The following is a 57064-nucleotide window of genomic DNA, read 5'->3' as shown; positions in this document are numbered from 1 at the left end:
TGCTTCCCCAGCTGAAGGAACAATCGCGCGAATGGGAGTTCGTGAAGGATGAGCTTCGGCAGGGCCGCAAGCTGATCCAGGCGTTCTACTCGGTCACGTCCTTTTCGCCCAAGGGCAAAGGCGATGCCAACGAGCGCGTTCTGAAATCGGTGTACCGGGCAGCCGGATGGGATCTGCTTGACGATCGCTATCTCCAAATCCAGGGCCTTCTCGCCGCGATGCCGATGACGATGGCCAATGGGCTCTCGTTCGATCTCAAGAACATGAAACGATTTCGCTCGATCCTGACGACGACGGCGGCGAGCCTCGCCCCGATCCAGGGGGAATATCTGGGTAGCGAAGTCCCGCATCTCATGCTGATCGGGCGGCGCGGGCAGCCCTTCTTCTGGTCGCCCTTTGAGAACAATTCGGGCAACCACAACGTCGCGGTGTTCGGCAAGTCCGGCTCGGGCAAGTCGGTGGCGCTGCAGGAACTGTGCTCTGCCCTGTGCGGTGCCGGCGCCAAGGTGGTGGTAATCGACGATGGCCGCTCGTTTGAGCATTCAGCCAAGCTGCAAGGCGGTGCCTTCGTCGAGTTCACCATGTCCTCGGGGTTCTGCATCAACCCCTTCTCGATGATCGACGCCGAGATGGCGGAGCAGGATGAGGACTACCTCATGGACTGCTTCGCGATGCTCAAGTCCATCGTCAACCAGATGGCCCGGCACGTCGACAAGCTCAATGACACCGAGCGCGGCCTGATCGACGGAGCGGTCAACGAGGTCTGGAGTGCGAAAGGTCGCGGCGGATCGATCGACGATGTGATCGCAGCGCTGACCGAGACCGGGAATCCGCTCGGTGTTGATCTCGGCATCGCCATGCGCCCCTTTTCTTCCAGCGGCACCTATGGTCGCTTCTTCCAGGGCGATGTCTCCTTCGAGCTGAAGGCGAACCTGACGGTGTTCGAACTGTCGGACCTGTCCTCACGCGAGGAACTGCGCTCGGTGGTGCTGACCGCGATCATGTTCATGGCGTCGCAGATGATGCGCCGTGTCGATCGCTCGATCCCGAAAGCCCTGCTGCTCGATGAAGCGTGGCAGATGCTCAAGGGCGGTTCGATGGCAGATTTCATCGAAGCCTATGCCCGTACCTGCCGCAAGTATGGGGCCTCGCTGGTGACGGCCACCCAGAGCCTCAACGACTACTACAAGTCCGACGGATCGCGCGCGGCGCTGGAGAACAGCGACTGGTCGGTCATCCTCGCGCAGAAGGAGGAGACGATCAACGACTTCAAGCGGCTCGGCCGTTTTGACATGGACGATCACACCGATGCGCTGGTCCGCTCGCTCAAGCGTAGCGGCATCGAATATTCGGATGTGTTCATCAAGGGGCCTGACATGCAGGCAACGGGTAGGCTCGTCCTCGATCCCTATTCCGCGACTGTCTTCTCGTCCTCGCCCAAGACCTTTGCGATGATCCACGATCTGCTCGGTCATGGAGTTTCCATGGATGAGGCGATCGAGCGGGTCGCATTCCCCAACAACCCTGAAAAGTGGGGCGGCGACGACGCTGTTCCCATCGCAGCGGAGTAAGCGACATGGCCAGCATCAGCGTGCAACGTAAGGCTCGGCAGGAAGGCGGAGCCGGTCTTCGGTTCCTTCTGTTCGTGCTGCTTCACACGGTCGGTTTTCTCGCCGTGACACTGCTGATGACCTGGGGCGCCTTCGTCCTGTTCTTCGTCGCGATCGGCGGGTTCAGCCTCGATGGCATGATGCACCAGCTGGCCAATCTCTCGAGCCGCTACGTCGCGGCCGAAGCGACCCGCATCGCTGATTTCAAAGTTCTCGTCGCCGTGCTGCACCTCGTTGTCGCCGGTGTGATCGTCTTTTTTCGCCGGCACGCGATCGTGCCGCGCGACACTTTGAGCCTGGAGCAAGGCGCATGAGCGAACCGACCTGGAATAACTCGATGGAGGCAGAGAGCGAGGCTCTTGGCGAAGCTGCAGCTGCGCCCTCCCCCTCTTCTGCAGCTGCTCCTGCTGGCCCGGCGATTGCGGTCGCAAAGCCGCGTAAGACGGTCTTTGCCGGTTACACGGCAGGCCAGTTGGTGGTGGGACTGGCGATCATCGTCATGCTGATCTGGGGCATGTGGGTGACGCGCGCGATCATGGAGCCGCCGCAGAAGATCGTGAAGGCCAACCTGTCGGCCATTGTCGGTGACTATGTGCAGGCGCAGGCCCGCAGCGCCAGTCCGCCCCAGGAAGTCGAAGCGGAAATGCGCAGGTTCATGGCTTCGCTCGATGGCGAGCTGCAGCGGCGCAGTGCATCGGGCCAGGTCATCCTTGTCGGGGAAGCGGTGCTTTCCAAGGGCGTCGAGGACATTACTCCGCATGTGATGAAGGCCGTCTATGCCTCGGGCGTGAAGCGGCCAAAGCCCGCCTCCGCAGAGGAGGTCATGCAGAGCGGAGCGGAAGGGCCCATTCCGCAGGTGCCTGTAAGGCCGGCGCCGCCGCAGGCTGCTGCTGCCCCCTCGGCATTCGGGCCGATGCCTGAACAGGCTTCAGCGGCGGCGGCACCGATGGTCGATCCCTCTAGCTTTGGAGGGCCGTATGGCGCAGGCGGTCAGTGACGGTCTGACGATCGGGGACAAGCCCAAAGGCTGGCGGCCGAACAAGCGCCTGTGGGGCGCGCTCGGCCTCTTCATCGCCGGCAGCATCGCCTATTCCGCCATCTGCGATTGGCGCGACACCCATGGGCTGCTGATCAACACCTCTGAATCGCTGCCCAATTGGGCCTTCGTGATCCACAAGACGGCGACGCCGCAGCGCGGTCAGTACGTCTTCTTCGTGCCGCCTGCAGATCCGCTGGTGATCCGTCATTTCGGCGCGAAGAAGCAGATGTTCGGCAAGATCGTCTACGGCATGCCGGGTGATACCGTGGCGCACCGCGGGGCAGAGGTTCTGGTAAACGGCCGCGTTGTCGGCCGCATGAAGCCCCTGACCCGGTTCGGAGAGCCGCTTGCTGCGGGCCCTACCGGCACTATCCCGCGCGGCTGCTACTATGTCGGAACGCCGCACAAGGATGGGTTCGACAGCCGTTATGCCGCGATCGGCTACGCCTGCGCGAAGAAGATCGTCGGTGTCGGGGAGGCGATCCTGTGAAGCGTCTTTTCGAAAACGGCTCGCTCATTCTCCTTTGTGCCCTGACGTTCTCGTCGGCGGGACAGGCAAGCGATCACGGCGTCGTCGGCCAGACGTTCCCGATCATCGAGACCGATCTTCTCTCGGTGATCGAGCAGCGCCTGACCAAGCTGCAGGCATCTGGCGGCATCGACCGGATGAATGCCGAGTTCGCTCGGCGGGCCGAGGCCAAGGTTCGTCGTCCGACGCCGGTTGCGGGCATCACGCCGGCAACGCAGGCGCGGGTTTGGGCCTTCGATCCAACGATCGTCATCGAGAAGGACGTGAAGGACCAGAAGGGCAACTATGTCGCCCGCGCAGGGCAGACGGTGAACCCGCTGGATTTCGTGGCCATGCATCAGGCCCTCGTCTTCGTCGATGGTGACGACAAGGCGCAGATGGAATGGGCGACCAGCCAGTATTCCGACCTGAAGGCCAAGATCATTCTCGTGTCGGGCTCGCCGATCGAGGAGATGACCGCGCGCAAGCGCCGCTTCTACTTCGACCAGGAGGGCCGCCTGACCGGCAAGTTCGGGGTGCGCCACACGCCGGCAGTGGCCGAGCAGGATGGCAAGGTCATCAAGGTCTCCGAGATCAAGCTGAAGGGGGCAAGCTGATGCCGCTGTGGCTCGACTTGCTGAGAACGCCGATGGCAGCGCCAGAGACGCCGAGGCTCAAGACCATGCGCCGTACCTTTCAGGTGCTGTGCATCCTGTGCGCCCTGACCGTGGCGTTCGTCTCGCCGCTGACGGCAATCATTGGCCGTTTCGCGCCGATTGGCATCGCCGCGCTTCTGATTTCGACGGCCGTCTACACGGCTTTCTATGTGGTTCGGAAGAACCGTGCCGATCAGGCCTGGCTTGATGCGGCGACGTCTCAGGAGACGGCATCATGAAATCGCTGCGCTGCCTCATCGCGATCTTCGCGATGTTCTTCGCTTCGGCCATGCTCGCCCCATCGGCGCAGGCGCAGTCGCGATGCACCGGCAAGTTCGTGAACCCGATCACGGATGTTTGCTGGTCATGCCTGTTCCCGCTTTCGATCGGTGGCCTGAGCATTTGGCCGAGCACGCGCCCCGATACGAACAATCCCAGCCTTCCGATCTGCGCCTGTGGCAGCCCGATTCCGCGCATCGGCATCGCAGCGGGCTTCTGGGAGCCGGTTCGCCTCGCTGACGTCTCGGTGAAGCCGTGGTGCTTCGTGAACCTTGGCGGCATGAAGATCGCGCCGGGCTTCGACATCGGCCAGGGCCAGTTCACGGGCCCTTCGCAGGTCGGCGGCCAGGCGCAGAACACGTCCAAGTGGCACGTCCATTGGTACGTCTATCCCCTCCTCTACTGGATGGAGATCCTGACGGACTTCCTTTGCTTCGAGCAGGCATCGTTCGACATTGCCTACATGACCGAAGTCGACCCGCTCTGGCAGGACGACACGCTGACCACGATCATCAATCCCGAGGTCGTGATCTTCGCCAATCCGATCGCCAAGGCTGCCTGCGCCGGTGACTGCATCGCCGCGACCGCCCGCCTCCCGCTCGATGTGACGTTCTGGTGCGCCGGTTGTCAGGGCTCGATGTACCCGATGAACGGCAACATCTCGTCCTCGATCGGCCATGTGCAGGCATCGCGCCTCGCCCTCTCCCGCTTCGCTTTCAAGATGCACCGTCAGGGCCTCGCTTGGGGCACGATGGGCAGCAAGGGCATGTGCGACAAGTACCTGATGCCGGTGCTCAAGAAACAGCAGTACCGCATCCAGATGACCAATCCGATCCCGACAGTGAGCGGGAAGATGGGTTGTTCGCCGATCGGTGCTTCGACTTTGCCGCCCCAGACTGGCCGCTCCTACCCCGTCCAGGGCGAGGACATGGGCTACCTCGTCTGGCGCAAGCGTAACTGTTGTGTGCTCTAGGAGACATATCCGATGCGACGCAGAACCATCGTGATTGCCGCCATAGCCGGTATTTCGGCGGTCGCCGGCATCCAGGCTATCGCCCAGAATATCGACGGCCTCGACCTTGAGGCCGTGCGTAAGCGCGCGGCCGCGATGCAGGAGGATGCCCAGACCTTTGCCGATCACGTCAAGGGCCGCGGCGAAGCCTTCCGCGAGGAGGCCCTGGCCGTCCAGCAACAGGGCACCGATAGCCTGACCGATCTGGCGAAAGCGGATCTGCCGATGAACGGCGAAGGCCCGTTCGACTTCGACGAGATCATCCAGGGCGCCTCGCAGAACGTGGCGGCCAAGAAGGGTGATGCGCCGCAATTCATCGTCTTCGCGAGCCTGTCCATGCCGCCCAAGGCGCTCCGCCAGATGATCGCGGACACGTCGAAGGCCGGTGGTATCATCGTCTTCCGGGGTTTCCCCAACAACTCCCTGAAGGCGTTCACGACCGCGCTCTCCAAGGTGGTTACGGAGCAGGATCAGCTTTCCAACGTCGGGATCGATCCCCGGCTCTTCCGCGCTTTCGACGTGAAGGCGGTGCCGACTTATATCGCGGTATCGTCCGACTTCGATCTGTGCGCGGGCCTCAACTGCAAGACGGTGGTGCCGCCGCACGATCGCATGACCGGCAACGTCTCGGTCAACTATGTGCTCGAGTCCTTCGTTGATGGGCATGGTCCGGGTGCCGGCGTCGCCTCGGTGGCGCTGCGCAACATGGGCAAGGCCAGCTAAGATGCGCCGTTTCGCCCTTTCTCTGATCCTGCCGATCGCGTTCGCGGGCGCCGGCGCAGTGCTCGCGCAGAGCACGGTGCAGGAGGCCAAGGAGGACGGGAAGAACTTCGCAACGGACATGCGTGCCAATGACGCATTGGTGCCGAGCGAAACCATGCGCGATCAGGTGCCCGGCTATCAGGGGACCGATCTGCCGCAGAGCAGCTACTTCGACGATCCCGACAAGCTCGTGGCTGATGCCGGCGCGCAGGCGAGCAGCAATGAGGCGTTTTCGGTGACGACCGACGCCAATGATACGCGGCCGCAGTTCGACGCGCAGGAGATCCTTGATACAACGCGGCGCGCGACCGAGATTGAGGCAAACCCTGACACCTATCTGCAGGGCGAACAGATGGGCGGACAGGCGGGAAGCTGCACCCCGCTGCCTCCCGGTGGCGGGAATGTCAGCTATTACGAGGCGACCTGCAATTATGGGTCCAAGCTCGACGAGGTGCCGCGCACCTGCACATCGACGCTGAATGTCTCGGTCGAGAACCGGACCCTCTACTACTATCATATGTCGACCATCGGGCCTTACGTTGACCCGGACAGTATGGCCGACGAAATCGCCGCGGGAACCTGCAAGGCGGTCGGGACGGCGTCGTACTGCGGCACGATGGCCGAGTATGGGTCGACCGCGGCAGGAAGCTGCAACAAGGATTTTGGCAACCAGCTCCTTCAGGTGATGGAGTGTTCGGTCCAGGCCAGCGTTAAGGGCAACACTATCTTCTCCGGAACATATCCGGTGATTTCGCGCACAACCGGGCAGCACTGGTTCAGGGTCGACAATGCGGCGCCTGTCATTTCGACAAACAAGGTCAACGGCTGCACGGCGCTCGAGAACAATGCGCAATGCGTGGCGCAAAGCGCTGAGGTTTGCACCGACAGTGATCCGCAGACCCGCATCATCAACGGCGTGCCGGTAACGCAGCCCTGCTGGGCGTGGCAGACGAATTATACCTGCAACGAGATCACGCAGGGCAACGACTGCGGGGAACTCGATGACAAGCCTGAATGCAGCTACGTTCGCGACGAGTGCATCGATGACGAGGACGATCCCGATTACACCCCTGGCGCCTGCAAGGTCAGCCAGAAGGTCTATCGCTGCCCGGTGCCGACCACGGCAACCGACGATCCCAAGCAGTATGTCTGCGGCAATGACGTCTACTGCATCAATGGCGATTGCGAGACGATCGAGCGTGAAGCCTCGACCGAGTTCAAGGATGCTCTGGTCGCGCTGCATGCGCTGGGTCAGGCAGGTGAAGAGTTCGACGAGGAGAATTTCACGGTCTTCTCCGGTGAACGCGACACCTGCCACAAGCCAGTCTTCGGTCTGGTCAATTGCTGTGCGGGCAAGACGTCGGGCCTTCTGACCGCCGGCGCCGGTGCTGCCGCCATTGCCGGTGGGCCGACCGCGATCGCCGCGCTAGCGACGCCGTTCCTCACGATGTTCCTGTGCTCCACCGACGAAAAGATGCTCGACATCAAGGATCGCATGGGTTTCTGCCACAAGGTTGGCACCTATTGCTCATCGAGCGTGCTGGGCATCTGCAAGACCAAGCGCACGGCCTATTGCTGCTTTGAGAGCAAGCTCTCGCGCATCCTTCAGGAGCAGGGCCGCATCCAGCTCAACAAGCCGTGGGGCAAGCCCAAGAAGGAGCAGTGTCAGGGCTTCACCATCGACGAGTTTTCGCGCCTCGATCTGTCCGTGATGGACTTCACCGAGGTTTATTCCGAGTTCGTGGATGCCGCCAAGCTGCCCGACGAGGTCAGCACGCTGAGCGAAATCCAGGACAAGATCCAGGACTACTATGACATCCACACCAGCCAATGACGCCGGTGGCGTTGGGACGAATGTGCCATGCCTGATCGATATGAGTGTTCTCGACCTTGCGATCTTCATGCGGGTTCATCGCGCCATCAAGGTCACGTCTGCCGGCGAGGTATCTGCGACGCTGGGGCACTGGTTCGATTGCCACTTCGACGCCTTCGAGATCGAGCAGCGGTTTCGCGCGATGATCGGGCGTGGATGGCTCGAGAGGAAAACTGGCGGTGTCCGACCAACGATCGAGGGCCGTCGGCACGGCCGCGCGCATCTGCGCGGTCTGGTGCGGATGATGGATCAGGGCACGAGCATGCTCGATGTGGCCCGGATGATGTCCGTCCTGGGCATCGCGATGCAGGAACTGGATGGGGAGCACTCTGTCGATGACTAGCTATAAGCGTAATGCTCTGGAAATCCGCGGCCGCGGCCGCATTGCCCGCCTTGGCGCCATTCTACTGGCTCTGGCGCCTGCCCTGCCGGTGCCGGCTCTTGCCGCTGACGATGCGCTCGCGGCAGGCGAAGGCGATGACGATTTCTACTGCCGCGAGCGTAAGCTGGGCCAGTGGTTCTATTGCGAGCGTCCAAAGCCTAAGCCGAGCGAGCAGAAGACGGCCGAGCCGGCGCAGTCCGCCAGTGAGCGGATCGCGGCGATCGCCAAGCAACTGGACGAACTGAAGGCGCGCGCGATCCTCGAGCCTAGCGAGGAAAACGTGATCGCCTATGTCCGCTTCCAGCGTGAGCAGCTCGATCGCGCCTCCACCTTCTCCGACACCTGGCAGCGCGCCCTGTGGCAGAACCCCGACATCGACTACACGCTGCAGCGGCCAGTCTCGACGGTTGCCAAGCGGGCGTGGACCGACAACCGCACTTCCGATCGCAGCCAGGTGCTCTCTCACCTCGGCCAGCGCTATGGCATGTTCTACTTCTTCGCGCAGAGCTGCGGTGCCTGCGAAATCTTCGCGCCTATCCTGCGGTCGGTCGCGGATTCTCATGGCCTGGCTGTGATGGCCGTCTCGACGGACGGTGGCCCGAGCAAGGACTTCCCGAATTACGTGGTCGATTCCGGCCAGCGTGAGCGCATGGGCGTGCCTAACGCGACGCCTGCGCTGGTCCTGTTCGATACCGCCACCAAGAAGACCGTGCCCATCGGTTTCGGCATCCTCTCGGCCGACGAAATCATGGATCGGATCTTCATGCTCACCAACACCAAGGTCGGGAGTGACTACTGATGGTCGACGTTTCCCCCTCCCCTTGCGGCAAGGCCCTTCCCTCCTCCCGCTTCCGCGCCTTTCGTCGGCGGCTTGCCGCCGCTGCCCTGAGCCTTGGGGCCGCCAGCATGGTGCCGATCGGCATCGCGCGTGCTGATGTCGCCAGCTCGATGAACTCGTTCTTCAACGATGCTGGTGGCGCCGCGAACGTGACGGGTCCGACCGCCTATCAGGGGCAGTCGGCGGGTTACTATTCGCTCGGCAACGCATGGACGCGCTTTCCGCAAAAGAGCGTGTCACCCTTTAACCTGCAGTTGCCAAGCGCTCGTGCGGGATGTGGGGGCATCGACCTGTTCACCGGGTCTTTTTCTTTCATCAACGCTGCCGAAATGGTGGCCATGCTCAAGGCCACGGCCAACAATGCGCTTGGCTTCGCGTTCAAGCTGGCAATCGACAGCGTCTCACCCGAGATCGGCAAGATCATGGGCGAGTTTCAGCAGGCGGCCCAGCAGATGAACCAGATGAACATCTCGTCGTGCGAGGCGGCGCAGGGTCTGGTCGGAGCTGTATGGCCCCAGATGCAGGGCGCGCGCTCGACAATCTGCGCGGCCGTCGGCAACAGCCAGGGCGTATTTTCGGATTGGGCGCGCTCGCGGCAGGGCTGCGGCGCTGACGGGCAGATCGACTCTGTGCTCGCCAATAACAGCGACGCCACCATGAATGAGCATATTCCGGGAGAGCCGCGCAATTACACCTGGGAGGCCCTGAAGCGGTCTCAGAAGTTCGGCGCTTTCGACGCCGAGTTTTCCGAATACCTGATGACCGTCGTCGGGACGATCATCGTCAACAAGGCTGAGGGCAGCAATCCGGCCTCGATCCAGTATATCGGGCCTGCCGAGGATGCTGTGGTGACAGCGCTTCTGGATGGTACGCAGACCGGGAATACGGCGAAGATCCTAACCTGCACCGATGATGACAAGTGCCTTCAGGTTTCTGAGCAGAACCTGTCGATTCCGACCAACGTGGCGCTGCGACCGCGCATCAAGGGCATGATCACCTCGATGCGCGACAAGATCCGCACCGATGCTGCACTTTCGTCGGCCGAGCAGCAGCTTTTGTCGCTGACTACCGTGCCGCTCTATAAGTTGCTTGCTGTCGAGGCCATGGCCCACGGCAGCTTCAGCGAAAGCGAGTCCGATGCCCTCGCGGAGATCGTGGCCGTCAATCTCCTGAGTTCAATGATCGAGAATATGCTCGACAGGGTCACGCAATCGCAGGTCCATTTTCAGCCAGCGGATCAGGCAACTGCCGAGACGTGGCGCAAGCAACTCGGCGAGGCGCGTTCCAAGTATGCCGAGCGTGATGTGAAGGTGAAGAACACGCTGAATATCTCGATCGCGCTCATCAATAAGTCGATCGCGCTGGAATCGACGCTGCAGAACGCAATGTCGCCGGGGATGGCGGCCGCGCTGAATTTCTCACGCGGCCTTAACGTCCAGGGTCTCAACTAAGCGGGTAGGAAACAGGCATGGTCGAGGTCTTCACGATTGGTGGCGGGGAGTACATCGTCAACACGTTCAATGCCGTGGCGGCTTGGACAGGTGGCGGCGGCTATGGATCGCTCATCAAGGTCGTCATGGTAATTGGCCTTATCTATGCCCTGCTCTCCGTGGCGTTCACGCTGAATTTCCGCGTTTGGATGAACTGGTTCCTTGGCTCGACGCTGATCTATTCCTGCCTGATGGTTCCGACCGTCGACGTCAAAGTGACGGACCGGATCAACCCTTCCCTCGCCCCCGCTACGGTCGCCAACGTGCCGCTTGGACTTGGCGTGATCGCCAGTTTCTCCAGCCAAGTGGGCGATTGGCTGACCCGGACGGCCGAGACCGTCTTCACGATGCCGAGCCAGCTCAATTATTCCAACAACGGCATGATCTACGGATCGCGCCTGTTTGACGCGACTCGCAACTTCCAGATCCGTGATGCCGAGTTCGCGACTAACCTGCAGAACCATTACAAGAATTGCGTGTTCGGCGATGTGCTCCTGAATTTCAAATCCCTTACGGATCTCGCAAGCAGCACCGACCTCTGGGCGTCCATCGGCCCCGGATCTCCGGCCAGGTCGCAGGTTTGGCTTGAGCGCGACGGTGGTGGCTCCGTAAGCAATACCATCATCACCTGTCAGGCCGCCTATCAGGCGCTGACAGGGCAGTGGAACACCATCATCGATGCGTCGACGCCGCTTTGGGGCCGTCAGACCTACACGAACCTCAGTGAGACGGCTGCGGCTGCGAAGCTGCGGCAAGACGTCCCGATCGTGAACCAGACCTTCACCGGGTCATCCAGCGACTATACCTCGTCGATGCGGCAGAATAGCGCCATCAATGCCTTCATGCAGGCCCGCGACGCTATGGGCGGGAGCACCGGCGGCGCCTCGATGGACGCCTTTGCGACAACCCGCGCCGACATTCAGGCGCGCAACACATACAACTCGATTGCCCAGCAGGCGATGTCGTGGGTGCCGATCCTCAATATCGTGCTGACTGTTGTCTTCTACGCCATGTTCCCGGTGATCTTTCCGCTGTTTCTGATGCCCCAGACCGGGGTACAGGCGCTCAAGGGTTATGTGACGGGGTTCTTCTACCTCGCTGCCTGGGGTCCGCTTTACGTCATCCTTCATATGATCTGCATGACGCGGGCGGAGAGCGCTTCAAACGCGGTCTCCGCGGGCGGGCTCACGCTATCCAGCTACGCCGGGATCGGCGCGGTGAATGCCGAGACTGCGACGATCGCGGGTTTCATGCTTATGAGCGTACCCTTCATTGCTGCGGGTCTGGCTCGCGGTGCCATGAGCATTTCTGGGCAGGCGACCTCGATCCTTGCGCCGGCGCAGAACGCGGCCGAAGCAGCGGCCGTCGAGCAGACTACCGGCAATTATTCCTACGGGAATACGAGCTTCGCGAACCTGACGTCGAACATGCGTCAGAGCAATCAGTGGTCTGACGCGCCTACGTTTTCGACGGGCGCGTCGTCGTTCACGAACCGCATGGCCAATGGTGCGACTGAGACCTACCAAGCTGACGGGTCGATCGTCACTGATACGTCGGGGGCGATGTCGAAGTTGGCGTTCGGTGCGACCATGAACAGTACCCGCGTTGCTGAAATGCGTGAGCAACTTAGTGCCGTTCGTCGCGCAGCTCAGAGCGAGGAAGAAAGCTACGGACACACAGTAACTGCGGCCCATTCAAACAGGTCCGGCACAAATACTTCTGCGGAAACCACGCGAGGTTCCGAAAGTGCAAGTGGCACTCAATCTGGTACGAACCATGAATTGTCCGATCGTACATCTCATGCTGTTCACGATGGAATTGAAACTCGATCGGGTGTCTCAGATACGCTGCGGGTTGATAACAGCTATGCTCGTGGCTCTCAGGAAATTGACGGCGTAAGTGGTGGCTTTAATGCGGGCCTTGGAGGTAACGGTGGTCGCAAGGGTCAGGGCGCAGCCCAAAGCGACAGTGCAGGCACGGGCGCAGCCGCAGGCCGCGGTAAGAAGGGTATTCTTGGTAAGGTTGCGGACTCTCTCCCTGGAGTCAGTGGATCGAAAACCTGGACTGCTAATCAAACCTGGGATTTGAAACATGCCTCGGGCAGAGCAGTAACAAGCGAAGACTCCTCTCAGTCTAGTGACGGCATTCGCAACGATCACGCAAACGGAGAAAACTATAGCGCGACCGATGGTTCCTATAATCGCGGCGGCTCGTTTGCACGCTCGTCCATGTCTAATAGCCGCTATGTAGCAAGCGAAGATTCACTAACTGACGCATATTCTCATGATAACAGAATGCGTCATCTCAATGAGTTGGCCGAGCAGCTTTCCAATGATATCAGCTATGCTGAGAGTCATAATATGCAATTCAGCGAGAACCTAAGTCAGGAACTTGCGCAATGGTATCGTCAGGAAGCTGGCCGCATGCCTCCAGGGATTGCTCCTGAGTTGCACCAAACGACTTTCACCGCACAGGAGCGGCAAGTCAGAGACGCAATGATCTCGCGCTTCCTGGACGAGCGCAGTCAGGCCATTTGGGAAACGGTCGGTCCGCAGATAGTTGCATCGCCGCTGAATGAGGTCGATCCTGCTTCAGAAATCCCGGATGCTAGTGACGTTCGTGCTCATTACCAACCGCACGGTCTTGGAAGCGTACCGACCCTATCGGGCCCCGCCGTGCCTGGGGATGTGGGCGCAAAGATCGAGGCTGGTAGGCAGGAAGTGGAGGCTATCGGGGAAGCGAAGCGCGTCTTGCGCCAAGGCTATGTCGGTAAAGGGGCCGCTGTCCAAACCTCTGTCAATCAAGATTTGGACAAGGGATTTTTCAACGACCCAAAACTGAGAGAATAGTTATCTAAATACAAATCCGAAAATAATAAATGCGACCATGAGTAGATATGCAATTGCATAACCGATTTGACCACCAAGGGTTTCATTCCCCTCTTCGTCCGCGTAGGGTTCAATCACACGATCATGGGCACTTAGATCATAAGTGATCAATGGCCCCTCTTCACGGCTTGAGGTCGCACTATATAGATTTAGATCGATCATACTCATGGCCTGTTCCTTCAAGCCATGAATCTCACAAAGGCGCAAAATTGGCAACCTTGAAGCCTGACACCACTTCCTCAGAAGTGATCAATGATCCAGTATGCTACTGCACGCTTGGATTCTCTTGGCTAATCGTGTCAGCGCTGGGCCTACTTCCGCTAGTGGAGGCGACGCTGCAACGCTCCCCTTCCATCACGCCGCCGGTCACCGCTGCTTTCTTTATTGCAGTTGGCAGCGGAGCTATCTTACGGCGTCGATATTCCTGGATTGGGGTAGCGCTGCACATCTACAGCCAGATTGCCATCTGGCTGTCCCTGTTCTGTGCATCGCTTACGATGGTCCTGATCTGGCTCGCTCCGCAATGAGTTAAGCGTTCTCGCAGATCACTGGCGTCGCGCCGCCTTTAGCGAGCAACTGGCACTTGGTCGATGCGCGTCGTCCATGACGGGCTTTTGAAGGTGCGCTTGGTATCGTATGACTTGGCGCCCATACCTTCAGATGCGAGGCGCAGCGTATTGCGGCCGAATCTGTCATTGATACCGTCGAGCGCGGCCAGCAAGGCTGGTGAGCGTGGATCAGGTGAGGCAAAGAGATCCTGCTGTGCGCCGGACTCCGGCTCCAACCCTTCTAGCATGACGCCGCACTTACTGTAGACCGCGCCCTGCTCAAACATTGCTTCGGCCATGCGCGCCGCGGTGCCGGCGATCACGCGAGGATCGTTTGTCGAGGGTGACATTCGGGCGACTTTAGACGCCGATGGAGCATTAGGCTTGAACCGGCTGCCGTGCGCGAACGCAATCAACCTGCAAGCCTGAAGTTTCTGAGCGCGGATCTTTTCGGCTGCGCGTACTGCCCGTCTTACCATCGCTTCGCGCAGCACCTCACGATCGCGGACCGGATCTCCGAACGTCCGCGTGACCGCAGTGGACTTCAGTGCTTCAGGCTCTGGCTGGAAGTCGCTGCACTCCACGCCGTTCAACTCTCGCACCAGGCGCTCGAGCACGACAGTACCGACGTCGCGGGCAACATCGGGGGGCATCGCTGCAAGATCGGCTGTTGTGCGGATGCCTAATGGGTGCAGGCGCTTCGCCATGGCTTTGCCGATGCCCCATACTTCCTCGACCGGCCATTCGGCGAACATGCGCCGGCGAAGGCCCTCGTCGTGAAGGTCGATGACACCGTTCCATACCTTCTCTGACGCCTTCGCCAGAGCATTGGCGACTTTGCTCAGCGTCCGTGTCGGGCCAAGTCCGATCCGGGTTGGGAGGCCGACATGCTGTTTAATGGTTGCGCGGATGCGCTGAGCTTGCTCAACATCGCCAAGGCCAGAAGGTAGAAGTGGCAAGCGAAAGAACGACTCATCGATTGAATATATCTCGACGGTATCGCTAAACTCGGACAGAACCATATTGAAACGACGGTTCATGTCCGAGTAGAGTTCATAGGAACTCGATCGATATTGTACGCCATGACGCTTCACGATGTCGCGTATCTTGAACATGGGTGCCCCCATGGAAATGTGAAGAGCCTTGGCTTCAGCTGATCTTGCGATGGCGCAGCCATCCCCATTCGATAACACTATCAGCGGCACATTGCGCAGCGTTGGATCGAAGACCCGCTCGGCCGAGCAATAGAAATTCTCGATGTCGACGATCGCCCAGCTCATGACGGATCAGGCCTGAAGGTTGCGGACGCTGGCACGCACCACGCCCCACACCTCGACGCTCTCATCCGCGACGACCGGATCATAATGCATGCGGCTGTTCCGCGCCTCGAGCGTCGGGATGCCATTACGAACGCAAAGTTGGCGGACGACAAATCCGCCATCCACCACAGCGATGACTATGCGGCCGTTTACCGGCTTCGCGTCGCGATCGACCACAAGCACATCGGAATCGAACAAACCGGCATCGAGCATAGATTGTCCGCTGACACGGAACACAAAGCTGGCAGCACGATCGAGGCGGAGGAGGTCGACGAGGTTAATCGCTGATTCCTCCCAGTCCTGTGCGGGGCTGGGAAAGCCCGCGCCGGCAGCCCCGACAACCTTTAGTTGCACGGGACGCGGGAGATCTCGGAGCGGAATCGGGGTTGATGCAGGTATGGCAGGAGCGCAGGACATTGCCCCCCATACCGCAAATTAGAACGGGAAGGGAACATAGGAAAAACACAACACGTACATTGTGTGGCGGGGGCATCATAACTGACTCTGCGTTGCACGCGAGGCTGACTCTACGTTGCATAGTGACTGGGGTTTGCCTCGGGCAAGCAACGCTACGGGAAGGCAGGATCAGCGTGGAGCCTTCAACCTCGCGCAGCGCTGATCCTGCTCTGCACAACATTTGTTGGAATCGCTGATTGGACCCGTCGCTCTGCGATGGGCCCCCTCAATGAACGGCCCGCCTGCAACACGCAACTGGTGGGGGCATGGCCCTGCTAATGGCCAGGATTGGCCGATTTTTGACTGACGGCTTAGGGGGCGCACGAAGCAGATAGCTGCCTGTCGTCTTTCTGGGTGGGGACATGGCTATAACTGCCGGTCGGCCGCCGCCCCGTTTCTGTGCAACCGCTTTTGGAGGACAATTCTTCCATCATGGCCTAGTTCGGCGGCATACCGTCGAATGAGGTTTTCGCGCAATGAAACACATCTGGGCCGTATTCGCGGTCGCGTTAGTGGCCTGCACTATTCCGTCATTCCCTTGGAGTGCACTGGCGCAAGAGAAGTCAGCTGATTTTGGCGCAGGGGATCAGAAGACTGCCGTGGCGGAGAAACGGGCTCCCCCAATCGCCCAGTACAGCGAACCTGAAGGGTGGAGTGTTGAGAGGCGTAAGCGCGTAACCATTCTTCGCCCGGCCGAGCGGACTAACTTCATCGCCATTGTCGAAGTGGGCGCACAGGCGAACGCTGCTGCTGCAGCTGCAGCAGCCTGGAAGGTGCTCGGTCCCAGTCAACCTTGGCCGGTTCGCCTTGTTTCGGATCGCGCCGGGCGAGATGGTTGGGACGCAAGTGCCATTATCGACTATCAAGTTCCCCCATCGCTCCATACCGTCGTTGTGGCCGCACCCCACTTGAGCAAGGGCCGGTGGATCGTGCTGATCCAAAACGCCGCGGAGGATGTTGCGGAGCGGCGAGGTGCGGCCTTTGGCTTGGTCTGGGACACGCTGCAGCCCGCTGGCTATGTCAGGGAGAGCTTCACCGGGCGGCATGCCCACAAGCTGGACGCCGATCGCGTGCGGATCATCAAGGCGTTTGTGGCCGACTCCATGAAGCAGTTCGAGATCCCTGGTGTCGGTCTGGCTCTGATCCAAGATGAAAAAATCGTCTATGAAGGCGGTCTCGGCGTCCGCGAGGTTGGTCGATCGGAGCCGGTCGACACGCATACCCGGTTCCTCGCGGCTTCCAATACGAAGGGCATGACGACATTACTTCTCGCCAAGCTCGTCGATGAGGGGCGTCTGTCGTGGGATCAGCCGGTCACCAGTGCATATCCAGCCTTTAGGTTGGGAGATCGTGACCTCACTTCCAAGGTGCTCATCAGGCAGCTGGTTTGCGCATGCACCGGCCTTCCGAGGCGAGATTTCGAATGGACCTTCGGCCGCTCACGCGAAACACCAGCATCAATCGTGTTCAGCGAACTGGCGACAACCAACCCCACCAGTGGATTCGGCTCAACTTTTCAATACAGCAATACGCTGGCAGCGGCTGCAGGTTACGTCGCAGGGCATGTGCTCTATCCCGATGACGAGATCGGACTCGCCTACGATCGTGCGATGCGGGACAAAATCTTCAGGCCTCTGGGGATGGCAGATACGATATTCTCGACCGATATTGCCCTGTCTGGGAATCATGCTTCGCCGCACGGAGAGAACTTTGATGGATCAACAGTTCCGGCCGACCCCGCATTTGAATATTTGATTGAACCTTATCGACCAGCGGGCGGCGCCTGGTCGTCCGCGCACGACATGGCCCTCTATGTTAGGAACGAGCTTCTGTCTGGTGCCTCACCAGAGGGGAAACAGCTCTTTTCCAGAGCAAACATGCTTGAACGCCGAAAACCTGGCGTGCCGATCGGCAGGAATAGCCGGTACGGGCTGGGCCTGGTTGAAGATACCAGTTGGGGGGTGCCCGTCTTCCATCATGGCGGCGGCATGCCGGGCTACCAGACAGATGTGATCTTCGTTCCTGACGCTGGCGTCGGGGCAGTCCTTCTGACCAATTCAAACAGCGGCAGCCATCTGATGGCGCCGTTCTTGCGGAGGCTGCTTGAGGTCCTGTATGATGGCCTTCCGCAAGCGGAAAGCGATGTACGAAGCGCTGCCGCCATGCGGCTCGGTCAGTTGGAGCAACTCAGGGCAGAATTGACCACTCCGCCAGACGCCGCTCATCTGGAGAAAGAGTATAGAAGCCCGGAGCTGGGCCGGCTGATCGTGCGATCGGTTGGTGGCAGGCGAATCTGGGCGATGCCTTCACGCCGACACAGCTCGGCGATGCTGTCCTCGCCGCGCAATCCATCGAGCACGATGCGGATCTTGTCCTCGGCCGAGAAATGCCGCCGCGTCTGTCGGCGAATGTCTTTCACCACGGCTTCGGCAGAGGCCTTTGCTGGCGATTTTCGCAAGGAGGGTTTGGGCTTCATCTTCGTTCCTTCGTCACTACGACGAAGCCCAAACCCTCCTTAAATCTCAACCCCTAATCTGTGCCATGGGCGCTGACGCCGGACACATTCAGCCCCCAGATCCACTAACTGACGATGAATTCCGTAGCCACAGCCGCCTGCTTCATAACAAAAATGCAGCGCGACATCTGGGCTGCTCAGTCGGGCCACCAGACGCCGGATCGAATCCTGCGTGTTGGGTATGGTCCCGTAGAACCGGATTTCTCCAGCCCGACCGTCATCGGCGAGCGCAACTGCAATCGTCTCTTTATGGACATCGAGGCCGACAAACTTGCTGATCGACATTGTCATTCTCCTTCCTGACAAGCTGAGCTTACGCCCCACCTGCCTCGAAGCGCGAGGCGAATGACGGTCATTGGGTCTAACGCTTGTTCAGAGCGCTTTCAGGGTGTGGAGCAGTAAGTGTGAAGCCCGTTTGATCGCGCCATCGTAACGGCCGAACGCGAACGCCACCGCCTCTGTCTGCCTCTGGATCATGCTGGAATGCCGTTCGAACGCCCGATCGACTGCGGCGAGAACATCGTCGGCACCTGATGCGACCTCTCCCAGATGCCAACCGGCATAGCGTGGATCGTCCTGCCAGCTTACGTCATGGGCATTGATGAAAGCGACCGGTCGAGGCGTGGCGATAAATTCGTAAAGCTGGCTCGACATGTCGCCCAGATAGAGGTCGGCCGACCTCGAATAGGTCATGTCGAAGAGCCGGGGAGAATCCAGATCGACGGCGATGTGCCCCGGCACGGCAAGTTCAAGCCATTGCGCCCGTGCTGCCCGATCCAGGTTCTCGAACGCGCGGACGTGGGGAGCGAAGACTAGGTTATATCGCTCCTGTTCGCGGAAGCGGGCGATGACATCGCGAGCGATGCCGATCGAAGATAGCGCGGGATCGAAATGGGGATTGTACAAGACGGTCGGGCGATGATTATCGAACAATCGTGGCCCAGCTGGCAAGGCCTGCAGATAGTCCATCTTCACATAGCCAATGGCCGAGAGCCGCTTCCGGTCCAGGCCCTGCGCGACGGCTCGCTCGATGTCCTTCTGTCCGGGCACGAAAATGGCGTCGAAGGCTTTCAGCCTCGCTTCGGAAGATGGCGCGCGATCACCGGCGCCGTGGCGGAAATGCACCAGTGGACGCCGCCATCCCAGCCACCGCAAGGCAGCCGAGGTTCGCTCCGGGACGATGATGGCCTCAGAATTGCGGGCTAGCCATCGGATCCGCGCCAGCAAGGGGCCTTTCGCCGCCGAGCGGATGCCCGTCACGCGCGCTGCGATTCTGCCTGCCCAAGGCCAGGCGATCTGCGTCACGGTCATCGCGCTGGCTTTCATCGCCGCGCCCACCGCGCCCAGGGCGGCGGCAGTACGATCGTCGGCGCAAATGCAGCAGACTGTGATATCCGGATGACTCAGGCTGAGTTCGGCAGCGACTGGAGCGAGATGCAGGACCTGATGCTCCCCTCCAATAAAGATGAAGGCGAGATTGTTCAAAATCGTCATGACTTATCCAGTGATCGCGCCTTTCGAGCGAGAAGCTTCTGTCCGTCCGCCCGGATTTCCCCTTTCGGCGTGACATGTCGGTAGAGTGTCTGCCGGGTGATGCCCAACTCGGCGCATAATTCGGCGACTTTTGTCTCTGGCTTCCCCATCGCGGCTTGGGCGAGGCGCAGCTTGGCGGGCGTCATTTTAAAAGGGCGTCCCCCATGCCGCCCGCGCACGCGGGCTGAGACGAGGCCGGCACGGGTACGCTCGACGATCAGCTCACGCTCGAACTCGGCAAGGCCGGCGAAAATCGCGAAGATCAGCCGACCATTAGCAGTGGTGGTGTCGATCGACGCGCCTTCACCCGCCAGCACCTTGAGGCCGATGCCACGCCTGGTCAGGTCGCCGACTGTGTTGACGAGGTGACGCAGATCGCGGCCGAGCCGGTCTAGCTTCCAGATCACGAGCGTGTCGTCGCGGCGTAGCGCTTTCAGACAGGCGTCCAGCCCCGGTCTCTTGTCGAGCCGGCCAGAAGCAGCGTCCTCATAAATGTGGTCGGGATCGATGCCGGCCGCGATTAGCGCATCGCGCTGGAGATCATGGACCTGGCTGCCATCCGCTTTGGACACCCGTGCATAACCGATCTGCGTAGTCACATATACGTCCGATTGCGTGACATGGCGGTGTTGCCCGTCAACTTCCTCCTGTTATGTAACATAATCCGTCTTTCAGTCTATGCTCCGTGAACAGGCGCGCTTTCCTGTTTCGTGACACGTCAACAGGATGTCGATGTCGCCCAAGACCATATTGTCGCCCGCGCAGCGCATGGCGATCTTCGATCCCCCGACCGACCGCGAGACGATCGAGCGGATTTACACTCTCGGCCCCGATGACCTGACACAGGTGATGAAGCGCCGGGGCGGAGCGAACCGCATCGGCTACGCTGTCCAGATTTGCTATATGCGCCATCCGGGCCGTGGCCTGCTTCCCAGTGAAGTGCCGGCCATCGCCATGCTCGCTTTGCTGTGCGAACATTGCGGGTGCCACCCTGATGATTTTCCAGCCTATGCCGCCCGCGCCACGACACTTCGCGAACATCGCGCGGAAATCGAGGTATGGCTGGGCCTGCGCCCTTTCAGCAGGGCGGACGTGAGGACCATGCTCTCCTTGGGGCTGGAGATCGCCGCATCGACCGATCGCGGCGAAACGATCGTTGCAGGCATGGTGGACCGGCTTCGGCTTGACCGTATCGTCCTGCCTGCTGCATCGACACTCGAACGTCTCGCTCTCATCGCCCGAACGCAAGCGCGCAAAGCCGCCAATATCGGTCTGATCCGCGACTGTTCGGCCGAACAAGAAGCTGCATTGGAGCAGCTTGTCACCTCTGACGATCACGGCCGCACCCCGCTTGGCTGGATACGCGACTGGTCGGAATCTCCCTCGGCATCGAACCTGAAAGCCCTTGTCGCTAGGCTTGACACGGTGAGGGCCATCGGGATCACGGCGGACCGCGCCCGCCGCATCCATGCCGCACGCTATGCCGTGATCGCGCGAACCGCCGGCATCGTCACCGCCCAGCACCTTCGCCGTCTCGAACGGTCTCGACGCCTTGCGATGCTCACGGCATTCGCCATCGAAATGGAAGCAGCGTTGACCGACGCCGCACTTGTCATGGTCGAAAAGATGGTGGGATCGCTGTTCCGCCGCGCCGATCGCACCCGATCGGATCGATTACTGGGGCAGGCAAAGCTGCTAAAGGACACCGCGCGCGTTCACGTTCAGCTCGGCCGCCTACTGCTCAACGCCTATGCCGATGGGGGCGATGCCTTCGCGGCGATCGAGGATCGTATGGGGTGGGATGAACTCGTGCGCAGCGTCCGCTACGCGGAGGATCTCACCCGGGCAGGCGACGACGGCCTTGAGGAAGTGGTGGAGCGCTACCCCGCTGCCCGCAAGTTCGCGCCGACCTTCCTCGCCGCGTTCACCTTTCGCGCGTCGCGTGCAGGCGACCCGCTGCTCTCGGCCGTCGAGACGCTGAAGAAAATGTATCGTGATGGCCGTTCGGTCCTCCCGAAGCAGGTTCCGACGAGCTTCATCAAGCCGCGCTGGCGCAAGGTCGTGCAGTCGGAGGGAGGAACGATCGACCGGCGGGCCTATGAGATAGCGGTGATCGTCCATCTGCGCGAGCGCATCGGCTCAGGCAGTATCTGGGTGGACGGCAGCCGGGCCTACCGGACGCTCGACGACTATCTCCTACCCGTGCCAGCGTTCGAGAACATGCGCGCGGACAACACTCTCAATCTGGCCGTGGTGCCCGACTTTACGGCATGGATCGACGAACGGCGGACACTGCAGACCAAGCGCATGAGCGAGGTCGAGCGGGCGGCGGAGGCAGATGAGTTGACCGATGTCACCATTGAGCGCGGGCAACTGCTGATTTCTCCCTTCCGCCGCATCGTATCCGACGATGCCGAGACATTGAAGGCCAGACTCTACGCGATGCTGCCGCGCGTGCGGATCACCGATCTGCTGGTCGAGGTGGCGGCTTGGTCCGGCTTCTCCGATCACTTCGTCCATGCCCGAAGCGGAGCGCCGGCCTCAGATCAATCCGCGCTGATGGCGGCGATCTTGGCCGATGCAACCAATCTTGGGCTGGGCCGCATGGCGGAAAGCTCACGCGGGCTGACCCTGGCGCGCCTGCGCTGGACGGCGGAATGGCATGTGCGCGACGAAACCTATCTCTCGGCGCTGGCGGCGATCGTCGATTGCCACACCGCGCATCCGTTGGCGAGCGTATGGGGGCCAGGCGATACATCGTCGTCTGATGGACAGTTCTTCCGGGCAGGCGGGCGCGGGGAAGCGCGGGCCGATCATAATGCCCGCTACGGTTCGGAACCCGGCGTGCTGTTCTACACCCATGTGACCGACCGATTCACGCCGTTCCACACCAAGGTCATCGCCGCCAATGCCGGAGAGGCCGCCCACGTTCTCGATGGCTTGCTGGATCATGAAAGCGAACTGGTGATCCGGGAGCACGCGACGGACACCGCCGGCGCCGTCGATCATGTGTTCGGGCTTTGCCATCTGCTCGGTTTCCGCTTCGCCCCGCGTATCCGCGATCTCAACGAGCGCCGCCTTTACGGCCTATCACCGCTCGACCCCTGGCCGACCCTTCGCGCACTTGTCGCCGGTCCGATCAATGTTCGCGCCATCGAAGAGAATTGGGACGAAACCTTGCGTCTCGCAGCTTCAATCCGCGCTGGCACTGTCAGCGCCTCGGCCATGCTGCGCAAGCTCTCCGGCTATCCGCGCCAGAACCCCGTCGCGCGCGCCTTGCGGGAGATCGGGCGGATCGAGCGCACCCTGTTCATGCTCGACTGGTTCGATGATCCCGAACAGCGCCGCCGCACCGGCAGCATTCTCAACAAGGGCGAGGCACGCAACGCGCTCGCCCGCGCGATTTTCTTCAACCGTCTCGGCGAGCTGCGCGACCGCACCTTCGAGAACCAGCGACATCGGGCATCCGGCCTGACCCTCGCTACCGCAGCCGTGACGTTATGGAACACCGTCTATCTCGATCGCGCCATTCGTCATCTGCGTAATAACGGCATCGAGGTGCCAGACGAGTTGGTTACCCATGTCGCCCCCTGGGCTGGGAGCATATTGGCCTCACCGGCGACTATCTCTGGAGCGAAATCGACAAACCCCGTGATCGGTTCAGACCCTTGCGCATCCAACCAACATGGCGCCAGCCTTAGACCCAATGACTGCCTGAGCCATGAGGGCTTTGATCTGCGATGCTTCACCTGCGGAGGGTCAGCAACGGAGATGATCGATGGCAAAGAGATTGAAGTACATCGGGCTGGACGTGCACAAGGAGACGATCGCGGTGGCCGTGGCGGAGGGCGAACGCGGCGGCGAGGTTCGCTTTCATGGCACGATCCCGAATGAAGACGATGCCGTACGCGGTATGGTCAAGCGTCTGGCTGGACCTGGCATCACCCTTGATTTTTGTTACGAGGCGGGACCTTGCGGCTACGGCCTGCAGCGCCTTCTGACCCGACAGGGGCAACCCTGCATTGTCATTTCCCCCTCAATGATGCCGAGACGTCCTGGTGACCAGATCAAGACCGATCGGCGCGATGCAATGACGCTGGCGCGCCTGCTCCGCGCCGGAGAGCTGGCCCCGATCTGGGTGCCGGATGAAGCTCATGAGGCAATCCGCGATCTCATCCGTGCGCGGCGGTCGGCGCAGGAAGACACTTCGGCTGCCAAGCAATCGGTGCGCAGCTTCCTGCTTCGCCATGATCGCAGATTTTCCGGAAAGTCGGCATGGACCAAAACCTACTGGCGCTGGCTGTCGGAGCAACGTTTCGATTTCGCGCATCAGCAACTGGCTTTCGAGGAGGCCAAGCGTCGTGTCCTGGAGGCGCAGGCACGAACTGCACGCCTCGAGGCGGCGCTCGTCGAAGCGGTCGATGGCTGGCGGTTCGCACCGCTGGTTCGCAGTTTGCAGGCCCTTCGCGGTGTTCGCCTGATTGTCGCGGCAACCCTGGTCGCGGAGGTCGGCGACTTGACGAGGTTTCAGAACCCCAAGCAGTTGATGGCTTACCTCGGGCTGGTCCCGTCGGAATATTCGAGTGGCGCGCGAGTTCAGCGTGGCCGGATCACGCGCGCCGGAAACGCTCATGCCCGCACCATTCTGGTCGAGGCGGGATGGACCTATCGACTTCCTGCCCGCGAAGAGCGACGTTACCGGGATCGCGTTGCGGATCTTCCCGAAGATATTCAGGCGATCGGTTGGAAGGCTCAGGTGCGGCTATGCCAGCGGTTCCGCCGCCTCTCGGCGACAGGCAAGCCGCAACCCAAGGTCAACACGGCGATCGCCCGTGAACTTGTGGGTTTCGCCTGGGACATCGCCCGTCGCGTGCAACCGGTGGTGGCGGTCTGACCCGCCAGGGGTAGAGCTTCGGCTCTGGCCTTTGGCGACATAGGCATGGCCGGTGTGTCGCGGGCGCCCGACTGTGATGGGCAATCCTCGGTGTACGTTGGGGCAGGCAAGTCCGATGCCCGTGCTTAGAGTGAGGAAGGTCCAGCGACGGAAACGGGTATTGCGGTAATCAATCCGCGGATGAGAGCGTGATCAATCGTCGTCGATCAGGAGCCCGCGGCACTCCGGCCATGCCAAATTCACCGCTAGCCCAAAGGCCAGCGGACGCGTAAACTCGCCTTGTAACGCAGATGGCAGTCATGAGAGCGTACGTTTTTGTCCATCCTCTCACCGGACCCCAAGACAAGGAGATACGGCGGCGCGGGGTCACGGAGGCGCTGGCCGAAGCCGAGCTGCAGGCGGAAACCATTGCGCGCGCATCCGGGGTCAAACTGGGCGGCGTCCTCAGCGTCTCAAATCTAAGCTTCAACGGCCCGGGCCCATATGACGACATCGTGGTTACGGCACAGCAGGTCAGCGCGCCGCCCCCGCCTCCGCCTCCCCCGCCTGTTGCGATCGGACTGAAACCTCGCGCGATCGAAACGCAGGTGCGCGTACAGGTTGTCTACGCGATTCAACCCTGAGCGTCAGACGCCGTTGTTGCGATCAACAGGAGCGATACGCGATTTCCCATTTGGTCGATTGATGACTGACCGCTCCGTCGAGCACGACAGACAGGCCATAGCCGACGCCTTGATGAATGCCGATCGTAGCAGATAACTCAATTGCGGGCTCGGGGCATCAACTGCCGCGTTGCTTCAGATCGGGTTATGTGACGTTTATACCTTTGTCTGCGTGCATCCGCCGCACTCAGACCCGGCGGCCAATTCTTGTGACAAGTTCGAAGATCCGAGATTGAGGCTGGCCCGGCATGATATGACCCTCGAACATCTGCCTGTTAAGGCCCGGTCATCTCCATTACCCTCCTCCCAGCGCATCTTTTTGCGTGTCATTGGAGGCTCTCCCGTAATCTACGCCATCGATGCGATGGTCTTGCGAAACCGGCCCAATGCGATCGCGAAAAACAGTGCGCCTATGACCGTTACCGCCAGAAACTGGGGCCAGACCACGTCGAAGCCGGCGCCGCGGAACAGGATCGCCTGGCCCAGTTCGACAAAATGAGTCGTCGGTGCTGCCAGCATGACGTCCTGGACGATCTGCGGCATGCTTTCGCGCGGCGTCGTGCCCCCCGAAAGCATCTGGAGCGGCAGCAGCGCCAGCACAGCGAGCATGCCGAACTGGGGCATATTGCGTGCGAGCGTCGCCATGAAGATGCCGAGCGAGGTCGTCGCGAACAATGTCAGTGCCGCGCCAATGAAAAATAACGTCATCGATCCCGCAACCGGAACGCCGAGCGCGCCCCGCACGACCAGATTGAGGGACAGGAACGCGGCCAGAAGAACGACGATCCCCATGGACCAGACCTTGCTCATCATAATCTCGAAGGGGGTCACCGGCATGACCAGCAGATGTTCGATCGTGCCGCGCTCGCGCTCGCGGATCAGCGCAGCGCCCGTCAGGACGATCGACAGCAGGGTGATCTGGTTGATGATCTGGGAGAGGCCGCCGAACCAGCTCTTGTTCAGCGTCGGATTGAACCGGGCGCGCAATTCCAGATCGACCGGTAGACCAGCATTGCCACGATAGCGCTGTACGAATTCATTCGCTTCGCCAAGGACGATCTGCTGAATATAGCCGCTCCCGGTGAAGGCCTGTGACATGCGCGTCGCGTCGGTGTTGAGCTGGACCTCGGCGGGACGGCCGGCCAGCACGTCGCGCTGGAACCCCGACGGGATGTGCAGAACAAAGGTGTAGGTGCCTTCGTCCATGCCAGGATCGATCTGCGCGGGCGCGATCATGACCGGCGGGGTAAATTGGGGCGGATAGAAGGCCGACACGATTCGCTGCGAAAGTGGTGAGCTGTCTTCATCGACAACCGCGAGCGAGGCCTTGTGCAGTGTCTCGGGCATGGAGGACGCGGCCGTGTAGACCGAGAAGGTGAAAGTGAACACGATCAGCACAAGCATCATCGGATCGCGCCACAGGCTCCACAGTTCCTTCACGCCTAGGCGATAGATGTTCGAAAGCTTCTGGCGCATGTCAGCTTTCCTGCTTCTTGAGGAGCTTGATCGCCAGGCCGACGATCACCGGCACCGTGATCACAAGCGGCCAGAAGGAATTGACGAGATCGCTAAATCCCAATGCCTTGTTGAACACGCCGCGCGTGATGGTGAACATGTGGCTTGCGGGATAGGTCTCGCCGATCAACCGTCCCATTCCCTCAAGCGAGGACACGGGATCGATCATCCCGCCATAAGTGATCGCCGGGATCAGCGTGCCGACCATGGCCAGGAACATCGCCGCTACCTGGGTTCGCGTTACAGCAGAGGCGAGCAATCCCATTCCGGTCGCGATCAGCGAGAAGAGCAGCCCGGCGACCAGCATCGCGGCGATGCTTCCGTTGGGCGATACGTCGAAGAGCAGGGCCGACACGAGCACCATGACGATAAAATTGATCATGGCGAGCGCGACATAGGGCAACTGCTTGCCCAGAAGAAATTCCGCGCGCGTCACCGGCGTCACATAAAGGTTGATGATCGCGCCGGTCTCCTTCTCGCGCACGACCGCCAGCGCCGCGAGCATCGCCGGCAGCATCAGCAGAAGCAGGGGAATGACCGCCGGTACCATCGCGGGCAGGCTTTTGACGTCGGGATTGTAGCGAAAGCGGTTTTCCACCGCGATCGAGCCGCCCGTGGCGCCGATCCCGGCCATGCGCATCTGATCGGCGAGCCAGTGCTGGTGGAGGCCCTGGACATAGCCCTGCACGGTCTCGCCCCGCATCGGCATCGCGCCGTCGAACCAGGCGGCGACCGCGACGCGCTCGCCGCGCAGCAGGTCGCGCCCGAAGCCGGGCGGGATCTCGATGGCGAGCGCGAGATCGCCGCTTTTCATCCGCCGGTCGAGATCGTCATAATCGGTGATGGGCGGCTGCTCGAGGAAATAGGGGGAGCCGGAAATATCGAGCTGATAGCGCTGGCTGATGCTGCTCTGGTCGCGGTCCAGCACTGCATAACGAAGATTGTCCACGTCCAGGCTGATGCCAAAGCCCATCACCAGCAGCAGGATCACCGAGCCCGCAATCGCGAGGGTTCCGCGCAAGGGATCGCGTCGCAATTCGAGCGTCTCCCGCCAGACATAGCTCAGCATGCGTTGCACGCTGAAGCGGCGACGCCTCCCATCGGCTTCGTGGATTTGTTCAGCCTCCACGACAGGAAGCTCACTGACCTCTGCCTCGCCATCGCCGCCCGCCTCCACCAGATAGCCGATGAATGCTTCCTCCAGTGACGCTGCCCCCCGCTTTTCGACCAGTGCCGCAGGGGCATCGCTGTCAAGGACCCGCCCGGCATGCATCATGGACATCCGGTCGCACCGCTCTGCTTCGTTCATGAAGTGGGTCGAGATGAAGATCGTCACCTTGTCCCGGCGTGACAGTTCGGCCAGCAAATTCCAGAAGGCGTCGCGTGCGACCGGATCGACGCCCGAGGTCGGCTCATCGAGAATCAGAAGCTCGGGCTTGTGGACCATGGCGACAGCGAGGCTCAGACGCTGGCGGATGCCGAGTGGCAGCTGCTCGGGCAGTTCGTCCATCACCGCTTCAAGACTGAAGCGGTCGGCCATTTCGGTGACCCGGCCAGGAATATCCTCGATCGGCACGTGGAACAGTCGCGCGTGCAGCTCAAGATTCTGTCGGACGGTCAGTTCGCCATAAAGCGAGAAAGCCTGGCTCATATATCCAACGCGCCTGCGGGTCTCGATATCGGCCGCATCGACCTTCTTACCGAACAACCAGGCTTGGCCTTCGCTCGCGGACAGCAGGCCGGTCAGCATCTTCATGGTGGTCGATTTGCCGCAGCCGTTGGAACCCAGAAAGCCGAAAATCTCGCCCCGGCGGATTCGAAAACTCACATGGTCGACGGCGACGAAATCGCCGAAACGCATCGTGAGATCCTTCGCCTCGATGGCGATGTCGTCTTCATCCACATCGAGCGGAGGTATTACCACCGCCTTATGGCCGCGCTTCCTTTCTTCAGGCAGCAGTTCGGCGAAGGCGGCCTCGAGATGATGCGCGCCTGTGCGCTCGAGAATCTCAGCCGGCGTGCCGGTCGCAAGCAGTGCGCCGTCATCCATCGCAACCAGCCAGTCGAAGCGCTCGGCCTCGTCCATATAGGCGGTCGCGACGATGACGCTCATGCCGGGACGCTCGCTGCGGATCCGCGCAATCAGATCCCAGAATTGCGCGCGCGCCAGCGGATCGACGCCTGTGGTCGGCTCGTCCAGGATCAGCAGATCGGGATCGTGGATGAGCGCGCAGCACAGGCCGAGCTTCTGCTTCATGCCCCCGGACAACTTCCCCGCCGGCCGCGAAAGGAAGGAATACAGGCCCGTGCTGCGCGTCAAAGCATCGATCCGGCGACGCCGTTCAGCCGCGCCATGGCCGAAAAGCCGCGCGAAAAACTGGAGATTCTCTTCCACCGACAGCGTCGGATAGAGGTTCCGGCCGAGCCCCTGGGGCATGTAGGCGATACGCGGGCAAACAGCCTCGCGATGGCGCCGGTCGGTCATGGCGCCACCCAGCACGTGGACCTCGCCCTCCTGAACAGCGCGCGCACCCGCTATGAGGGAAAGGAGGCTCGATTTTCCGACGCCATCGGGACCGATAAGACCGACCATGCGGCCCGCGACGATGTCGAGGTCGATGCCCCGAAGCGCTTCCGCCTTGCCGGAGTGCAGGCGCACTCCGGCAAGGCGGACGACCGGTGGCCCCTCGGGGGGCTGGGGGCGGGCCACCGGTCTACTCCTTCACCACATTGGCCAGGTTCTCGGGCCAGGGGGTGTCGGAATCGATGCGCACATAGGCCATGCCGGGAAGGCCCGTTTTCACCATGGCGATATGGCGCTCTAGCAGTTTCGGGTCGATCCTGGCCCGTACCCGGAACATCAGCTTCTGGCGCTCGCTCTGCGTCTCGACCGTCTTGGGCGTGAACTGGGCAACATCGGCCACGAAGCTGATTGTCGCCGGGATCACATATTGCGGCGCGGCGTCGAGCACGAGGCGCACTTCGCTGCCGATACGGACGCGTCCCGCGACGGTTTCGGGCAGGAAGAAGGTCATGTAGACGTCCGCCAGGTCGACGAGGTTCATCACCCGGCCACCGCCGGCGACCACCTCGCCGGGCTGAGCGACCCGGTACTGGATGCGGCCGCTGCGGGGAGCGCGCAGGTCGCTGTCGCGAATATCGGCCTCGATACGCTGGATGGTCGCGCGCGCGGCATCGACATTGGACCGGGCGCCGATGACCTGGCTTCGCGCCGTGCCGATGGCGGAATCGACAGCGGCAAGTTGCGCTTTGGCAGCCTCCACCGCTGCGGTGGCGCCTTCTACCTGGGCCTGATCGTCATCGCGCTCCTGAACCGCGGTCGCCCCTTCGCGCGCGAGTGTCTCGGAACGCCCGAGCCGCTTGCGCGCCGCATTGAGTTCCGCCTCGCGCTGCCGCACGCCGGAAAATGCCGCCGCACGCTCGCTTTGCCGCTGCGCAACCTGGCTTTCGGCGATCAGTATGGCATTTTGCGCCTGGGCGAGCTGCGCCTCGGCCTCCGCTTTCTGGGCGCTCAGGACATCGATATCCATATGGGCGACCACCTGGCCCGCCTTCACGAACGCGCCCTCATCGGCGACGATGTCGCGTATCCTGCCGGGCGACTTGGCAGAAACATCGATTTCCACCGCCTCGATCCGGCCATTGCCGCTGACGATACCCTCGGGAAGCGCACCGGGCGCCAGCAAGCGCCAGGCAAGGTACAAGATCGCGACCAGCGTCACAGCGATGCCGCCCCGGATCAGCCATGTCTTCTGGGACGTCTTCATCGTTGTTGTTCTCCTGACATGGGATTGCCGGAGATGCCTGGGTCAAAACCCGGATCACCGACAAAGCCGCCGCCCAGGGCGGCATAAAGGGCGATGGCGCTGGCGAGATGAGCACGGCGCAGCTGCACCAGCGCCTGCTCGGTATCGAAAAGATCCCGCTGCGCATCGAGGACCTCGAGATAGGCTGAGCGGCCATGGTCGAACCGAAGTTGCGCCAGCCGCGCCCGCTCGCGCAGCGCTTCGAGCACGGTGCGGGTCGTCTCGATCTGCAGTGCCAGCTGGCGCCGCCGTACCAGCGCATCGGACACATCCCTGAACGCGCCCTGGACGGTCTTTTCATACTCCGCGACTGCCCCGACCTGCCTGGCCTTCATGACGTCGAGATTGGCCGCCAGCCGACCGCCGTTGAAGAGCGGTTGCGTGATCGTCGGCGTGAAGCTCCACGCCCGGCTGCCGTCGCCGAAGAGTCCGTCAAGGTCGGGGCTCGCCGTTCCGAAAGCCCCCGTCAGCGTAATGTTGGGGAAGAACGCCGCACGCGCCGCGCCGATATTGGCATTGGCGGCGCGCAGGCGGTACTCGGCCGCGATAATATCGGGGCGATTGGCGATCAGATCGGAAGGCAGGCCCGTCGGCAGATCGATCTGTGGCGCGGCCTGCGCGAGCCCGAGCGGACCCGGCGGGATCTCGACCGGCTGGCCGACAAGCAGGGCCAGCGCATTGCGATTGATCGCACGATCCTGTTCGAGGCTCTGCAGCACCGTCTGCGCCTGGGCGAGCAGAGTCTGGGCCTGGGTCATTTCGAGCTTCGAGCCTGAGCCCACCTCGTAGCGCCGGCGCAGGATCCGTAGCGATTCCGCACGGGTCGCAATCGTCTGCTCGGCGATCGCGACCCGCTCCTCATACTCGCGCTCGAGCAGATAGCCGTTGGCCACCTGGGCGATGAGATCGGTGGCGAGCGCGCGGCGCGCCTCTTCCGTCGCAAGATACTGGTTTCGTGCCGCGTCCCGCAGATTGCGCAGACGCCCCCAGAAATCGATCTCCCAGCCGGCGCTGAGCTGCGCGCTGACCTGTTTGACATCCAGGCTCTGGCTGCCGAGACCCGGCAGATTGATGATCGAGCGCCCGCGCGTGCCCGTCCCCACGGCATTGAGCTCGGGGTAGAGCGCGGATCCCTCGATCCGCCAGGCGGCGCGCGCTTCTGCGATGCGGGCAGCGGCAATCTGGATGTCGCGATTATTGTCGAGCGCCGTCGCGATCAGCGCGCGCAGATGGTCCTCGCGGAAGAAATCGCGCCACCCGATGCGAGCGATCGATGCGCCGCCCGATGTCGCACCGGGATAGTCCTGCGGAACCGGTTGCGCGGGCTGGACATGCGCGGGTGCGAAGGAACAACCGGCCAGAAGGAGCGGCATGGCCAGGACGATCGCGGCTTGCGTCAATCCAGGCCGGTGGTCCTTCAATTTCGCTGGAGCACTCATACCCTGTCGCGTCGTCCCCGTTTCGATAACAAATATGATCGGCCCCCGCGCCACGGACGCGGGAGCCGATGGCCCTGAGTGGCGACCCTCAGGCTGTGTCTTTGGGTTTTGCCGTCGTCCGCGGCGTGGAAGCGGGTTCCTCGGCGGCCTTGTCCGGCGCCGCCGGCGTCTTGACTACGGGCTGGAACCAGACAGTCAGTTTCTCCGTGAAAGCCTGCTGGCCTTGGGACGCCTGCGAGAATGCGTCCTTTACCGCACCCTGCCAGTCTTCGAACGCGGACCTGATCCGTGCCGATGCTTCCTCATGGCGCTTCTCGATTTCGCCAAGAAGGCCCGTCAACTCCCCGCTCTTGAACGCAGGGGCGCTGGTTCCCGGCTTGAACTCCTTGAACTGATCGAAGATCGTGGACGCCGCCTTGCCGCTGACTTTCACATAGGTCTCACCGCTTTCGCGCGCGACCTGCGCGAGCGTCGCGGCGAATTGTCCATTGGCTTTGCCGAGCGAACTGATCTGATCGAAGGGATAAGTCATGAGGCTATTCCTTTTGTAACGGAACCTGTTGGAGCAGTTTCGGTCGCTTATGCTGCGGTGCGATATACGTGATGCCACTTAGACGGAGCGGCGCCCTCCCGATCGCCTATCCGTTGGCGATATATTGCCCTCCGTTGAGGGTGAGCACGGAGCCGGTGCAAAAGCCTGCCCTGGGCGACGCCAGGTAGGAAACTGCATCGGCGACTTCCTGTGGCGCGCCGAGCCGCCCGACCGGGATACCCGCGATGATCGCGGCGCGGACCTCTTCCCGGACCGCCGCCACCATCTCGGTGTCGACATAGCCGGGGCAGACGGCGTTGACCGTAATGCCGCAGGCGGCGTTTTCCTGGGCGAGCGCCTTCGTAAAACCAATGACGCCGGCCTTGGCCGCCGAATAATTGACTTGTCCGATTTGGCCCTTCTGGCCATTAATCGAGGAGATATTGATGATGCGCCCGAACCCGCGCTCACGCATGCCCTCGATCACGGCGCGCGTCATGGCGAACATCGAGTCGAGATTGGTCGCCAGCACCTCGCGCCATTGGGTCCAGCTCATGCGATGGAACATGCCGTCCCGCGTGATGCCGGCATTGTTGACGAGCACCGAGATCGGGCCAAGTTTGGCTTCCACCGCAGCAACGCCCTCCCGGCAAGCGCCCTCATCCGCGACGTCCCAGCGGAAGACCGAGATCCCCGTCTCCCGACTGAACTGCCCGGCCGCCTTGTCATTGCCATGGTAGATGCTGGCGACCTCCCATCCTTGTGCCTTGAGCGCGACAGCGATGGCGGCGCCGATGCCGCGTGTGCCGCCAGTTACGAGAGCGATTTCTGTCATTCATCCGGTTCCCTTGGTTCAGGCTTGAGCCGCGACCATTCGGCCGCGCCTCCTCTCCGGGCAATGCGTATGTATACTTATGGGTTTTGTTATTGCGCCTGTTTGCATCACGATCAAGCGTGATCTTTGAGCTGCGCGTGAAAACGGTCTATTGAGGTCGATGTGACCGCCCCTAAATCCCGTTCCCGCAAGCCTCCCCTCCCCGCGCGCGACCCGCGCGGGGAGGGGAGGCCCACGCAGGACATCGCCGCCCGCCTTGGCGACCATATTCTCGAGATCGCGCTCGCGCAGTTCATCGCCCGGGGCCCCGAGGGGACGTGCATGGACGACGTCGCGGCGGCGGCGAACGTATCGAAGCGCACGCTTTATGCGCGCTACGGTTCGAAGAAGGGACTGCTGGTCGCGGTGATGCGATACGGGATCGACGACCGGCTGAAACCCATCGCGGCGACCATGACCACCGGGTGCCTGCGCGAGCGCTTGCTTCGGACCGCGCGAAAGATGCTGGATGTTTCGCTCCAGCCCGAAACTATCGCGTTCGAAAAACTCGCTCATTGGGTTCGCGATCAGAATGTCGACGACATCGACGTCAAGACTCTATTGGGTATCAATCCAGGGCTTTGCCTGATCCAGAAGCTGCTTGAAGAAGCGGCGGGCCCGGATAGAGCGGCCGCACTGGATATGCGTTTTCTCGCCACATTCATTTTCGATGCCCTGGTGACATCCCCGCGGCAACGAATCCTAGTTCGCAAGGATCTGCCGAACACGGCTGCGGCAAAGACTGCCTATCTCGAGCAGGCAACCGATTTTATCTTCAAGGCTATTCTGACCCTTTCGCAGCAACCGGAGTGCGGACCATGATGCTGCAGTGACGATATGCTGCGCGAGGCCGCTACTAGTTCCAGGGGTCAGCAACACATTTCGATCGAGCTTGATCTGAAGGTCCGGATCGCCTTTTTCCATCGCGCGCCTGAACGCCGGCCTGGCAGCTACTGAGAAGGTGCGCACGCTCCACGGGACGGCGCGCGACAAGCGCCGTGACGTGGACGAGTTGGGCGACGATGGGATGTGAAGAGCGCCAATGGCGACTAGGATTTTGTATCCGGTGATTTGAGCAAATGAACCAGCGGAGCATGACCGATCACATCGATGACTGGCGCTCCATGTCCTTCGGCCTCAAAGATTACCGCGAGAGTGGCTGCCGATTATGCTCTGCCGGAGCTTTGAGCGATTTCAGAGGATCTCTCTCTTTGACCGACATCGAAACTTTTGCAAAACGGGAGACATGGTTGAAAAGCACAAAATTGTAATCGTTGGCGGCGGTGTTGCGGGCCTGGATCTCGCTACACAACTTGGACGACGCGCGCCCGACGCCTTTTCCGTGACGCTGATCGATCGAGAGCCGTCACATGTTTGGAAGCCTATGCTACATACGATAGCGGCTGGCACCCAGGACGCCGAGATACAGGGCACCAGCTATATGGTGCATGCAGCTGCGAAGGGATTTGTCTTCCATCCGGGCGAAGTCATCGCAATTGACCGAAGCCCAAGGCATGTGCGGCTTGCGCCCTTGATATTGCATGGTGAGGAGACCCTGCCTGCGCGCGCAGTGCAATACGATTCTCTGATACTAGCGGCAGGCAGCAAGGCAAACGACTTCGGCACACCGGGCGTGAAAAAGCATTGCTTGACGATCGATAGCCGTGCGGATGCTATTGCTTTCAATGATCGACTGCGGGCGCGGCTACTAAAAGCGCTGTCGGAACGGCGTGTCCTGTCTGTCGCGATTGTCGGCGGCGGTGCGACGGGTGTGGAACTGGCAGCCGAGCTGATCCAGATCGCGGACGTGGTAGAGCATTTCGGCGCGACCGGCGCGCGAAAGCAGATGCATGTCACGCTGATCGAGGCTGGTAATCGGATTCTAGCTCCATTTCCAGAACGTATCTCACATGAAGCCCAGCGCTCGTTGGAGGCGCTGGGAATTGTAGTGCGGACCTCGGCGAAGGTCAGTTCGGCGGAGCCTGGCGGCTTAGTCTTAGGTAGTGGAGAGCAGGTCGCAGCTGAACTTAAAGTCTGGGCAGCAGGCGTCCAGGCTCCTGAATTCTGCGAAAAGATCGAAGGCTTGAAGCGTACGATGAACCACCAGCTTTCAGTCGGACCAACGCTGGTGACGGACGATCCACATATATTCGCCATCGGTGATTGTGCGAGCTTCACTCAAGCTGGAGACGATCGTCCACTGCCCACGACCGCGCAGGTCGCGTTCCAACAGTCAGTCTATCTCAGCAAATATCTGTTGCCGATGATCAAGCAACGTCCCGTGCCGGGCTTCCGCTATCACGACTTCGGATCGCTTGTCGCATTGGGCCGCTACGACGCCTATGGTTCGCTGGGCCGCGTCGGCATATTCAAGGGCGGCTTCATACGCGGCAAGATTGCACAGCTAGGTCATGCTCTCCTATACCGACGCCATCAGGGAAGGATACATGGCATGTTTCGCGGCAGCCTCATCTGGCTCCTGGATGTTCTTTCAAGGCGTGTACGGCCGTCGGGTCGCTTCAGTTGATGTTTCTGGCCAGGCACCGCCTACGCCGGGTCGCGCAAATTGCGCCCCTTGGACGTCGACGCGATCAGGAAACCTGCTCGTTGGTCACATCGCGTGTGCGGCTGATCAACTTCCAGGCTTTGTGGAAACTATCTTCCATGAAAGGTACAGCTTGGCCGAAGCTGTTGATTTGATCGCTGCCATCCAAACTCGGTCGAGCGGCCCGTTCAATCGGACTCATGGGGTCGCCACCCTTGAAATGCACCTGTCTTTCAATCAGCGGGGATTTGCAGATCGGGGTCGGCCTTGGCCATCGCTCTCTGGAAAGCAGGGCGCGCGATCGCGCGTTTCAAATAGCTGCGCAGATGCGGATAGGGTGAAAGATCGAGCGGTACAAAGGCGCGTATCGTCGTCAGCGGGAACAGGATCATGATGTCCGCGACGGTGAATTCCTCACCAGCAAGCCACTGATTACCTTTTGCAAAGTGCTCATTGAGCGCCACAAGATTGCGGTTTGCACGGTCCCGCATCATCTCGGCCACACTGCCTTCCGCCATCAGCATCATCATGCAAGGCATCATCGAACCATTGGCGAAATGGTACCAGTAGAGGAATTGGGCGAAGTCGGGATGATCGGACTGGAGGGTCAATCGGCCGCCGCCAAGCTTGGCGACTATATAATCGATAATCGCGCCGGACTCCGCCAAGACGAGGTCATCGTCGCTGATGACGGGCGCGGTCCCCGAAGGATGCAGCGCCTTGTAGGAAGCGGGCGCCAGACGGGTCACCGGATCGCGATCATAGCGTACCAGTTCGTAGGGGATCCCCAGTTCCTCGCAGAGCCAGACAATCCGATCGGACTGAGAAATACCGAGATGGTGGACTGTCAGCATGAGCTTTCCTTTGCAAATGGCAGTTCGGTCGATTGGGATCGGATCCCACTGGCGATGAGCCCCGGATTGACGATGACAAGACCGCTGCCAAACACGATCGCGTCCTCCACAAACCCGGTCGCCGTCTGTCCATAGCGGCGCATGGCCCATTTGCGGGCTGCCAAGCCCGCAAAGGAGGAAGCAATCGCTGTGCCGACCGCGATCGCGCCGCCGAGCACGCGCTTGTCGCGCGGTGCGAGTGCTGCTCCCGCATAGGCTGCGGTGATACTGCGGACGGCGAGGCCGATGGGCACGGTGCGATCGGGTGCCGTCTTCATCTTGTCGCCTGCCATCTCAGCCGCCGCGAAGGCGGCGGCGCCGGCGGCAATCATCGGGTTCAGCATCAGCGCCTGGAGCGGCAGGTCGGCAGGGATTTCCTTCCGCCGCGTCGCCGTGGCGATTACCGCCAGCGGCGTCATGCCGCGCTGGCCGGCCACCAAGCCGATCAGGAAAGACCGTAACATAGATTGTTCTCCGTTGAAGTGCGCACGATCATGGTCGAGCCGCCCTGGACGCTCGCGATCGGGTGTCGAGCTGCGCCAGGATGGACACCAGATCGCGAACGCTCTCGCGAAGTTCCTCGATGCCTTCGGGCTTGTAACCGTTCGAAATTGTCTCCGGAACGTGCAGGGCTTGCTGGCGTAGCGCCTTGCCCTTTCCGGTCAGCGTCACGAGGACACGCCGCTCATCCTCCGGATCGCGGGCACGAGTGATAAGGCCCGCGCTTTCCATGCGCTTGAGCAACGGCGTCAGCGTGCCGCTGTCCAGGTAGAGCCGCGCGCCCAGCGCCCCGACCGTTTGGGGCTGATTCTCCCAGAGGACCAGCATGACGAGATACTGCGGATAGGTGAGCCCCAGCTCGCCTAGCACCGGCCCGTAAAGCCGGTTGAGCAGGTTGGTGGCAGCGTAGAGCGGGAAGCAGACCTGCCTGTCGAGCAGCAGCGGGTCCTCGTCACGCTCCTGCGTTGCCACCCCGCCGCTCATCGCGTGGTGACGTTCAGCGCGACGTCGACATTGCCTTTTACCGCGTTGGAGTAGGGGCAAACGGCATGGGCCGCCTGTACGATCTCCTCGGCCTTGGCCTGATCGACGCCGGCAATCTCGACGTCGAGCGTCACCGCAAGGTTGAAGCCACCCTGTGCGTTCGGCAGCAGACCGACCTCGCCGATCACCTTAATGTCGTCGTCGCGAACCTTGTCGGCCTGCGCCCTGGTCACGTGGATTACCGCATTCTCGAAGCACGCTGCATAGCCTGCGGCAAAGAGCTGCTCGGGGTTAGTGGCGCCGCCCTTGCCCCCGAGTTCCTTGGGCATGGCGAGCGGCAGGTCGAGAATGCCGTCCTCGCTACGAATCGTGCCGCTGCGTCCGCCGATGGCCGTCACCTTGGTCGTGTAAAGCGCGCTCATGCGAATCTCCTGAGTCGTTTTCCCTTATCAAAAGGGGGTGTAGTGTCATATTATATTGCGCACAATTGGATTTTGTAAAATTCGTTAGCCGCGCCATCCATAGCCGCACGATCGGCTCATTGATCGCCTTCGCTCAGCGACCACATCGCGTAATTCATACCTGCACCAACTGAGAGCGTTCCTACGGGCAAGCCTGCGCGCGAGTTTGAAAACCTAAGATGTTCAACCGCAGAAGACAGGCGGATGAGCTTTATCGAAGGAGCTGAACGCAGGCAGGCGCTCTCTCACCGTCGTGAATTCACGACCACGTAAGAGGCTTTGGCTCATGCGGCGGCTCATGCCGGATAATCAAACAATTGCCGCCCTCCGACATGACACCCAGATACAGCTACCCCGAATGCTTTGGCGCGCCGCAGGTTCTGGCCTCGATCACCTTACTGTCGGCATTTATCTATGACACAATATGATTGTGTCAAATGATTCTCTATATCAGACTGGGGACGCACTGAGCTGACCGCCTGCGGCCGGGCACGGATCGATCGGCGGAAGCGGGTCCCACAAGTGGTTTGACGAAGGGAATACGAAACTTATAAGTATAGTTACTGATGGCGCGCCGCCGGGTTCACGGCGAAAGAAGCGCCACGCCGTTTCGACAATGAGAAAGCGGGGAATCAGGAGAGGTTGCGCGAAATGCGCGCGGTGAGACTCCCGGCCAGGAGTGTGTCCGTGCCCGCTGTGCGGGTCCCTTTTTTTCTGGCCGGTGGCTCGCAAAAGCCGGAGACATGTATGCCCGATTTTGAGGACAAGGTCGCAATCGTCACAGGCGCCGCCATGGGATTGGGCGAGGCGATCGCCCGCGAACTTGCAGCATCCGGCGCGCGACTCGTGCTTGCCGATATCGACGCGGACAAGGCCCACGCCCTTGCGGACGAGATCGGTCCGGACCGGGCGAAGGCGCTTCGGGTCAACGTCGCCGAGCCGGCCGAAGTCGAAGCGCTGGTGGCTTTCACCCTGAAGAACTTCGGACGGCTCGACGCCGCGGTCAACAATGCGGGCGTGGGCTCCGTCACCAAGCCGACCGGGGAGTATGATCTCGACGAATGGCGCCGGGTCATCGGCGTCGATCTCGACGGCGTTTTCTACGGCATGCGCTACCAGATCCCCGCGATGCTGGCGGGCGGCGGCGGTACGATCGTCAATATGAGTTCGATCTACGGATCGGTCGGCGCGCCCGGATCAGTCAGCTATGCGGCAGCCAAACATGCCGTGATCGGGATGACCCGCACCGCCGCGCTCGAATATGCCCAGCAGAATATTCGTATCAATGCGGTGGGGCCTGCCTTCATCCACACGCCGATGGTCGATGCCACGACCGACGGCCACCCGCCTGCCGAGACGATCGCGCACCATCCGGTAGGACGCCTGGGGCAACCCGAAGAGGTTGCCGGGCTCGTCGCCTTCCTGCTGTCGGATCGCGCCTCGTTCATGACCGGCAGCTACTATCCCGTCGATGGCGGCTATCTCGCGCAATGACCCGCCTCTCTTTCCAGCTTCAAGGACAATGATCATGGCCAGAATCGCGCTCGTCACCGGCGGCGTCAGCGGCATCGGCGCCGCGACCGCCAGGCTCCTCAAGGAGAAAGGCTATCTCGTCGCCGTCAACTATTATGGCAATGACGAGGAAGCCGAGCAGTTCGTGAAAGACACATCCATTCCGGCCTATAGCTGGAATGTGGCGGACTTCACGGCAAGCCAGGAAGGCGTCGCAAAAGTCGTCGCCGATATCGGGCCGGTCGACATTCTCGTCAATAATGCCGGCATCACCCGGGACGGCACGCTCCACAAGATGACCGAGGAGCAGTGGCGCAGCGTCATCGACGTGGACCTTGGCGGATGCTTCAACATGTGCCGCGCTGTTATCGAGGGCATGCGCGAGCGGCGTTTCGGCCGCATCGTCAATATCAGTTCGGTGAACGGCCTCTCGGGGCAGTTCGGCCAGACCAACTATGCCGCGGCCAAGGCCGGCGTGATCGGCTTCACCAAGGCGCTCGCGCTCGAGGGCGCGTCCCGCAACATCACCGCCAACGCGATCGCCCCGGGCTATACCGATACGGTCATGGTCGCCGCCGTGCCGGAAGAGGCGCTCAAGGCCGTGCTGGCCGGCGTGCCGGTCGGACGCCTCGGCACCCCGCAAGAGATCGCGCGCGCCGTCCTCTTTCTGGTCGAGGATGAGGCGGGGTTCGTGACCGGTGAGACCCTGTCGGTCAACGGCGGCAAATATCTGGCCTGAAGGCCCAAGGAAAGGAATTCCCATGAGCAGCAATGTCGTTCTGTGCGCGCCTGTCCGGACCCCCATCGGCGCCTATGGCGGGACCCTCAAGGACATGGCCGCGCCGGCCCTTGGCAGCATCGCGATCGCCGAGACCGTAAAACGCGCCGGCGTCGGCCTCGATACCATCGATGCCGTCGTTCTGGGCCAGGTGGTCCAGGCCGGCGCGAAGATGAACCCGGCGCGCCAGGCCGCCATCGGCGCCAAGCTTCCTGACAGCGTGCCGGCCCTTACGGTCAACCGAGTCTGTGGATCGGGCGCGCAGGCGATCGCCTCGGCCGCCCAGGAGATCATGCTCGGCTTCAGCCATGCTGTCGTTGCAGGTGGCATGGAGAATATGGATCAGGCGCCCTACCTCATCGAGAAAGCCCGCTGGGGCTACCGCATGGGCGACGGTAAGCTCGTCGACGCCATGCTCCATGACGGTCTCAACGACGCCTTCTGCAACCAGCATTCCGGCTGGGTGACCGAAGATCTCGTCAGCCAGTTCCAGATCACGCGCGATGCGCAGGATGCCTGGGCGGTCCGCTCCCAGCAGAATTTCAGCGCCGCCCAGGCCGCCGGCCACTTCGAAGAGGAGATCGTCGCGGTCGAGATCCCTTCACGCAAGGGTCCCATCATTTTCGGCAAGGACGAGCAGAACCGGCCCGATACGAGCCTTGAAAGCCTGGCGCGCCTGAAGCCCGCCTTTCGGCCCGAGGGCACGATCACGGCGGGCAATGCGCCGGGCCTCAACAGTGGTGCTGCGGCGATGATCGTCGCCAGCGAGGACTGGGCCGACCGCAACGGTGTCACGCCCCTGGGCCGTCTCGTCGCCTTCGGTGTCGGAGCGGTGGCGCCCGGCCTCTTCGGCCTGGGCCCGGTTCCCGCCGTCCGGCAGGCGCTGGACCGCGCGGGCTGGTCGGTCTCCGATCTCGAGCGCGTCGAGATCAACGAGGCGTTCGCCGCGATCGCCATCGCTGTCACGCATGAGCTCGGGCTCGCCGAGGACATCGTCAATGTCGAGGGTGGCGCCATCGCCCATGGCCATCCGATCGGCGCGACCGGCGCCGTGCTCACCACCCGCCTGTTGCATGCCCTGAAGCGCGAGGGATTGAAGCGCGGCCTCGTCACCCTGTGCATCGGCGGCGGCCAGGGCGTCGCGCTCGCCGTGGAAGCCATCTGATGCCGGGCGGCAGTCTGATGACATTCCCCGCGGTGACGCCACCCCCGTCGGAGATCTGAGGATGTTCGACGAGGCTCCGTCGCTCGACAGTGGGTCGGGATCAGGCCAGACGCCTGATCCCGATGCCGCACGTCCGGGCGTCGGTGCCGGGCCCAGGCCTGCGGTTACCTTCGCGCTCTCGGTAAGGCGGCTCGAGAAATCGTTCGGATCGCGCAAGGTCCTGGACAGCGTCTCGCTCGATGTCGCGCCGGGCGAGGTGGTGGGCCTGCTCGGGCCCAACGGCGCCGGCAAGACCGTCTGCTTCTACGGCATCATGGGCATCAACCGCCTAGACGGAGGACAGATACTGCTCGACGGCGAGGATGTGACAGCCCTGCCCATGGATGGGCGTGGCAAGCGCGGCCTTGGTTATCTTCCGCAGGAAGCCTCGATCTTTCGGGGCATGAGCGTTGAGGAGAATATCCGCGCTGTGCTCGAACTGCGCCTGCGCGACAAGGACGCCATCGATCGCAGGCTGGACGAGCTGCTCGGCGATTTCGGCATCACAAGGCTGCGTGCCTTGCCCGCCCCCGCGCTTTCGGGCGGCGAGCGCCGGCGCTGCGAGATTGCCCGCGCCATGGCGGCCGACCCGAAGGTCATCCTGCTCGACGAACCCTTCGCCGGCATCGATCCCATGTCGATCGCCGACATCAAGGCGATGGTGCGCCAGCTCAGGCAGCGCGGGGTGGGCATTCTCATCACCGATCACAATGTCCACGAGATGCTGGATCTCGTCGACCGGGCCTATGTCATCCATGCGGGCAAGTTGCTCTTTGCCGGCACGCCGCAGGCCGTCCTTCACGATCCTGACGTGCGGCGGCTCTATCTGGGCGAGGATTTCGAGGAGTGACGCCGGGCATCGACATGACATGCCGCCAGGGCAGCCCCTGCAATTCCACCGAAGTCCGAGAGGGGGCCGTAAAGTCGGGCCCAGCGGTCATTCGACAATCACCAGGCTATCACAAGCCTAGCCCGAACCTGTTCCGAACGAGAAGGACCCATCATGAGCGCTGACACCCCGACATCGCCGCCCGACCCGCTCGACGGGATCGCGCAGACGCTGGACAACGCCGCGGGCGGCGCGATCGCACAGGTGACCCTCGGCCTCTCGCCCGCGACCCTGTACGAGGCCTTCTCGAACTGGGCCCTCCACCTCGCGCTGTCGCCGGGCAAGCAGTTGCAGCTGGCCGCCAAGATGGGCCGCAAGCATATGCGCCTCTTCGACTATGCGGCGCGCAGCGCAGCCGACAGCGATGCGGCGCTCGCCATCGAGCCGCTGCCGCAGGACCGCCGTTTCTCCGATCCCGCCTGGCGAAATCCGCCTTTCAACATCCTCTCGCAGGCTTTCCTGCTCCATCAGCAATGGTGGCATGCCGCGACGACGGGCGTGGGCGGCGTCAACGGCCATTATGAGGATATGGTCCGGTTCACCGCGCGGCAGATGCTCGACATGGTCGCGCCGACCAATTTTTTGGCGACCAATCCCCTGCTTCAGCAGCGGATCATCGAAACCGGCGGCAAGTGCCTCGTCGATGGCTTTCAGCACCTCATGGAGGACATCGAGCATCTGGTGCGCGGCCTGCCTCCCGTCGGCGTCGAGGATTTCCGGGTCGGCGACACCGTAGCGACGGCCAGGGGCAAGGTCGTCTACCGCAACCGGCTCATCGAGCTGATCCAATATGAACCGACGACCGATCAGGTGCGCCCGGAACCGATCCTGATCGTCCCGGCCTGGATCATGAAATATTATATTCTCGACCTCTCGCCCGAAAACTCGATGGTCAACTGGCTGACCAGCCAGGGCTATACCGTGTTCATGATCTCCTGGCACAATCCGGGGACGCAGGACCGCGATCTCGACATGGAGAATTACCGGCTGATGGGGCCGATGGCGGCGCTCGACGCGGTGACGGCCATCACCGGCGCCAAGTCTGTCCATGCTGTCGGCTACTGCATCGGCGGCACCCTGCTCTCGATCGCGCTCGCCGCGATGGCGCGCGACGGCGACGAGCGCATCGCCAGCGCCACGCTGCTGGCAACCCAGACCGAGTTCAGCGAGCCGGGCGAGCTTGGCCTCTTCATCGACGAGGGACAGCTCAACCTGCTCGAGAAGATGATGTGGAGCCGCGGCTATCTCGATGGCAGTCAGATGGGCGGCGCATTCCAGATATTGAGGTCGAACGACCTCGTCTGGTCGCGCGTGCTCGGCACCTATCTCATGGGCGAGCGCGAATCGCTGAACGACCTCATGGCGTGGAACGCCGACGGCACACGCATGCCCTACGCCATGCACAGCCAGTATCTGCGGCGCCTCTATCTCGACGACGATCTTGCCGAAGGCAAGTACAGGGCCGACGGCAAGACTGTCGCCCTCTCCGCGATCCGCAAGCCCCTGTTCGTGGTCGGCACCGAGCGCGACCATGTCGCGCCCTGGCGCTCGGTTCACAAGATCCATCTTCTGACCGACGCGGAAATCACGTTCGTGCTGACAAGCGGCGGCCACAATGCCGGCATCGTCTCCGAACCCGGCCATAAAGGCCGCCGCTTCAAGGTGAAGACGCGGGAGGCGGAAGGTCTCGCTTATGATCCGGAGGAATGGCAGGAACGCGCCGAGCGCAAAGACGGCAGCTGGTGGATCGAATGGGGCGAATGGCTTGCCCGCCATTCGGGAGCCCCGGTTGCGCCCCCGCCGCTAGGCGCCGCCGACAAGGGCTATGCCCCGATCGCGGATGCGCCCGGTCACTATGTTCTGGAGCGTTGAACGATGAGCGACGCGGGCATGATCGAGAATCGAACGTTCGACGAAATCGAGGTCGGCGAGACGGCGAGCATCGTGCGCACCCTGGGCGAGCGCGACATCCAGCTCTTCGCGCTCGTGTCGGGCGACGTCAATCCGGCCCATCTCGACGCCGACTATGCGGCGACGGACCTGTTCCGGCGGGTCATCGCGCATGGCATGTGGGGCGGCGGGCTGATCTCCGCCGTGCTGGGCACCGAACTGCCGGGACCGGGCGCGATCTATCTCAGCCAGTCGCTGCGTTTCACGCGTCCGGTGGGTTTGGGCGACACTATCACGGCCTCGGTGACGGTCGCGGAGAAGCGGCCGGAGCATCGCATCGTGCTGTTCGACTGCCGCTGCACCAATCAGGACGGGGACGTCGTGATCTCAGGCCAGGCCGAGGTGAAGGCGCCGACCGAGAAGGTGCGTCGCCCTCGCGCGGCTCTCCCCGAGGTACAGCTTCGCGATCATGACGGCTATCGGCGCCTGATCGAGCTGACATCGAGCGGCACGCCCGAGAGCACCGCTGTTGCCCATCCCTGCAGCCCGGCTGCCATTTCGGCGGTGGTCGAGGCGGCCGAAGCAAAGCTGATCGCGCCCATCCTTGTCGGGCCGAAAGCCAGGATCCGAAAGGCGGCGCAGGAAGCAGGCAAGGATATCGCGGGCTTCCGCCTGATCGATGCCGATCACAGCCATGACGCGGCGGCAAAAGCCGTCGCGCTGATCCGTTCGGGCGAAGCAAGGCTGCTCATGAAAGGCTCGCTGCATACCGACGAACTGATGGGCGCGGTCGTCCCTTCCGCGACGGGCCTGCGTACAGAACGCAGGATCAGCCACGCCTATGTGATGGACGTGCCCGACCATCCGACGCCGCTCATCATCACCGACGCCGCGATCAACATCGCGCCGACCCTCGTCGAAAAGGCCGACATCATCCGCAACGCGATCGACCTTGCCCATGTGATCGGCATCGAAGAACCCAAAGTCGGGCTCTGTTGCAAAAATCGTGAAGCTTGAGCATGCTTGGCGGAGATTGGACGGACGGAACGATGACGGATTTCAAGTGGCGCCATTTCCAGGGTGATGTGATCCTGTGGGCGGTGCGCTGGTATTGTCGCTATCCGATCAGCTATCGCGACCTTGAGGAAATGCTGGCGGAACGCGGCATTTCGGTCGACCATACGACGATCTATCGCTGGGTCCAGTGCTACGCCCCGGAGATGGAGAAGCGGCTGCGCTGGTTCTGGCGGCGTGGCTTTGATCCGAGCTGGCGCCTGGATGAAACCTACGTCAAGGTGCGGGGCAAGTGGACCTACCTGTACCGGGCAGTCGACAAGCGGGGCGACACGATCGATTTCTACCTGTCGCCGACCCGCAGCGCCAAGGCAGCGAAGCGGTTCCTGGGCAAGGCCCTGCGAGGCCTGAAGCACTGGGAAAAGCCTGCCACGCTCAATACCGACAAAGCGCCGAGCTATGGTGCAGCGATCACCGAATTGAAGCGCGAAGGAAAGCTGGACCGGGAGACGGCCCACCGGCAGGTGAAGTATCTCAATAACGTGATCGAGGCCGATCACGGAAAGCTCAAGATACTGATCAAGCCGGTGCGCGGTTTCAAATCGATCCCCACGGCCTATGCCACGATCAAGGGATTCGAAGTCATGCGAGCCCTGCGCAAAGGACAGGCTCGCCCCTGGTGCCTGCAGCCCGGCATCAGGGGCGAGGTGCGCCTTGTGGAGAGAGCTTTTGGCATTGGGCCCTCGGCGCTGACGGAGGCCATGGGCATGCTCAACCACCATTTCGCAGCAGCCGCCTGATCGGCGCAGAGCGACAGCCTACCTCTGACTGCCGCCAATCTTTGCAACAGAGCCCCTTATGCCATTGCTGACAGCTTCACCACTTTTGCCACTATTCCTCTCGAGCGTCTGCTGGCCGCCATGGATTAGTCACTGTTGCCGACCTGTCCTGCTCTCGAGTCCGAACCATAGTTACACATCGGCACAACAACGATGCCAGTGCGATAATTTATGGCCATCTCAGAGACGGACTTCGCACATTACGTATACAGCAAGGCGGAAGGTGACACCATTTCACGGGCAAGCTCCGGAAGGGGCGACAATCGACCGGGCATATGCTCGATCGAACGGGAAACCCAGACTTGAAGGAATGGATACTTGCGCAAGAAGACGGCAATGATCGCTTCGCTCGCAGCTCTCGGCTTCCTCGCCGTCAGTGCCGGACCGGTGCTGGCGGACGGGATGCCGCCGGGCATGCCCGATCTTGAGGAGACCCTCAAGGCCAGGCCGGCGCCTGCCCAGCCCGATCCTGCCCACATGCAGGGCATGGCTCACGGTAAGGAGCAGATGCACGGCCAGATGATGCAGGGCCATCGAATGGCGATGCGGGATTCGCAGGACCAGGACGGCGCCTCCGGCATGTCACACAGGTCGGACGGTGGTTGCTGACCCTGCCATCATTCCATCAGACGACAAGGTTGACGGACAAGATCATGGCCGCTTTCAACCGAAGCCTTGGTCCGCCGTTCCCACGGCGGGCCAATCGCTTTTCTGGCCGGTCTCAGGACGAGAAAACCAGGCCGGGTCACATTTTTGATCGATCCCGGATCATCATTTTACGCGCCTGCTCCAGCAGGCACACGGCCGATCGGATTTCGATTCGTAACTTACGTATACAGACAGCGTCTCGCTAGCAGCATTGAAGCTTCGGAATTGCCGGGATCGGAACGTCGATCGGGCAACAGGAAGAACACTCGGAGACCCTCAATGCGACAGACGACATTTCTCGCGGCGCCCGTCAGCCTCTTCGCGACGCTAACCTTCGCCGCCGGCACCGCTCTCGCCCAGTCGACGCCCGCGCCCGCGCAGGCTGCGCCGGCCCATGCCCACCAGCAGGGCATGGATCATGGCGGGCAGCAGATGCACGATCAGATGATGAAGGATCATCAGGCCGGTGCGCAGAAGCAGCAGGGGCAACCGGCCCAGCAGGATCAACAGGGCATGTCGGGGATGGCCGGCATGTCCGGCGGCTCGCCTGCATCGAACGGCTCGGGCATGGCCGGTAAGGCGAAGAGTGGCTGCTGCAAGATGCCGATGAAGAAGGCCAAGCCGGCGGCGAAGAAGAAGACCGCCAAGCCCATGGCCGACAAGCCGATGAGCGACATGTGAGGTTTCCAGCCCCGAGAACAGACCCCAGGGGCTGAGGGCCCGCCGTTCCCCCGCGGCGGGCCAGTTCTTTGACGATGCCCAGCGTCGCCCCGTGCTCCCAGCTTTCAAAACCGGGTCCGAGCGTCTGACTTGACAGAGGAAACAGCGATGCGAAAACATCTTGGCGTCGGTGCTGCTGTTGGCTTTCTGCTCTTTGGCAGCACGCCGCTCCTCGCACAGGGTATCGGCCATAGCTTGTTCATGCGCGGCAAGATCGTCCGTATGGATGCGGGCGGCACAGTGGCCTGCCTGGGTAAGGCCGATGGCGCGCACATCGGGCAGATACTCGAAGTCTATCACGCAACGCCGCGCCACCGCCGTCTTGTCGGTCATGTCGAAGTCGACCAGATTTTCGACGACCATTATGCTCATTTCCGCGTGAGGGACGGGACGCTTCAGAAAGGCGATTGGGTGAGCCTAAAGCGCGTCCGGGCGTAACGCCAGAATTGGAATGCCAAGCGCCGCCCTCGCCAAAAGAAGACTCGGCCGAGTAACGCCTGTCTCGGCATAATTCCGATCAGGCGTGCGCGAATACGTTCAGGAGTCGATGAATAGTCATCGGCTCTGTTGGCGTGTCTGACCCTCAAGCCCGCGACCCCGATACCAGACTACCTTCTGCGGAACTTACTTATAGGCCACCCGGGCAAAGAGATTACTCCGTCAGGCCATCGATAGAGATGGAGTCAGGTTATGTTCGAGAAGGCGATCGGGACCATTAACGCGGCGGCCTCCTTCCGACACCGCTATGATAATTTCATCGGAGGCCGCTGGAGCGCTCCTGCGGGCGGCGAGTATTTCGCCGACACGAGCCCGATCAATGGCGCCCAGATCGCAGAGTTCGCGCTGTCGACGCCGGAAGATGTCGAGCGCGCGCTCGATGCGGCGCACGCCGCCAAGGATCAATGGGCAAGGATCGCGCCCGCCGAACGCGCCAGGATTCTCAATCGCGTCGCCGACCGGCTCGAAGACAATCTGGAGTTGCTGGCACTTGCCGAGACGATCGACAATGGCAAGCCGATCCGCGAGACGCGCGCTGCCGACGTGCCGCTCGCGATCGACCATTTCCGCTACTTCGCCGGCTGCATCCGGGCGGAGGAAGGCGGCATCTCGACGATCGATGCGGACACCATCGCCTATCATTTCCGCGAGCCGCTCGGCGTCGTCGGCCAGATCATCCCGTGGAACTTCCCGCTGCTGATGGCGGCGTGGAAGATCGCCCCGGCGCTGGCGGCGGGCAACTGCACCGTCATCAAACCCGCATCCCAGACGCCGCTCACCTTGCTGATGTTCGCCGAGCTCACCGCCGACATCCTGCCGCCCGGCGTGCTCAATGTCGTTACCGGCCCGGGACGGACCGTTGGCCAGGCGATCGCCGCCAATCCGCGCATCGCCAAGGTCTCGTTCACCGGCGAGACCGTCACCGGCAAGCAGATCATGCACGCCGCGGCGGACCATCTGATCCCCCAGACGATGGAGCTTGGCGGCAAGTCGCCCAACATCTTCATGGCGGACGTGCTCGACGAGGACGATGCCTTCTTCGACAAGGCGCTCGAAGGCTTTACTTTGTTCGCCTTCAACAAGGGCGAGGTCTGTACCTGCCCGTCGCGCGCCCTGATCCATGAGTCGATCTTCGACCGCTTCATCGAGCGCGCCGTGGCGCGCGTCGCCGCGATCCGCCAGGGCGATCCGCTCGACCCGTCGGTCCAGGTCGGCGCGCAGGCGTCGGAGGACCAGCTCCACAAGATCCTGGGCTATATCGATATCGGCAAGGCCGAGGGCGCGCAGTGTCTGGTCGGTGGCGCCAGGGCGCTGCCGGGCGGTGCGCTCGACCAGGGCTATTTCGTGCAGCCGACCGTGTTCGTGGGTCAGAACCACATGCGCATCTTCCAGGAGGAGATCTTCGGTCCCGTCCTGTCGGTCACCACGTTCAAGACGGTCGAGGAGGCGATCGCACTTGCCAATGACACCGCCTACGGTCTTGGCGCGGGCGTCTGGACCCGGAGCGGCAACACCGCCTACCGGCTCGGCCGCGCGATCGAGGCCGGGCGGGTCTGGACCAACTGCTATCATCAGTACCCCGCCCATGCCGCCTTCGGCGGATACAAGGCATCGGGCTTCGGGCGTGAAAACCACCGGATGATGCTCGATCATTATCAGCAGACCAAGAATCTGCTCGTCTCCTATGACGAGCACGCGCTCGGCCTATTCTGACCCCCCGCTTAAAAGGAGAAACGGACATGGCGAAAACCATGAAGGCGGCGGTCGTCCGCGAATTTGGCAAGCCCCTGGTCATCGAGGACGCGCCGATCCCGACGGTCGGCCCCGGGCAGGTCCTGGTCAAGATTGCGGCAACCGGCGTGTGCCATACCGACCTGCACGCGGCAGAAGGGGACTGGCCGGTCAAGCCCAACCCGCCCTTCATTCCTGGCCATGAGGGCGTCGGGCATGTCGCCGCCGTTGGTGCCGGCGTCACCCATGTGAAGGAAGGCGACCGGGTCGGTGTGCCCTGGCTCTACACCGCCTGCGGGCACTGCGTGCATTGCCTGGGTGGCTGGGAGACGCTTTGCCACGAACAGCAGAACACCGGCTATTCGGTCAATGGCAGCTTTGCCGAATATGTCCTCGCCGATCCCAACTATGTTGGTCACCTTCCCGACAATGTCGACTTCCTCGACATTGCGCCGATCCTCTGCGCGGGCGTCACCGTCTACAAGGGATTGAAGGCCACCGAGGCCCGACCCGGCGAGTGGGTGGTCGTCTCCGGCATTGGCGGGCTCGGCCACATGGCGGTGCAATATGCCCGAGCCATGGGTCTCAATGTGGCCGCGGTCGACATCGACGATAGCAAGCTCGACCTCGCTACACGCCTTGGCGCCACACTGACGGTCAACGCGCGCAACGAGGACCCTTCGGCAGCGCTCAAGAAAGCCATTGGCGGCGCGCACGGGGCGCTGGTGACCGCCGTTTCGCCCAGGGCGTTCCAGCAGGCGCTCGGCATGGTCCGGCGCGGCGGCACGGTCGCGCTCAACGGCCTGCCGCCGGGCGACTTCCCGTTGTCGATCTTCGACACCGTGCTGAACGGCATTACCGTGCGCGGCTCGATCGTCGGCACGCGGCTCGATCTGCTCGAGGCACTGGCGTTCGCCGGCGAGGGCAAGGTCAAGGCCACGGTCCATGCAGACAAGCTGGAGAACATCAACGACGTCTTCTCCCGCATGCATCATGGCGACATCGAGGGCCGGATCGTCCTCGACCTCGCCTGAAGCCGACTTCGCGAAAGTACAGTTCATGTCTCCCTTACATATCCGGCCGATCGCGCGGCGCCGTTTCGTCCAGGGGCTGGCGATCGGCGGCGCGGTCGCCGGTTTCGCCCCGGCGCTTCTCGCGCGATCCGCACCAACCTTGCCCGCTGAGCTGAGCGGGACCGAGTTCGACCTCGAGATCGCCGAGCTGCCGGTCAACTTCACCGGCAAACGCCGTATCGCGACCGCCGTGAACGGCAGCGTGCCCGCGCCGGTCCTGCGCCTGCGCGAAGGCGACACGGTCACGCTGCGCGTACGCAACGGCCTCAAGGAGATGTCGAGCATCCATTGGCACGGCATCATCGTGCCGGCGGAGATGGACGGCGTGCCCGGCATCAGCTTTGCCGGCATCGCGCCGGGCGAGACCTTCACCTATCGCTTCGAGGTCCGCCAGAGCGGAACCTACTGGTATCACGCTCACACGCTCGCCGAGCAGACGGGACTCTATGGAGCGATCATCGTGGAGCCAAAACAGGTGCCGACGGCGCGGGCGCCCGATCGCGACTATTGCATCGTGCTCAGCGACTGGTCGGACGAGCCGCCGCTGCAGATCTTCCTCAATCTCAAGAAGCAGAGCAGCTACTATAATTTTGCGCAGCCGACCGCCGGCGATTTCCTCAAGGATGTCGGCACCATGGGCTTGGGCAAGGCGCTCGAGCGGCGGCGGATGTGGAACAGCTCGCGGATGAACCCGACCGACTACAGCGATGTCTCTGCCGCGACCTACACCTATCTGATGAACGGCGCGCCGCCCGCCGGCAACTGGACCGGTATCGCCGCGCCCGGCGAGCGCGTGCGCCTGCGCTTCGTCGGCGCGGGGACGGCGACGTTCTTCGACGTGCGGATCCCCGGGGTCGAGCTGACGGTCGTATCGACCGACGGGCAGCCGGTCGAGCCGGTCACGGTCGAGGAATTCCGGATCGGCCCGGGCGAGACCTACGACGTCGAGTTCACCATGCCCGAGGGCGGCGCCCGCACCATCTTCGCGCAGGCGATCGATCGGAGCGGCTATGCGCGTGGCACGATCGCACCGGCCCCGGGCATGGCGGCAGCCGTGCCGCCGCTCGATGCCCGGACCTGGCTCGAGCCGGTCGACATGATGGGCGCGATGGCGACGATGGGCGCAATGGGAGGCGACGCGCATGCCGGGCACGGCATGACCGAGATGCCGGCCAGGGCACGGCACGCCCGCACCGAATATGGCGCCAATACCGACATGCGCGTCGACTATCCGCGCACCAATCTCGACGATCCCGGCGCCGGGCTGCGCGGGCGCGGCTGGCGCGTGCTGACGCTGGCCGATCTGCGCACGCCGGGCGGCGATCCCGACCCGCGCGAGCCCGAGCGCGACATCGAGCTGCATCTGACGGGCAATATGGAACGGTTCATCTGGTCGCTCGACGGCATCAAGCTCAACGATTCCAGGCCGCTTCATTTCAAGCCAAACGAGCGGCTGCGCGTCACCTTCGTCAACGACACGATGATGGCGCATCCGATGCATCTGCACGGCATGTGGAGCGATGTCGAAGGCCCGGACGGCGCCTTCCAGGTCCGCAAGCATACGGTCGTGGTCCAGCCCGCCCAGCGGGTGAGCTTCCGCGTCACCGCCGACGCCATGGGCCGATGGGCCTTCCACTGCCATCTGCTCTATCACATGGCGGCCGGCATGTTCCGGGAGGTGGTGGTCGCATGATCCGGATTTTCCCCTCGCGCGGCATCGCTCTTGGCGCTGCCCTCTTCCTGGCGCCGGCGATCACGGCCCCCGCCCTCGCGCAGGATGCCTCGCCCCCGTCGCCCGCCACCACCCCTGCCCAAACGGCCACTCCCGCTCCGCACACTCCTTCCGCGCAAGGCTCTCAGGACCATGCGGGCATGGACATGCCGGGCATGGATATGACCGACACGAAGGCGTCCGGTAACGGCGCCACGATGGACATGGGCTCGATGCAGGGCGGCCAGGCCCCGCCGGACGCGCGCAACTCGGACGATTATGCCGACGGCTACCGCAACTCGACGCTGCCGGGCTATGAGATGGCCGACAAGCTCTCAATCCCCAAGATACTTGTCGATGAGCTTGAGTTCACCAGCGGCAACGAGGGTCAGGGCGTGGGCTGGACCGTGCTCGTCACCAAGGGTCAGGACAATGACAAGCTCTGGCTGCGCAGCCAGGGGCTCAAGAACTCCCGCGACCAACGTCTCGATCCGGAGAGCAGCGTCGAGGCGCTGTGGTGGCACAGCAAGAACCCGTTCTGGGGCACGCTGCTCGGGGTCAGGCAGGATCTCGGCAAGGGTGCGACCACCTGGCTGGCCGCCGGCGTCGAGGGACTGGCGCCCTATTGGTTCGACGTCCAGCTCACCGGCTATGTAGGAACCGATGGGCGTCTCGCGGCGCGCGCCAAGGCGTCCTATGAGGTCTTGTTCACCAATCGGTTGATCCTCACACCGCAGGTAGAGACCAATATCTATTCGAAGCGGTCGAGAGATCGGCAGCTTGGCAGCGGCTTCAGCAATGTCGAGCTGAGCGGACGGTTGCGCTACGAGGTGTCGCGCAAGTTCGCGCCCTATATCGGCTTCGTCTGGGAGCGTGCGTTCGATGGCACGGCGGGCTTCCGACGCCTGCGGGGCGAGGGGTCATCCGAACACCGGCTGGTGATCGGCTTGCGCGCTTGGTGGTGATACCGGCTCTCCGACGAACCGCTGACCCGCTTGTTCCCCAAGGCGAATCACACGATGGCAAGCGTGGTCAATCCTCCTTCATTGTGTTGCTGCTCGCGGCGGTGTCGGCCTCGGCAGGGCAGACGGCCATTCTCGCTTTCCTTCCGACCCTGGTCGACCCAAATCCCGGCGGGCTTTCCTCAGCGCATGATTTTCATGTCGCGAGCTTGACCGCCGTCCACCCGCTGGCAGCACTGGTGGCGGCACCGCTTTGGGGCTGGATTGCCGACCGGGTCGACTACCGCGTCATGTTGCGCACAGCGCTCATTATCCTCGCGATGGTGACTGCACCAGTTGGCCTCGTAGCTCTGCCGACTCTCTACGTTTTGCGCACGGTCGCGGGGATGGCGGCCGCCGCCATCATACCGCTTGCGCTGCTCAGTGCGAGTTTCGCCGCGGTCAGCCGTGGGGAGCAGGCGCGGCGTTTCACCTGGTTGACGGGGTCTGTATTTTTGGGAGACCTCGGCGGACCGCTTTTGGCGGAAGCCTCCGTTGCGATCATGCCCGGCGCGCCGCTCATGATCGTTGCTGCCAGCATCGGCACCGTCGCGGGGTCGCTTTGCCTTGTAAGCCTGCCAGGCCGCTGTGCGCACTGCCTCGACTCAGGAGATCCGCCGCCGCCGACAGTCTGCGCCACGGGAGTCCTATTACTCATCACGATCGCTGCGGGGGCCGGGCTTGCCGCTATGCACGTCAATCTCCTGATGACGCGCAGTGCGGTCTCGCTGAGCCGCGAGCAGATCGCCTGGATGCTCAGTCTTTGCGGATTCGGCATGCTGGCGGCGCAGATCTTTCATGCAAGGCTCGATTGGTTAGTGAAGGTTCCCGGGCGTCTTGCCGGATTGACGCTCGGTTTGCTGGCAGCGGCGCTCGTTGCCTTTCCACTCGCATCAAGCATAGCCGATATGAGCGTGTTCATCCTGGTCGCCGGTTGGAGCTCGGCGAGCCTGCGATTGGTCACAAGCTTCTGGATCAGCGGTTCTGCGGCGGCCTCAGGGGTGAGGCTTGGCCTCCAGCATTCGGCTGCCAGCATCGGGCAGGCACTGGCGCCCGTGGCGCTCGCTTTCGCCGCACCCGGCGCTCAGCCTCTCGTCCTCTGGAGCATTGCCGGCCTGTCGCTCCTGCTGCTTGTGGTCCTGCCACTAGCTTGGAAACGGCCCTCTTCAGGTGCTAATTCGTCAGGCGGATAAGGGGAGCGCGTAAATCGATATGAATCGTACCGTCCACCACTATCCAAGATGTGTTGCTGTGACAAATGAGCCCAGCCGCGGGCAAGGCCCTTGGGCGCAGCTGGGTTGGTTTCCTCTGGAAAAACGACGTGCTCGTGTCCCCACCTGGCCTCTTTAGCGTTGGCGGTCGGACGCGGTCCATTTACTCATTCGACGAGAGGCGTCTGTGACGGCCGATTGCCTCGAGGAGTAGACGGCTCCTTAGTGGTTTAGTGATCATGTGATCAAAGCCCGCGTCGGCAGCGCGGCGGGCGAGAACCTCGTCATGGAAGCCCGAAATCATGATGGAGCATCCGGACCAGCCCAGCGATCGGAGTTGGCGCAGGATCGAAAAGCCATCAATGTCCGGCATGCGATAATCAACAATCAGGCAATTGGCTCGCTTGGCACGCGAATCGGCCAAAAGCGCGCTACCACTTGTATAGCTACAGACGCAGTAGCCACGGGATCTAAGGAGAAGCTGAAGGGCACGCCGAACACCCGGGTCGTCGTCGGAGACGAGGATGGTGTAGCGCCCATCACCTTGTGTGTCAGAAAACGAAGACATCTCGCGCGACATGAGGACCTGTTGCATCACGGCAATGGCTCGCACGATGCGGCATCCTCGTCGCTACGTAGAGGGCGCAGTTATCACGTCTTGCGACCGAACCCGGCAGCAAAGGCGATCCTCAACGCCTCAGAGAGATTGCGGACCTCGAGCTTGGCCATGAGGCTGGCGCGGTGAACCTCGACCGTCCGGGATGAGCAACCCAGATCATAGGCGATCGTCTTGTTGGGCAAGCCGTTCGCCAATCCTTCCAGCACTTCCTGCTCGCGGGGGGTCAAGGCAGCAACCCGCACCTCGGCTTCCGACGATTCCAGCGCGCGAAGGTCGACATCGTCGAGACGAGCGAAAGCGCGCCTCACGGCCTCGAGCAGGGCAGCCTTCTCGAAGGGCTTTTCGAGAAAGTCAATCGCGCCGCCTTTCATAGCCTGCACAGCTACCGACACATCGCCGTGGCCGGTCAGGACGATGACCGGCATGTTGATCCCACGCGCAGCCATAGTGGTCTGGACTTGGAGACCGTCCATTTCAGGCATCCGCACATCCAAGATAACGCAGCCTACTTCAGCGGACTTCGCTGTCCTGAGAAATTCCACTCCGGAGGTGTAGGCGATGACATCATAGCCCGCGGTTTTGAGCGCGAAGCTTGCCGCCTTGCGGATGCTCTCCTCGTCGTCGACCAGATGAATGATGCGTCTATCCCCCATGTTCCTCCTCCGCCCGCGCGTGGATCAGCGTGAAGTGAAAGCACGTGCCGCCTCGGTCAGAGCGCTCCATCCAGATGCGGCCGCCATGTGCTTCGATGATCGTCCGGCAGATCGAGAGGCCAAGGCCCATGCCGTCGGCCTTCGTCGATGTGAACGCCATGAACAGTTGTTCGCGAATTTCTTCCGCGATCCCGGGGCCGGTATCCTCCACCGTAACCTCGACAAGGCCGTCGGCACGCAAACTCGTCGCGACTTTGAGGTCGCGGATCGATGATTCTGCCATGGCCTCAACGGCGTTGCGCATCAGGTTTACGAGCACCTGCTGGATCTGCACCCTGTCGATGAGGACCGGCGTGGCTGCGGGGTCGATTGCGAAGAAGCTACGGATGCCCCGCTCGCGCGCGCCGACCAGTGCCAGTTGGCTTGCCTCGGTGATGACTTGCGGCAGGTCGTGCAAACTCTTGTCGACCTCACCGCGTGCGACGAAGTCGCGGAGGCGCCGGACGATGTGGCCAGCGCGCAGCGTCTCCTGAGCGGCATCGTCCATTACGGACCGAAGAGAGACGAATGGCTCATCATCCTGGACAGCGAGCATGTCCCGAATGGTTTCGAGATAGAGCGCCACTGCGGCGAGCGGCTGATTGAGTTCATGAGCAAGCGTGGAGGCCATCGTACCCATCGCGCTCAACCGCGAGACATGAACCAACTCCGCTTGCAGTTCCTTGAGCCTGAGCTCATC

General features: G+C 62.1%; 52 protein-coding genes and 4 pseudogenes (2 of these 56 cut by a window edge). 35 read left to right on the top strand and 21 right to left on the bottom strand.

The features are described 5' to 3' along the window. The 13 genes in view from traC to ATN00_RS21150 are tightly spaced (at most 17 nt apart) and all read left to right on the top strand, a layout consistent with a single transcriptional unit that may run on beyond the window. Positions 1–1571, top strand: the 3' portion of a protein-coding gene (gene traC, locus ATN00_RS21210; protein WP_373562038.1) for a type IV secretion system protein TraC. It extends 982 nt beyond the left edge of the window; only the last 1571 of its 2553 coding nucleotides appear in the window; the start codon falls outside the window, past its left edge; its stop codon occupies positions 1569–1571. Positions 1572–1576: 5 nt separating this feature from the next. Further along, a complete protein-coding gene (locus ATN00_RS21205; protein WP_062069349.1) occupies positions 1577–1924 on the top strand; it encodes a hypothetical protein in 348 nt (115 codons plus the stop codon). Next, positions 1921–2607 (top strand): type-F conjugative transfer system protein TrbI, encoded by a 687-nt coding sequence (locus ATN00_RS21200; protein WP_231746502.1) that lies wholly within the window; start codon positions 1921–1923, stop codon positions 2605–2607. Before ATN00_RS21205 ends, ATN00_RS21200 begins: the two co-directional genes overlap by 4 nt. Continuing rightward, positions 2588–3139, top strand: coding sequence for a S26 family signal peptidase (locus ATN00_RS21195; RefSeq protein ID WP_062069346.1), 552 nt, complete (start codon positions 2588–2590; stop codon positions 3137–3139). Before ATN00_RS21200 ends, ATN00_RS21195 begins: the two co-directional genes overlap by 20 nt. Then, positions 3136–3774, top strand: a complete 639-nt coding sequence (gene traW / locus ATN00_RS21190; RefSeq protein WP_062069342.1) for a type-F conjugative transfer system protein TraW — start codon at positions 3136–3138, stop codon at positions 3772–3774. Before ATN00_RS21195 ends, traW begins: the two co-directional genes overlap by 4 nt. Continuing rightward, positions 3774–4052, top strand: coding sequence for a hypothetical protein (locus ATN00_RS21185; protein WP_062069339.1), 279 nt, complete (start codon positions 3774–3776; stop codon positions 4050–4052). The genes traW and ATN00_RS21185 overlap by 1 nt, the downstream gene beginning before the upstream one ends. Then, positions 4049–5065, top strand: a complete 1017-nt coding sequence (traU, locus tag ATN00_RS21180; RefSeq protein ID WP_062069336.1) for a conjugal transfer pilus assembly protein TraU — start codon at positions 4049–4051, stop codon at positions 5063–5065. Before ATN00_RS21185 ends, traU begins: the two co-directional genes overlap by 4 nt. Positions 5066–5077: 12 nt before the next feature. After that, entirely contained in the window at positions 5078–5827 is a 750-nt protein-coding gene (gene trbC / locus ATN00_RS21175; RefSeq protein WP_062069333.1) for a type-F conjugative transfer system pilin assembly protein TrbC, read from the top strand. Position 5828: 1 nt separating this feature from the next. Next, a complete protein-coding gene (locus ATN00_RS21170) occupies positions 5829–7700 on the top strand; it encodes a conjugal transfer protein TraN (RefSeq protein ID WP_062069330.1) in 1872 nt (623 codons plus the stop codon). Then, positions 7678–8082, top strand: coding sequence for a hypothetical protein (locus ATN00_RS21165; RefSeq protein WP_062069327.1), 405 nt, complete (start codon positions 7678–7680; stop codon positions 8080–8082). The genes ATN00_RS21170 and ATN00_RS21165 overlap by 23 nt, the downstream gene beginning before the upstream one ends. Then, positions 8057–8920 carry a conjugal transfer protein TraF gene (locus ATN00_RS21160; protein WP_420496701.1) on the top strand — a complete coding sequence of 288 codons (864 nt, stop codon included), beginning with the start codon at positions 8057–8059 and terminating at the stop codon, positions 8918–8920. Before ATN00_RS21165 ends, ATN00_RS21160 begins: the two co-directional genes overlap by 26 nt. Beyond that, positions 8920–10410 carry a conjugal transfer protein TraH gene (locus tag ATN00_RS21155; RefSeq protein WP_373562037.1) on the top strand — a complete coding sequence of 497 codons (1491 nt, stop codon included), beginning with the start codon at positions 8920–8922 and terminating at the stop codon, positions 10408–10410. Before ATN00_RS21160 ends, ATN00_RS21155 begins: the two co-directional genes overlap by 1 nt. Positions 10411–10427: 17 nt before the next feature. Further along, a complete protein-coding gene (locus tag ATN00_RS21150; protein ID WP_062069324.1) occupies positions 10428–13298 on the top strand; it encodes a conjugal transfer protein TraG N-terminal domain-containing protein in 2871 nt (956 codons plus the stop codon). On the opposite strand, the gene ATN00_RS21145 is transcribed toward ATN00_RS21150, so the two are convergent. Further along, a complete protein-coding gene (locus tag ATN00_RS21145; protein WP_062069321.1) occupies positions 13299–13505 on the bottom strand; it encodes a hypothetical protein in 207 nt (68 codons plus the stop codon). A 41-nt stretch (positions 13506–13546) separates the two neighbouring features. On the opposite strand from ATN00_RS21145, the gene ATN00_RS23110 reads away from it, so the two are divergent. Continuing rightward, positions 13547–13864 carry a hypothetical protein gene (locus ATN00_RS23110; RefSeq protein WP_231746501.1) on the top strand — a complete coding sequence of 106 codons (318 nt, stop codon included), beginning with the start codon at positions 13547–13549 and terminating at the stop codon, positions 13862–13864. 38 nt (positions 13865–13902) lie between these two features. On the opposite strand, the gene ATN00_RS21140 is transcribed toward ATN00_RS23110, so the two are convergent. Continuing rightward, positions 13903–15165 (bottom strand): Y-family DNA polymerase, encoded by a 1263-nt coding sequence (locus tag ATN00_RS21140; protein WP_062069318.1) that lies wholly within the window; start codon positions 15163–15165, stop codon positions 13903–13905. Between the two features lie 6 nt (positions 15166–15171). Continuing rightward, positions 15172–15621 (bottom strand): LexA family protein, encoded by a 450-nt coding sequence (locus tag ATN00_RS21135; RefSeq protein ID WP_082635356.1) that lies wholly within the window; start codon positions 15619–15621, stop codon positions 15172–15174. Positions 15622–16136: 515 nt separating this feature from the next. Here ATN00_RS21135 and ATN00_RS24250 point away from each other — a divergent pair. Then, positions 16137–17723, top strand: a pseudogene (locus ATN00_RS24250) (serine hydrolase domain-containing protein); the annotation flags it as partial. A gap of 233 nt (positions 17724–17956) precedes the next feature. Here ATN00_RS24250 and ATN00_RS23815 read toward each other — a convergent pair. From ATN00_RS23815 to ATN00_RS21115, 4 genes and pseudogenes are all read right to left on the bottom strand, one after another. Further along, a pseudogene (locus tag ATN00_RS23815) lies at positions 17957–18136 on the bottom strand (transposase); the annotation flags it as partial. Between the two features lie 39 nt (positions 18137–18175). Further along, a complete protein-coding gene (locus ATN00_RS23520) occupies positions 18176–18460 on the bottom strand; it encodes an IS110 family transposase (RefSeq protein WP_062069312.1) in 285 nt (94 codons plus the stop codon). Positions 18461–18547: 87 nt separating this feature from the next. Then, positions 18548–19669 (bottom strand): hypothetical protein, encoded by a 1122-nt coding sequence (locus ATN00_RS21120; RefSeq protein WP_062069309.1) that lies wholly within the window; start codon positions 19667–19669, stop codon positions 18548–18550. Beyond that, positions 19666–20307, bottom strand: a complete 642-nt coding sequence (locus ATN00_RS21115) for a recombinase family protein (RefSeq protein ID WP_021317591.1) — start codon at positions 20305–20307, stop codon at positions 19666–19668. The genes ATN00_RS21120 and ATN00_RS21115 overlap by 4 nt, the downstream gene beginning before the upstream one ends. A 133-nt stretch (positions 20308–20440) precedes the next feature. Here ATN00_RS21115 and ATN00_RS21110 point away from each other — a divergent pair. From ATN00_RS21110 to ATN00_RS21100, 3 genes and pseudogenes are all read left to right on the top strand, one after another. Next, a pseudogene (locus ATN00_RS21110) lies at positions 20441–23409 on the top strand (Tn3 family transposase). A 77-nt stretch (positions 23410–23486) separates the two neighbouring features. Continuing rightward, positions 23487–24602: an IS110 family RNA-guided transposase gene (locus tag ATN00_RS21105; RefSeq protein ID WP_062069307.1), complete on the top strand. Its 1116-nt coding sequence runs from the start codon at positions 23487–23489 to the stop codon at positions 24600–24602. 299 nt (positions 24603–24901) lie between these two features. Continuing rightward, positions 24902–25225 carry an SIMPL domain-containing protein gene (locus ATN00_RS21100; protein ID WP_062069305.1) on the top strand — a complete coding sequence of 108 codons (324 nt, stop codon included), beginning with the start codon at positions 24902–24904 and terminating at the stop codon, positions 25223–25225. A 387-nt stretch (positions 25226–25612) separates the two neighbouring features. On the opposite strand, the gene ATN00_RS21095 is transcribed toward ATN00_RS21100, so the two are convergent. The 6 genes from ATN00_RS21095 to phbB (ATN00_RS21070) form a co-directional block, all read right to left on the bottom strand. Next, on the bottom strand, positions 25613–26740 hold the full coding sequence (locus ATN00_RS21095) for an ABC transporter permease (protein WP_062069303.1): 1128 nt from the start codon (positions 26738–26740) through the stop codon (positions 25613–25615). 1 nt (position 26741) lies between these two features. Further along, positions 26742–29489, bottom strand: a complete 2748-nt coding sequence (gene rbbA, locus ATN00_RS21090; protein ID WP_062069301.1) for a ribosome-associated ATPase/putative transporter RbbA — start codon at positions 29487–29489, stop codon at positions 26742–26744. Between the two features lie 4 nt (positions 29490–29493). Further along, on the bottom strand, positions 29494–30567 hold the full coding sequence (locus ATN00_RS21085; RefSeq protein ID WP_062069299.1) for an HlyD family secretion protein: 1074 nt from the start codon (positions 30565–30567) through the stop codon (positions 29494–29496). Next, a complete protein-coding gene (locus tag ATN00_RS21080) occupies positions 30564–32045 on the bottom strand; it encodes an efflux transporter outer membrane subunit (protein WP_143560116.1) in 1482 nt (493 codons plus the stop codon). Before ATN00_RS21080 ends, ATN00_RS21085 begins: the two co-directional genes overlap by 4 nt. Positions 32046–32133: 88 nt before the next feature. Further along, positions 32134–32577, bottom strand: a complete 444-nt coding sequence (locus tag ATN00_RS21075) for a hypothetical protein (protein WP_062069297.1) — start codon at positions 32575–32577, stop codon at positions 32134–32136. Positions 32578–32683: 106 nt separating this feature from the next. After that, the gene (gene phbB / locus ATN00_RS21070) at positions 32684–33412 is read right to left on the bottom strand and encodes an acetoacetyl-CoA reductase (protein WP_062069295.1); all 729 of its coding nucleotides are present in this window, start codon (positions 33410–33412) and stop codon (positions 32684–32686) included. Positions 33413–33655: 243 nt separating this feature from the next. Here phbB (ATN00_RS21070) and ATN00_RS21065 point away from each other — a divergent pair, with 243 nt between their 5' ends. Beyond that, entirely contained in the window at positions 33656–34273 is a 618-nt protein-coding gene (locus ATN00_RS21065; protein ID WP_082635360.1) for a TetR/AcrR family transcriptional regulator, read from the top strand. A gap of 424 nt (positions 34274–34697) precedes the next feature. Beyond that, positions 34698–35978: an NAD(P)/FAD-dependent oxidoreductase gene (locus tag ATN00_RS21060; RefSeq protein ID WP_062069289.1), complete on the top strand. Its 1281-nt coding sequence runs from the start codon at positions 34698–34700 to the stop codon at positions 35976–35978. Positions 35979–36042: 64 nt separating this feature from the next. Here the strand turns inward: ATN00_RS21060 and ATN00_RS21055 are convergent, their stop codons facing one another. Genes ATN00_RS21055 through ATN00_RS21035 form a run of 5 tightly spaced genes read right to left on the bottom strand, consistent with a single transcriptional unit; the run spans position 36043 to position 38295 of the window. Further along, positions 36043–36198: a hypothetical protein gene (locus tag ATN00_RS21055; protein ID WP_156415402.1), complete on the bottom strand. Its 156-nt coding sequence runs from the start codon at positions 36196–36198 to the stop codon at positions 36043–36045. A gap of 31 nt (positions 36199–36229) precedes the next feature. Next, the gene (locus ATN00_RS21050) at positions 36230–36850 is read right to left on the bottom strand and encodes a glutathione S-transferase family protein (RefSeq protein WP_062069285.1); all 621 of its coding nucleotides are present in this window, start codon (positions 36848–36850) and stop codon (positions 36230–36232) included. Continuing rightward, on the bottom strand, positions 36844–37353 hold the full coding sequence (locus ATN00_RS21045) for a DUF4126 domain-containing protein (RefSeq protein WP_231746497.1): 510 nt from the start codon (positions 37351–37353) through the stop codon (positions 36844–36846). The genes ATN00_RS21050 and ATN00_RS21045 overlap by 7 nt, the downstream gene beginning before the upstream one ends. 28 nt (positions 37354–37381) lie before the next feature. Next, complete coding sequence (locus tag ATN00_RS21040) at positions 37382–37873, bottom strand: MarR family winged helix-turn-helix transcriptional regulator (protein WP_062069282.1); 492 nt, start codon at positions 37871–37873, stop codon at positions 37382–37384. Continuing rightward, positions 37870–38295, bottom strand: coding sequence for an organic hydroperoxide resistance protein (locus ATN00_RS21035; protein WP_062069279.1), 426 nt, complete (start codon positions 38293–38295; stop codon positions 37870–37872). The genes ATN00_RS21040 and ATN00_RS21035 overlap by 4 nt, the downstream gene beginning before the upstream one ends. Positions 38296–39081: 786 nt before the next feature. Here ATN00_RS21035 and ATN00_RS21030 point away from each other — a divergent pair. The 15 genes and pseudogenes from ATN00_RS21030 to ATN00_RS20960 all read left to right on the top strand — a co-directional run bounded on the left by ATN00_RS21030 (position 39082) and on the right by ATN00_RS20960 (position 55035). Beyond that, positions 39082–39828, top strand: coding sequence for an SDR family NAD(P)-dependent oxidoreductase (locus tag ATN00_RS21030; protein ID WP_062069276.1), 747 nt, complete (start codon positions 39082–39084; stop codon positions 39826–39828). Between the two features lie 34 nt (positions 39829–39862). Continuing rightward, positions 39863–40585 (top strand): acetoacetyl-CoA reductase, encoded by a 723-nt coding sequence (phbB, locus tag ATN00_RS21025; RefSeq protein ID WP_062069400.1) that lies wholly within the window; start codon positions 39863–39865, stop codon positions 40583–40585. Between the two features lie 22 nt (positions 40586–40607). Next, positions 40608–41789: an acetyl-CoA C-acetyltransferase gene (locus ATN00_RS21020; protein WP_062069273.1), complete on the top strand. Its 1182-nt coding sequence runs from the start codon at positions 40608–40610 to the stop codon at positions 41787–41789. Between the two features lie 61 nt (positions 41790–41850). Beyond that, positions 41851–42678 (top strand): LPS export ABC transporter ATP-binding protein, encoded by an 828-nt coding sequence (lptB, locus tag ATN00_RS21015; protein WP_062069270.1) that lies wholly within the window; start codon positions 41851–41853, stop codon positions 42676–42678. Between the two features lie 153 nt (positions 42679–42831). Next, positions 42832–44589: a PHA/PHB synthase family protein gene (locus ATN00_RS21010; protein WP_062069267.1), complete on the top strand. Its 1758-nt coding sequence runs from the start codon at positions 42832–42834 to the stop codon at positions 44587–44589. Between the two features lie 3 nt (positions 44590–44592). Then, positions 44593–45600 (top strand): annotated as a pseudogene (locus ATN00_RS21005) (bifunctional enoyl-CoA hydratase/phosphate acetyltransferase); the annotation flags it as partial. Between the two features lie 56 nt (positions 45601–45656). Beyond that, positions 45657–46421: an IS6-like element IS6100 family transposase gene (locus tag ATN00_RS21000; protein WP_001389365.1), complete on the top strand. Its 765-nt coding sequence runs from the start codon at positions 45657–45659 to the stop codon at positions 46419–46421. A gap of 357 nt (positions 46422–46778) precedes the next feature. Then, a complete protein-coding gene (locus ATN00_RS20995; protein WP_007406388.1) occupies positions 46779–47069 on the top strand; it encodes a hypothetical protein in 291 nt (96 codons plus the stop codon). 318 nt (positions 47070–47387) lie between these two features. Then, complete coding sequence (locus tag ATN00_RS23810) at positions 47388–47789, top strand: hypothetical protein (protein WP_015449265.1); 402 nt, start codon at positions 47388–47390, stop codon at positions 47787–47789. A 147-nt stretch (positions 47790–47936) separates the two neighbouring features. Then, positions 47937–48266 (top strand): hypothetical protein, encoded by a 330-nt coding sequence (locus ATN00_RS20985; protein ID WP_004212674.1) that lies wholly within the window; start codon positions 47937–47939, stop codon positions 48264–48266. Positions 48267–48518: 252 nt separating this feature from the next. Then, positions 48519–50039, top strand: coding sequence for an aldehyde dehydrogenase family protein (locus tag ATN00_RS20980; protein WP_015449264.1), 1521 nt, complete (start codon positions 48519–48521; stop codon positions 50037–50039). Between the two features lie 26 nt (positions 50040–50065). Further along, positions 50066–51091, top strand: a complete 1026-nt coding sequence (gene adhP, locus ATN00_RS20975) for an alcohol dehydrogenase AdhP (RefSeq protein WP_062069264.1) — start codon at positions 50066–50068, stop codon at positions 51089–51091. A 25-nt stretch (positions 51092–51116) separates the two neighbouring features. Further along, a complete protein-coding gene (locus ATN00_RS20970; protein ID WP_015449263.1) occupies positions 51117–52823 on the top strand; it encodes a copper resistance system multicopper oxidase in 1707 nt (568 codons plus the stop codon). Next, positions 52820–53806 (top strand): copper resistance protein B, encoded by a 987-nt coding sequence (locus tag ATN00_RS20965; RefSeq protein WP_170825659.1) that lies wholly within the window; start codon positions 52820–52822, stop codon positions 53804–53806. Before ATN00_RS20970 ends, ATN00_RS20965 begins: the two co-directional genes overlap by 4 nt. After that, positions 53800–55035, top strand: a complete 1236-nt coding sequence (locus ATN00_RS20960; RefSeq protein WP_231746511.1) for an MFS transporter — start codon at positions 53800–53802, stop codon at positions 55033–55035. Before ATN00_RS20965 ends, ATN00_RS20960 begins: the two co-directional genes overlap by 7 nt. 181 nt (positions 55036–55216) lie before the next feature. Here the strand turns inward: ATN00_RS20960 and ATN00_RS20955 are convergent, their stop codons facing one another. The 3 genes from ATN00_RS20955 to ATN00_RS20945 all read right to left on the bottom strand — a co-directional run. Beyond that, positions 55217–55621: a response regulator gene (locus tag ATN00_RS20955; RefSeq protein WP_037486787.1), complete on the bottom strand. Its 405-nt coding sequence runs from the start codon at positions 55619–55621 to the stop codon at positions 55217–55219. Positions 55622–55704: 83 nt separating this feature from the next. Beyond that, positions 55705–56325, bottom strand: a complete 621-nt coding sequence (locus tag ATN00_RS20950; RefSeq protein ID WP_037486757.1) for a response regulator transcription factor — start codon at positions 56323–56325, stop codon at positions 55705–55707. Further along, positions 56315–57064, bottom strand: the end of a protein-coding gene (locus ATN00_RS20945) for a PAS domain-containing sensor histidine kinase (protein ID WP_044663295.1). It continues 786 nt past the right edge of the window; only the last 750 of its 1536 coding nucleotides appear in the window; the start codon falls outside the window, past its right edge — the gene reads right to left on this strand; its stop codon occupies positions 56315–56317. Before ATN00_RS20945 ends, ATN00_RS20950 begins: the two co-directional genes overlap by 11 nt.

The sequence above is a fragment of the Sphingobium baderi genome (genome assembly GCF_001456115.1).
In the GTDB taxonomy this organism is placed as follows: Bacteria; Pseudomonadota; Alphaproteobacteria; order Sphingomonadales; family Sphingomonadaceae; genus Sphingobium; species Sphingobium baderi_A.
The sequence above is the reverse complement of the archived record's forward strand: the minus strand, read 5'-3'. Positions and strand labels throughout refer to the sequence as shown.

Excerpts from the sequence above, each read along its gene's own strand:
- ATN00_RS21010 (WP_062069267.1), top strand. The coding sequence starts at position 42,832 with ATGAGCGCTGACACCCCGACATCGCCGCCCGACCCGCTCGACGGGATC.
- phbB (WP_062069295.1), bottom strand. The coding sequence starts at position 33,412 with ATGACAGAAATCGCTCTCGTAACTGGCGGCACACGCGGCATCGGCGCC.
- ATN00_RS23810 (WP_015449265.1), top strand. The coding sequence starts at position 47,388 with ATGCGACAGACGACATTTCTCGCGGCGCCCGTCAGCCTCTTCGCGACG.
- ATN00_RS21045 (WP_231746497.1), bottom strand. The coding sequence starts at position 37,353 with ATGTTACGGTCTTTCCTGATCGGCTTGGTGGCCGGCCAGCGCGGCATG.
- ATN00_RS21145 (WP_062069321.1), bottom strand. The coding sequence starts at position 13,505 with ATGAGTATGATCGATCTAAATCTATATAGTGCGACCTCAAGCCGTGAA.
- ATN00_RS21170 (WP_062069330.1), top strand. The coding sequence starts at position 5,829 with ATGCGCCGTTTCGCCCTTTCTCTGATCCTGCCGATCGCGTTCGCGGGC.
- ATN00_RS20955 (WP_037486787.1), bottom strand. The coding sequence starts at position 55,621 with ATGTCTTCGTTTTCTGACACACAAGGTGATGGGCGCTACACCATCCTC.
- ATN00_RS21055 (WP_156415402.1), bottom strand. The coding sequence starts at position 36,198 with ATGAGTCCGATTGAACGGGCCGCTCGACCGAGTTTGGATGGCAGCGAT.
- ATN00_RS21020 (WP_062069273.1), top strand. The coding sequence starts at position 40,608 with ATGAGCAGCAATGTCGTTCTGTGCGCGCCTGTCCGGACCCCCATCGGC.
- ATN00_RS21160 (WP_420496701.1), top strand. The coding sequence starts at position 8,057 with ATGGGGAGCACTCTGTCGATGACTAGCTATAAGCGTAATGCTCTGGAA.
- ATN00_RS21080 (WP_143560116.1), bottom strand. The coding sequence starts at position 32,045 with ATGAGTGCTCCAGCGAAATTGAAGGACCACCGGCCTGGATTGACGCAA.
- traU (WP_062069336.1), top strand. The coding sequence starts at position 4,049 with ATGAAATCGCTGCGCTGCCTCATCGCGATCTTCGCGATGTTCTTCGCT.
- ATN00_RS21030 (WP_062069276.1), top strand. The coding sequence starts at position 39,082 with ATGCCCGATTTTGAGGACAAGGTCGCAATCGTCACAGGCGCCGCCATG.
- ATN00_RS20985 (WP_004212674.1), top strand. The coding sequence starts at position 47,937 with ATGCGAAAACATCTTGGCGTCGGTGCTGCTGTTGGCTTTCTGCTCTTT.
- ATN00_RS21200 (WP_231746502.1), top strand. The coding sequence starts at position 1,921 with ATGAGCGAACCGACCTGGAATAACTCGATGGAGGCAGAGAGCGAGGCT.
- ATN00_RS20950 (WP_037486757.1), bottom strand. The coding sequence starts at position 56,325 with ATGGGGGATAGACGCATCATTCATCTGGTCGACGACGAGGAGAGCATC.
- ATN00_RS21040 (WP_062069282.1), bottom strand. The coding sequence starts at position 37,873 with ATGAGCGGCGGGGTGGCAACGCAGGAGCGTGACGAGGACCCGCTGCTG.
- ATN00_RS21150 (WP_062069324.1), top strand. The coding sequence starts at position 10,428 with ATGGTCGAGGTCTTCACGATTGGTGGCGGGGAGTACATCGTCAACACG.
- ATN00_RS20970 (WP_015449263.1), top strand. The coding sequence starts at position 51,117 with ATGTCTCCCTTACATATCCGGCCGATCGCGCGGCGCCGTTTCGTCCAG.
- ATN00_RS21120 (WP_062069309.1), bottom strand. The coding sequence starts at position 19,669 with ATGACGATTTTGAACAATCTCGCCTTCATCTTTATTGGAGGGGAGCAT.
- trbC (WP_062069333.1), top strand. The coding sequence starts at position 5,078 with ATGCGACGCAGAACCATCGTGATTGCCGCCATAGCCGGTATTTCGGCG.
- ATN00_RS20965 (WP_170825659.1), top strand. The coding sequence starts at position 52,820 with ATGATCCGGATTTTCCCCTCGCGCGGCATCGCTCTTGGCGCTGCCCTC.
- ATN00_RS21135 (WP_082635356.1), bottom strand. The coding sequence starts at position 15,621 with ATGTCCTGCGCTCCTGCCATACCTGCATCAACCCCGATTCCGCTCCGA.
- ATN00_RS21165 (WP_062069327.1), top strand. The coding sequence starts at position 7,678 with ATGACATCCACACCAGCCAATGACGCCGGTGGCGTTGGGACGAATGTG.
- ATN00_RS23520 (WP_062069312.1), bottom strand. The coding sequence starts at position 18,460 with ATGTCGATCAGCAAGTTTGTCGGCCTCGATGTCCATAAAGAGACGATT.
- ATN00_RS21140 (WP_062069318.1), bottom strand. The coding sequence starts at position 15,165 with ATGAGCTGGGCGATCGTCGACATCGAGAATTTCTATTGCTCGGCCGAG.
- ATN00_RS21000 (WP_001389365.1), top strand. The coding sequence starts at position 45,657 with ATGACGGATTTCAAGTGGCGCCATTTCCAGGGTGATGTGATCCTGTGG.
- ATN00_RS21050 (WP_062069285.1), bottom strand. The coding sequence starts at position 36,850 with ATGCTGACAGTCCACCATCTCGGTATTTCTCAGTCCGATCGGATTGTC.
- ATN00_RS21100 (WP_062069305.1), top strand. The coding sequence starts at position 24,902 with ATGAGAGCGTACGTTTTTGTCCATCCTCTCACCGGACCCCAAGACAAG.
- ATN00_RS21205 (WP_062069349.1), top strand. The coding sequence starts at position 1,577 with ATGGCCAGCATCAGCGTGCAACGTAAGGCTCGGCAGGAAGGCGGAGCC.
- ATN00_RS21035 (WP_062069279.1), bottom strand. The coding sequence starts at position 38,295 with ATGAGCGCGCTTTACACGACCAAGGTGACGGCCATCGGCGGACGCAGC.
- ATN00_RS21075 (WP_062069297.1), bottom strand. The coding sequence starts at position 32,577 with ATGACTTATCCCTTCGATCAGATCAGTTCGCTCGGCAAAGCCAATGGA.
- ATN00_RS21105 (WP_062069307.1), top strand. The coding sequence starts at position 23,487 with ATGGCAAAGAGATTGAAGTACATCGGGCTGGACGTGCACAAGGAGACG.
- ATN00_RS20980 (WP_015449264.1), top strand. The coding sequence starts at position 48,519 with ATGTTCGAGAAGGCGATCGGGACCATTAACGCGGCGGCCTCCTTCCGA.
- adhP (WP_062069264.1), top strand. The coding sequence starts at position 50,066 with ATGGCGAAAACCATGAAGGCGGCGGTCGTCCGCGAATTTGGCAAGCCC.
- ATN00_RS21155 (WP_373562037.1), top strand. The coding sequence starts at position 8,920 with ATGGTCGACGTTTCCCCCTCCCCTTGCGGCAAGGCCCTTCCCTCCTCC.
- phbB (WP_062069400.1), top strand. The coding sequence starts at position 39,863 with ATGGCCAGAATCGCGCTCGTCACCGGCGGCGTCAGCGGCATCGGCGCC.
- ATN00_RS21085 (WP_062069299.1), bottom strand. The coding sequence starts at position 30,567 with ATGAAGACGTCCCAGAAGACATGGCTGATCCGGGGCGGCATCGCTGTG.
- ATN00_RS21095 (WP_062069303.1), bottom strand. The coding sequence starts at position 26,740 with ATGCGCCAGAAGCTTTCGAACATCTATCGCCTAGGCGTGAAGGAACTG.
- ATN00_RS21185 (WP_062069339.1), top strand. The coding sequence starts at position 3,774 with ATGCCGCTGTGGCTCGACTTGCTGAGAACGCCGATGGCAGCGCCAGAG.
- ATN00_RS21195 (WP_062069346.1), top strand. The coding sequence starts at position 2,588 with ATGGCGCAGGCGGTCAGTGACGGTCTGACGATCGGGGACAAGCCCAAA.
- lptB (WP_062069270.1), top strand. The coding sequence starts at position 41,851 with ATGTTCGACGAGGCTCCGTCGCTCGACAGTGGGTCGGGATCAGGCCAG.
- ATN00_RS21060 (WP_062069289.1), top strand. The coding sequence starts at position 34,698 with ATGGTTGAAAAGCACAAAATTGTAATCGTTGGCGGCGGTGTTGCGGGC.